The organism is Saccharopolyspora mangrovi (assembly GCF_035320975.1).
In the GTDB taxonomy this organism is placed as follows: domain Bacteria; phylum Actinomycetota; class Actinomycetes; order Mycobacteriales; family Pseudonocardiaceae; genus Saccharopolyspora; species Saccharopolyspora mangrovi.
The window spans coordinates 181,762-238,646 of sequence record NZ_JAWLNX010000001.1 but is presented as its reverse complement, the minus strand read 5'-3'; the positions used below and the strand labels follow the sequence as shown (position 1 = coordinate 238,646).

56 protein-coding genes and 1 pseudogene (1 of these 57 running past the window's edge) are annotated in these 56,885 nt (G+C 70.6%); 38 read left to right on the top strand and 19 right to left on the bottom strand.

What is annotated here, in order from left to right:
- Positions 1-360: the 3' portion of a DNA-3-methyladenine glycosylase I gene (locus tag R4I43_RS01190; protein ID WP_324263585.1), read on the top strand. The gene continues 219 nt to the left of window position 1, outside the view; only the last 360 of its 579 coding nucleotides appear in the window; its start codon lies beyond the left edge, outside the window; the stop codon is at positions 358-360.
- Between the two features lie 126 nt (positions 361-486).
- On the opposite strand, the gene R4I43_RS01185 is transcribed toward R4I43_RS01190, so the two are convergent.
- Positions 487-1,269 carry an enoyl-CoA hydratase-related protein gene (locus tag R4I43_RS01185; protein WP_324263584.1) on the bottom strand — a complete coding sequence of 261 codons (783 nt, stop codon included), beginning with the start codon at positions 1,267-1,269 and terminating at the stop codon, positions 487-489.
- A gap of 375 nt (positions 1,270-1,644) precedes the next feature.
- Between R4I43_RS01185 and R4I43_RS01180 the strand changes: the two genes are divergently transcribed.
- From R4I43_RS01180 to R4I43_RS01170, 3 genes are all read left to right on the top strand, one after another.
- A complete protein-coding gene (locus R4I43_RS01180; protein ID WP_009949794.1) occupies positions 1,645-1,812 on the top strand; it encodes a DUF3117 domain-containing protein in 168 nt (55 codons plus the stop codon).
- A 247-nt stretch (positions 1,813-2,059) separates the two neighbouring features.
- Complete coding sequence (locus tag R4I43_RS01175; RefSeq protein WP_407691179.1) at positions 2,060-3,592, top strand: leucyl aminopeptidase family protein; 1,533 nt, start codon at positions 2,060-2,062, stop codon at positions 3,590-3,592.
- A gap of 71 nt (positions 3,593-3,663) precedes the next feature.
- Positions 3,664-4,848 carry an MFS transporter gene (locus R4I43_RS01170; RefSeq protein ID WP_324263582.1) on the top strand — a complete coding sequence of 395 codons (1,185 nt, stop codon included), beginning with the start codon at positions 3,664-3,666 and terminating at the stop codon, positions 4,846-4,848.
- A 153-nt stretch (positions 4,849-5,001) separates the two neighbouring features.
- Here the strand turns inward: R4I43_RS01170 and tatB are convergent, their stop codons facing one another.
- From tatB to sigE, 4 genes are all read right to left on the bottom strand, one after another.
- On the bottom strand, positions 5,002-5,418 hold the full coding sequence (gene tatB / locus R4I43_RS01165; protein WP_324263581.1) for a Sec-independent protein translocase protein TatB: 417 nt from the start codon (positions 5,416-5,418) through the stop codon (positions 5,002-5,004).
- A gap of 156 nt (positions 5,419-5,574) precedes the next feature.
- A complete protein-coding gene (locus tag R4I43_RS01160) occupies positions 5,575-7,230 on the bottom strand; it encodes a trypsin-like peptidase domain-containing protein (RefSeq protein WP_324263580.1) in 1,656 nt (551 codons plus the stop codon).
- Between the two features lie 149 nt (positions 7,231-7,379).
- The gene (locus R4I43_RS01155) at positions 7,380-8,129 is read right to left on the bottom strand and encodes a zf-HC2 domain-containing protein (protein ID WP_324263579.1); all 750 of its coding nucleotides are present in this window, start codon (positions 8,127-8,129) and stop codon (positions 7,380-7,382) included.
- Entirely contained in the window at positions 8,126-8,749 is a 624-nt protein-coding gene (sigE, locus tag R4I43_RS01150) for an RNA polymerase sigma factor SigE (protein WP_324263578.1), read from the bottom strand. Before sigE ends, R4I43_RS01155 begins: the two co-directional genes overlap by 4 nt.
- Positions 8,750-9,060: 311 nt before the next feature.
- On the opposite strand from sigE, the gene R4I43_RS01145 reads away from it, so the two are divergent.
- A complete protein-coding gene (locus tag R4I43_RS01145) occupies positions 9,061-9,678 on the top strand; it encodes an O-methyltransferase (RefSeq protein WP_324263577.1) in 618 nt (205 codons plus the stop codon).
- 31 nt (positions 9,679-9,709) lie between these two features.
- Here the strand turns inward: R4I43_RS01145 and R4I43_RS01140 are convergent, their stop codons facing one another.
- Positions 9,710-10,849, bottom strand: coding sequence for an Mrp/NBP35 family ATP-binding protein (locus R4I43_RS01140; RefSeq protein ID WP_324263576.1), 1,140 nt, complete (start codon positions 10,847-10,849; stop codon positions 9,710-9,712).
- Between the two features lie 253 nt (positions 10,850-11,102).
- On the opposite strand from R4I43_RS01140, the gene R4I43_RS01135 reads away from it, so the two are divergent.
- The 9 genes from R4I43_RS01135 (at position 11,103) to R4I43_RS01095 (ending at position 21,468) form a co-directional block, all read left to right on the top strand.
- Positions 11,103-11,549, top strand: a complete 447-nt coding sequence (locus R4I43_RS01135; protein ID WP_093415691.1) for a MarR family winged helix-turn-helix transcriptional regulator — start codon at positions 11,103-11,105, stop codon at positions 11,547-11,549.
- A gap of 4 nt (positions 11,550-11,553) precedes the next feature.
- Complete coding sequence (locus tag R4I43_RS01130) at positions 11,554-11,946, top strand: NUDIX hydrolase (protein WP_324263575.1); 393 nt, start codon at positions 11,554-11,556, stop codon at positions 11,944-11,946.
- Positions 11,947-11,989: 43 nt separating this feature from the next.
- Positions 11,990-12,943: an HpcH/HpaI aldolase/citrate lyase family protein gene (locus R4I43_RS01125; protein ID WP_324263574.1), complete on the top strand. Its 954-nt coding sequence runs from the start codon at positions 11,990-11,992 to the stop codon at positions 12,941-12,943.
- A 41-nt stretch (positions 12,944-12,984) separates the two neighbouring features.
- Positions 12,985-16,311, top strand: a complete 3,327-nt coding sequence (locus R4I43_RS01120; protein WP_324263573.1) for a patatin-like protein — start codon at positions 12,985-12,987, stop codon at positions 16,309-16,311.
- A 186-nt stretch (positions 16,312-16,497) separates the two neighbouring features.
- Complete coding sequence (locus tag R4I43_RS01115) at positions 16,498-17,016, top strand: general stress protein (protein ID WP_324263572.1); 519 nt, start codon at positions 16,498-16,500, stop codon at positions 17,014-17,016.
- Positions 17,017-17,281: 265 nt separating this feature from the next.
- A complete protein-coding gene (locus R4I43_RS01110; protein ID WP_324263571.1) occupies positions 17,282-18,538 on the top strand; it encodes an ABC transporter substrate-binding protein in 1,257 nt (418 codons plus the stop codon).
- On the top strand, positions 18,538-19,446 hold the full coding sequence (locus R4I43_RS01105) for a carbohydrate ABC transporter permease (protein WP_324263570.1): 909 nt from the start codon (positions 18,538-18,540) through the stop codon (positions 19,444-19,446). The genes R4I43_RS01110 and R4I43_RS01105 overlap by 1 nt, the downstream gene beginning before the upstream one ends.
- Positions 19,446-20,291 (top strand): carbohydrate ABC transporter permease, encoded by an 846-nt coding sequence (locus R4I43_RS01100; protein WP_324263569.1) that lies wholly within the window; start codon positions 19,446-19,448, stop codon positions 20,289-20,291. Before R4I43_RS01105 ends, R4I43_RS01100 begins: the two co-directional genes overlap by 1 nt.
- Positions 20,292-20,295: 4 nt before the next feature.
- Complete coding sequence (locus R4I43_RS01095; protein WP_324263568.1) at positions 20,296-21,468, top strand: ABC transporter ATP-binding protein; 1,173 nt, start codon at positions 20,296-20,298, stop codon at positions 21,466-21,468.
- 235 nt (positions 21,469-21,703) lie between these two features.
- Here R4I43_RS01095 and R4I43_RS01090 read toward each other — a convergent pair whose 3' ends face one another.
- From R4I43_RS01090 to R4I43_RS01080, 3 genes are all read right to left on the bottom strand, one after another.
- Positions 21,704-21,883 (bottom strand): hypothetical protein, encoded by a 180-nt coding sequence (locus R4I43_RS01090; protein ID WP_324263567.1) that lies wholly within the window; start codon positions 21,881-21,883, stop codon positions 21,704-21,706.
- A gap of 50 nt (positions 21,884-21,933) precedes the next feature.
- Positions 21,934-23,013, bottom strand: coding sequence for a magnesium/cobalt transporter CorA (gene corA, locus R4I43_RS01085; RefSeq protein ID WP_324263566.1), 1,080 nt, complete (start codon positions 23,011-23,013; stop codon positions 21,934-21,936).
- A gap of 505 nt (positions 23,014-23,518) precedes the next feature.
- The gene (locus tag R4I43_RS01080) at positions 23,519-23,947 is read right to left on the bottom strand and encodes an NUDIX domain-containing protein (protein ID WP_324263565.1); all 429 of its coding nucleotides are present in this window, start codon (positions 23,945-23,947) and stop codon (positions 23,519-23,521) included.
- A 146-nt stretch (positions 23,948-24,093) separates the two neighbouring features.
- Here R4I43_RS01080 and R4I43_RS01075 point away from each other — a divergent pair, with 146 nt between their 5' ends.
- The 5 genes from R4I43_RS01075 (at position 24,094) to R4I43_RS01055 (ending at position 27,179) form a co-directional block, all read left to right on the top strand.
- Positions 24,094-24,258: a cytochrome c family protein gene (locus tag R4I43_RS01075; RefSeq protein WP_175547979.1), complete on the top strand. Its 165-nt coding sequence runs from the start codon at positions 24,094-24,096 to the stop codon at positions 24,256-24,258.
- 27 nt (positions 24,259-24,285) lie between these two features.
- Complete coding sequence (locus R4I43_RS01070; protein WP_324263564.1) at positions 24,286-24,858, top strand: PH domain-containing protein; 573 nt, start codon at positions 24,286-24,288, stop codon at positions 24,856-24,858.
- Positions 24,859-24,940: 82 nt separating this feature from the next.
- Positions 24,941-25,813 carry a PHP domain-containing protein gene (locus R4I43_RS01065; RefSeq protein ID WP_324263563.1) on the top strand — a complete coding sequence of 291 codons (873 nt, stop codon included), beginning with the start codon at positions 24,941-24,943 and terminating at the stop codon, positions 25,811-25,813.
- Positions 25,814-25,848: 35 nt separating this feature from the next.
- A complete protein-coding gene (locus R4I43_RS01060; RefSeq protein WP_324263562.1) occupies positions 25,849-26,694 on the top strand; it encodes a RecB family exonuclease in 846 nt (281 codons plus the stop codon).
- Positions 26,695-26,717: 23 nt separating this feature from the next.
- Positions 26,718-27,179 (top strand): hypothetical protein, encoded by a 462-nt coding sequence (locus R4I43_RS01055; RefSeq protein ID WP_324263561.1) that lies wholly within the window; start codon positions 26,718-26,720, stop codon positions 27,177-27,179.
- 54 nt (positions 27,180-27,233) lie between these two features.
- Here the strand turns inward: R4I43_RS01055 and R4I43_RS01050 are convergent, their stop codons facing one another.
- Both R4I43_RS01050 and R4I43_RS01045 read right to left on the bottom strand, forming a co-directional pair.
- On the bottom strand, positions 27,234-28,436 hold the full coding sequence (locus tag R4I43_RS01050) for an Rv3212 family protein (RefSeq protein ID WP_324263560.1): 1,203 nt from the start codon (positions 28,434-28,436) through the stop codon (positions 27,234-27,236).
- 118 nt (positions 28,437-28,554) lie between these two features.
- On the bottom strand, positions 28,555-30,123 hold the full coding sequence (locus tag R4I43_RS01045) for a DEAD/DEAH box helicase (RefSeq protein ID WP_324263852.1): 1,569 nt from the start codon (positions 30,121-30,123) through the stop codon (positions 28,555-28,557).
- 497 nt (positions 30,124-30,620) lie between these two features.
- On the opposite strand from R4I43_RS01045, the gene R4I43_RS01040 reads away from it, so the two are divergent.
- Together R4I43_RS01040 and R4I43_RS01035 are read left to right on the top strand one after the other, a co-directional pair.
- Complete coding sequence (locus R4I43_RS01040) at positions 30,621-31,307, top strand: ferritin-like fold-containing protein (protein ID WP_324263559.1); 687 nt, start codon at positions 30,621-30,623, stop codon at positions 31,305-31,307.
- A 96-nt stretch (positions 31,308-31,403) separates the two neighbouring features.
- A complete protein-coding gene (locus R4I43_RS01035; RefSeq protein ID WP_093415023.1) occupies positions 31,404-31,631 on the top strand; it encodes a DUF3107 domain-containing protein in 228 nt (75 codons plus the stop codon).
- Between the two features lie 60 nt (positions 31,632-31,691).
- Here R4I43_RS01035 and R4I43_RS01030 read toward each other — a convergent pair whose 3' ends face one another.
- On the bottom strand, positions 31,692-32,435 hold the full coding sequence (locus tag R4I43_RS01030) for a TetR/AcrR family transcriptional regulator (protein ID WP_324263558.1): 744 nt from the start codon (positions 32,433-32,435) through the stop codon (positions 31,692-31,694).
- Between the two features lie 61 nt (positions 32,436-32,496).
- Between R4I43_RS01030 and R4I43_RS01025 the strand changes: the two genes are divergently transcribed.
- Positions 32,497-33,369 carry an alpha/beta fold hydrolase gene (locus tag R4I43_RS01025; protein ID WP_324263851.1) on the top strand — a complete coding sequence of 291 codons (873 nt, stop codon included), beginning with the start codon at positions 32,497-32,499 and terminating at the stop codon, positions 33,367-33,369.
- A gap of 118 nt (positions 33,370-33,487) precedes the next feature.
- Here the strand turns inward: R4I43_RS01025 and R4I43_RS01020 are convergent, their stop codons facing one another.
- On the bottom strand, positions 33,488-34,108 hold the full coding sequence (locus R4I43_RS01020) for a TetR/AcrR family transcriptional regulator (RefSeq protein ID WP_324263557.1): 621 nt from the start codon (positions 34,106-34,108) through the stop codon (positions 33,488-33,490).
- A gap of 117 nt (positions 34,109-34,225) precedes the next feature.
- On the opposite strand from R4I43_RS01020, the gene R4I43_RS01015 reads away from it, so the two are divergent.
- The 5 genes from R4I43_RS01015 to R4I43_RS00995 all read left to right on the top strand — a co-directional run bounded on the left by R4I43_RS01015 (position 34,226) and on the right by R4I43_RS00995 (position 39,714).
- The gene (locus R4I43_RS01015) at positions 34,226-35,254 is read left to right on the top strand and encodes an alpha/beta fold hydrolase (RefSeq protein WP_324263556.1); all 1,029 of its coding nucleotides are present in this window, start codon (positions 34,226-34,228) and stop codon (positions 35,252-35,254) included.
- Between the two features lie 99 nt (positions 35,255-35,353).
- Positions 35,354-36,397, top strand: coding sequence for a DUF3152 domain-containing protein (locus tag R4I43_RS01010; RefSeq protein ID WP_324263555.1), 1,044 nt, complete (start codon positions 35,354-35,356; stop codon positions 36,395-36,397).
- Positions 36,398-36,765: 368 nt separating this feature from the next.
- On the top strand, positions 36,766-37,938 hold the full coding sequence (moeZ, locus tag R4I43_RS01005) for an adenylyltransferase/sulfurtransferase MoeZ (RefSeq protein WP_324263554.1): 1,173 nt from the start codon (positions 36,766-36,768) through the stop codon (positions 37,936-37,938).
- A gap of 108 nt (positions 37,939-38,046) precedes the next feature.
- On the top strand, positions 38,047-38,844 hold the full coding sequence (locus R4I43_RS01000) for a TIGR02569 family protein (RefSeq protein WP_324263553.1): 798 nt from the start codon (positions 38,047-38,049) through the stop codon (positions 38,842-38,844).
- Positions 38,845-38,904: 60 nt separating this feature from the next.
- Positions 38,905-39,714: a uroporphyrinogen-III synthase gene (locus tag R4I43_RS00995; protein WP_324263552.1), complete on the top strand. Its 810-nt coding sequence runs from the start codon at positions 38,905-38,907 to the stop codon at positions 39,712-39,714.
- Positions 39,715-39,847: 133 nt separating this feature from the next.
- Here R4I43_RS00995 and R4I43_RS00990 read toward each other — a convergent pair whose 3' ends face one another.
- The gene (locus tag R4I43_RS00990; RefSeq protein WP_324263551.1) at positions 39,848-40,135 is read right to left on the bottom strand and encodes an MGMT family protein; all 288 of its coding nucleotides are present in this window, start codon (positions 40,133-40,135) and stop codon (positions 39,848-39,850) included.
- A 77-nt stretch (positions 40,136-40,212) separates the two neighbouring features.
- A complete protein-coding gene (locus R4I43_RS00985) occupies positions 40,213-41,190 on the bottom strand; it encodes a chitinase (RefSeq protein WP_324263550.1) in 978 nt (325 codons plus the stop codon).
- Positions 41,191-41,422: 232 nt separating this feature from the next.
- On the opposite strand from R4I43_RS00985, the gene R4I43_RS00980 reads away from it, so the two are divergent.
- The 3 genes from R4I43_RS00980 (at position 41,423) to R4I43_RS00970 (ending at position 48,519) form a co-directional block, all read left to right on the top strand.
- Positions 41,423-44,605 carry an ATP-dependent helicase gene (locus R4I43_RS00980; RefSeq protein WP_324263549.1) on the top strand — a complete coding sequence of 1,061 codons (3,183 nt, stop codon included), beginning with the start codon at positions 41,423-41,425 and terminating at the stop codon, positions 44,603-44,605.
- Positions 44,602-47,847, top strand: a complete 3,246-nt coding sequence (locus R4I43_RS00975) for an ATP-dependent helicase (RefSeq protein WP_324263548.1) — start codon at positions 44,602-44,604, stop codon at positions 47,845-47,847. The genes R4I43_RS00980 and R4I43_RS00975 overlap by 4 nt, the downstream gene beginning before the upstream one ends.
- A 63-nt stretch (positions 47,848-47,910) precedes the next feature.
- Positions 47,911-48,519 carry a hypothetical protein gene (locus R4I43_RS00970; RefSeq protein ID WP_324263547.1) on the top strand — a complete coding sequence of 203 codons (609 nt, stop codon included), beginning with the start codon at positions 47,911-47,913 and terminating at the stop codon, positions 48,517-48,519.
- Positions 48,520-48,608: 89 nt separating this feature from the next.
- Here the strand turns inward: R4I43_RS00970 and R4I43_RS00965 are convergent, their stop codons facing one another.
- Entirely contained in the window at positions 48,609-49,136 is a 528-nt protein-coding gene (locus R4I43_RS00965; protein ID WP_324263546.1) for a hypothetical protein, read from the bottom strand.
- 144 nt (positions 49,137-49,280) lie between these two features.
- Here R4I43_RS00965 and R4I43_RS00960 point away from each other — a divergent pair, with 144 nt between their 5' ends.
- Both R4I43_RS00960 and R4I43_RS00955 read left to right on the top strand, forming a co-directional pair.
- A complete protein-coding gene (locus R4I43_RS00960) occupies positions 49,281-50,366 on the top strand; it encodes a potassium channel family protein (protein ID WP_324263545.1) in 1,086 nt (361 codons plus the stop codon).
- A 58-nt stretch (positions 50,367-50,424) separates the two neighbouring features.
- Positions 50,425-50,856, top strand: a complete 432-nt coding sequence (locus tag R4I43_RS00955) for a hypothetical protein (protein WP_324263544.1) — start codon at positions 50,425-50,427, stop codon at positions 50,854-50,856.
- Positions 50,857-50,902: 46 nt separating this feature from the next.
- Here the strand turns inward: R4I43_RS00955 and R4I43_RS00950 are convergent, their stop codons facing one another.
- The 3 genes from R4I43_RS00950 to R4I43_RS00940 all read right to left on the bottom strand — a co-directional run bounded on the left by R4I43_RS00950 (position 50,903) and on the right by R4I43_RS00940 (position 53,149).
- Positions 50,903-52,171 (bottom strand): neutral zinc metallopeptidase, encoded by a 1,269-nt coding sequence (locus R4I43_RS00950; RefSeq protein WP_324263543.1) that lies wholly within the window; start codon positions 52,169-52,171, stop codon positions 50,903-50,905.
- Positions 52,172-52,331: 160 nt separating this feature from the next.
- A complete protein-coding gene (locus R4I43_RS00945) occupies positions 52,332-52,697 on the bottom strand; it encodes a hypothetical protein (protein WP_324263542.1) in 366 nt (121 codons plus the stop codon).
- A 185-nt stretch (positions 52,698-52,882) separates the two neighbouring features.
- Entirely contained in the window at positions 52,883-53,149 is a 267-nt protein-coding gene (locus tag R4I43_RS00940; protein WP_324263541.1) for a hypothetical protein, read from the bottom strand.
- A gap of 160 nt (positions 53,150-53,309) precedes the next feature.
- Between R4I43_RS00940 and R4I43_RS00935 the strand changes: the two genes are divergently transcribed.
- The 6 genes and pseudogenes from R4I43_RS00935 to R4I43_RS00910 all read left to right on the top strand — a co-directional run bounded on the left by R4I43_RS00935 (position 53,310) and on the right by R4I43_RS00910 (position 56,792).
- Positions 53,310-54,155, top strand: coding sequence for a helix-turn-helix domain-containing protein (locus R4I43_RS00935; protein ID WP_324263540.1), 846 nt, complete (start codon positions 53,310-53,312; stop codon positions 54,153-54,155).
- Positions 54,148-54,342 (top strand): DUF397 domain-containing protein, encoded by a 195-nt coding sequence (locus R4I43_RS00930; protein WP_324263539.1) that lies wholly within the window; start codon positions 54,148-54,150, stop codon positions 54,340-54,342. Before R4I43_RS00935 ends, R4I43_RS00930 begins: the two co-directional genes overlap by 8 nt.
- Before the next feature lie 140 nt (positions 54,343-54,482).
- Positions 54,483-54,893: a hypothetical protein gene (locus tag R4I43_RS00925; protein WP_132672933.1), complete on the top strand. Its 411-nt coding sequence runs from the start codon at positions 54,483-54,485 to the stop codon at positions 54,891-54,893.
- Positions 54,894-54,916: 23 nt separating this feature from the next.
- Entirely contained in the window at positions 54,917-55,420 is a 504-nt protein-coding gene (locus R4I43_RS00920; protein WP_324263538.1) for a DUF3558 domain-containing protein, read from the top strand.
- Positions 55,421-55,433: 13 nt separating this feature from the next.
- Positions 55,434-55,883: pseudogene (locus R4I43_RS00915) on the top strand (PPE domain-containing protein); the annotation flags it as partial.
- 141 nt (positions 55,884-56,024) lie between these two features.
- On the top strand, positions 56,025-56,792 hold the full coding sequence (locus R4I43_RS00910) for a hypothetical protein (protein WP_324263869.1): 768 nt from the start codon (positions 56,025-56,027) through the stop codon (positions 56,790-56,792).
- Positions 56,793-56,885 lie beyond the last annotated feature (93 nt).

The following is a 56,885-nucleotide window of genomic DNA, read 5'->3' as shown; positions in this document are numbered from 1 at the left end:
GGCTTCGACCCGGAGGCCGTCGCCCGATTCGGCGAGGACGACCGGCAGCGGCTCCTGGCCGACGCCTCGATCGTCCGCAACCGGGCCAAGATCGACGCGGCCATCACCAACGCCCGCGCCGTCCTGGAGCTCGACCGGCCGCTCGACGACCTGCTCTGGTCCTTCGCGCCCGCGCGGCGCCCCGACTCCGAACGGCCCGTCAAGCTCGGCGACGTCCCGGCGACCACCGACGAGTCGAAAGCGATGGCCAAGGAGCTCAAACGCCGCGGCTTCGTCTTCGTCGGTCCCACCACCTGCTACGCCCTCATGCAGGCCACGGGCATGGTCGACGACCACCTCAAGAACTGCTGGCGGGCCTGACCCCCGGTGGTGACGCGATTTCAATGGAAGTCGGGGACACGACTTCAATGGAAATCGCGAACCGGATTTCAACGGAAGTCGGATCACGGACTTCGGCAGAAGTTCGTCACCACCCGGGGCGGCGGGTCAGCGGCCGGTGAAGTTGGGGGTTCGCTTCTCGACGAAGGCGGCGACCGCTTCCTTATGGTCCGCGGTGAGGCCGGCTTCGTTCTGGGCGCCGGCTTCGACGGCGAGGGCCTCGTCGAGGGCTTCCGCCGAGGCGGCCTGGACGGCCTCCTTGATGCGGGCGTAGGCGAAGGTCGGGCCCGCCGCCATCCGGGTCGCCAGCTCCATCGCGACGGTCAGCGCGTCGTCGACCACCTGGTTGACCATGCCGATGCGCAGCGCCTCGTCGGCCTGCACCGGCTGCGCCAGCAGCAGCATCTCCATCGCCCGGCCGTAGCCGATCAGCCGCGGCAGCGTCCAGGACGCGCCGGAGTCGGTGGACAGGCCCACGTTGGCGAAGGCCATCAGGAACTTCGAGCCGGTCGCGGCGATCCGCAGGTCGCTGGCGTAGGCGATCGACGCGCCCGCGCCCGCCGCGGTGCCGTTGACGGCGGCGATCACCGGCTTGGGCATGGTCGCCAGCGCCTTGGTGATCGGGTTGTAGTGCTCCTCGACGGTCTTCAGCGGACTCGGGTCACCGCTGGAGAGGAGTTCGATGTGCTCCTTGAGGTCCTGCCCCGCGCAGAACGCCTTCCCCGCGCCGGTGATCACCAGCGCGCGCACCGAGTCGTCCGCCGCAGCTTCGCGCAGGGCCGCCAGCAGCGCCTGCTTGAGCTCGATGTTGAGCGAGTTGAACGACTCGGGGCGGTTCAACGTGAGCAGCCGCACACCCGCGGTGTCCTCGGTCAGCAGTACGTCGGTCACTCCAAGCTCCTTGCCTTGACGTCCGTTGTGTCGGGTCGCGCGAGCACTTCCACTGTGGACCGCGCGGCCGGCGCGTCGTCCCGGGTGGACGGTGTCCCCGCTGGTCGCCGGGATGGCCGCCGTGAGATCGGTGACACGCCGGAGCGAAACGACTCCTCACGGTGATCGCTGGGAACTCCCGCGATGTGCCGAACGGCGCCGAAACACCCCACACGAACGGTGAGTCTGCCAGTCGACGGCGATATTCGACCAGCGCACGGGCGACACGAGTTGATCGGTTCGGTTTCGTCCACGCCTCGAGATGGGGGAGAATGGGGACGGACCCGAACTGGTTGTGGCGACCAGCGGGGGAAGATTTCACGGAGGGAGCACGCTATGGCGGCCATGAAGCCCCGGACCGGTGACGGTCCCCTCGAGGTGACTAAGGAGGGACGCGGCATCGTGATGCGCGTTCCGCTTGAGGGTGGTGGGCGGCTCGTCGTCGAGATGTCGGTCGAGGAGGCCAAGAACCTGGGCGACGCCCTGGAGTCGGCCACCGGCTGAGGCCGCCAGGCGGTCCGGGACGCGCTGCCGGCCTGATGCCTGGTCACGGCGCCTCCCGGCCGAGGCGACAACTCAATAATCACGTCGACGGGTGGCGAGAACGCTTCGCCGCTGTCGGGCCCCGGTGCCGAGCGCGGTGCCGGGGTCTCTCGTCGGCCCTAGTTCGAGTTCGCACGGCCAGTCCGTGCAGGAAGGTCTTCTCGTGTCCGGTGCCTCCGTGTTCCGTTCCGCCCAGCCCGCCCGCGGGGTGGAGCCCGAGCTGCCCGTGATCCCGACCGCTCTGGTCGAAGTGGACGTGGTGCAGCGGTGGCGGGACGGAGTGCCGGGCGCGACGGGGATCTTCGACGGGGAGTCCGGCCCGGACCTGGCCGCTGCGGCCGAACCGTTCTCTGTGGACGCCGAGGTGCTCACCGCGATCGGCGCGTCGGCGTCGGCCGGTGACGCGAAGGCCTTCCCGCTGCGCTCCGGCGGCATCGGCTGGGTCGTCGGCGTGGGCTCCGGTGAGCCCGCCCAGTGGCGCACCGCCGGTGCGGCGCTGGCCCGCGCGGTGCGCGAGCGGCTCACCGACGCCGCGGACACCGACTCCGAGCCCGGCGACCTCGGTGAGGCCTCCGACGCGGACTACCTGCAGGTCCGGCTTCCCGACGACGCCGGCGAGGAGTTGATCGGCGAGCTGACCCTCGGTCTGGCGCTGGGCGGCTACCGGTTCAAGGTGACCGGCGAGCCCGCGCCGCCGCGGCTGCGCAAGGTCCTGCTGGTCGCCCCGGAGGACGCCGACGTCGCCGCGATCCGCGAGCACGTGCGGCGCGCCCGCGAGCTGGCGGCGGCCACCGCGCTGGCCCGCGACCTGGCCAACGCGCCCTCCAACGTCAAGGACCCCGCCTGGTTCACCGGGCTGGCCGCAGAGCTCGCCGGTCCGATCGCGAACCTCACCGCGACCGTGCGGGACGAGAAGTGGCTGGCCGACCACGGTTTCGGCGGCATCCTCGCCGTCGGCGGCGGCTCGGCCCGCCCGCCCCGTCTGCTGCAGCTCGACTACCGGCCGCAGGACGCGACCGGGCCGCACCTGGTGCTGGTCGGCAAGGGCATCACCTTCGACACCGGCGGCATCTCGCTCAAGCCCGCCGACGGCATGCACCTGATGCGCACCGACATGTCCGGTGGCGCTGCGGTCATCGGCGCGCTGCTGGCGATCGCCCGGCTCGGCCTGCCGGTGAAGGTGACGGGCCTGGTGCCCTCCGCCGAGAACCACGTCTCCGGCACCGCCTACCGGCCCGGTGACGTGGTGCGGCACTACGGCGGCAAGACCACCGAGGTGGGCAACACCGACGCCGAGGGCCGCATGGTGCTGGCCGACGCGATGGCCTACGCCGTCGACGAGCTCCAGCCCGACCTGCTGGTCGACGTCGCGACGCTGACCGGAGCGATGAAGGTCGCGCTCGGCCTGCGCACCGGCGGCCTGTTCGCCACCGACGACGAGCTCGCCGAGCAGATCACCGGCGCGGGCGGCCGGGTCGGCGAGGCGTGGTGGCGGATGCCGCTGCTGGAGGACCACGCCGAGGCCGTCGAGGGCGCCCTCTCGGACGTCAAGCAGACCCCGGCGGGCCCGGGCGGCATCACCGCCGCGTTGTTCCTGCGCGAGTTCACCGGTGGCGTCCGCTGGGCGCACCTGGACATCGCAGGCCCGGCGCGGGCGGACAAGGACTACTCGGAGGTCACCGTCGGCGGCACCGGCTTCGCCGCCCGCACCCTCGCCGAGCTGGCCGCTTCGCTGGGCTGAGTCCTGCGCCACCGGTGATGACCGGCACGCTCGCGAGCGCGGGTGATCGGCTGGTGTTTAACGTCTAAAGCATGGTGTCGGCCGGACGTTTGCGGAGGATTCGGTTCGCGCTGCTGCTCGGCGCGCTCGCGCTGTTCGCCCTGCTCTACGCGCCGCAGCCGGTGCTGCCGCAGCTGGCGGGCGAGTACGGGCTGAGCCCGGGCGCGGCGGCGCTGCTGGTGTCCGCGGCGACGCTCGGGCTGGCGGTCTCGGCGATCCCGCTGGGCACGCTGTCGGAGGCCGTCGGCCGCCGCCGCACCATGATCACCACCCTGGTCATCGCCGAAGTCCTCGGGCTCGTGCTGCCGTGGGTGCACTCGTTCCCGCTGATGGTGGGGCTGCGGCTGGTGCAGGGCGCGGCCGTGGCCGGGCTCGCCGCCGTCGCCACCGCCTACCTCGCCGACGAGACCGGAGGGGTGCGGCTGGGTACCACCGTCGGGCTCTACGTCGCCGGAACCACGATCGGCGGGATGACCGGGCGGCTGCTCGGCGGCATCGTCGGTGACTTCTGGGGCTGGTCCGGTGGTGTGCTCGCGGTCGCCCTGCTCGCCGCGGTGTGCACGGTCGCGTTCATCGCGCTGCTGCCGCCCGAGCAGCACCACCAGCGACAGCCGCTGCGGTGGAAACCGCTGCTAGGCGGCCTGGGCGCCGCCCTGCGCGACCCGGGGCTGTACCCGCCGTACCTGGTCGCGGCGCTGGGCATGGGCAGCTTCGTGACCGTCTACAACGTGCTCGGCTTCCGCATCACCGCGCCGCCGCTGCTGCTGCCCCCGGCGCTGGCCGCCCTGGCGTTCCTCGCCTACGCGGCCGGCACCGTCACCTCGGCGCTGGCCGGGCGGGCGGCGGATCGCTGGGGGCGCGTGAGGGTGCTGCTGACCAGCCTCGTCGTCACCGTCGCCGGGCTGCTGCTGATGCTGCCGGACTCCGTGCCGGTGATCCTGATCGGCCTGGTGATCTTCACGGGAGGCTTCTTCGGCGCTCACTCGGTGGCGAACGGCTGGGTGGGGACCCGGGCCTCCAAGGCGGCTCGCGGCCAGGCCTCGGCCCTCTACCAGCTCGCCTACTACGGGGGCGGCAGCGTCGGCGGAGTCCTCGGCGGCATCGCCTACGGCGCCTGGGGCTGGTCCGGCATGACCCTCCTGCTCACGACCTGGCTGACCCTGGCCGGACTCGCCGTCCTGTTCTCCCGCCCCCAGCGCCCAACAACCCAACCCTGATTACCGCCGTATTCAGGTATCCGATTACCGCCGTATTCCGTCAGTCACCTGAATACCGCAGTAATCAGGTGACGGAATACGGCGGTAATCAGGGTCTACCTGCGTGCGTGAGGGTGCGGCTGATCGCGGTTGTGAACCCGCTGAGGTGATGTGTCAGGTGGCGTCTGCGTCGTACGGGGGACGCTCTCCGGGGGCCAGCGGGCGTTCGGCCGGTTTGGGGATGGACGCCGGGGTGTGGCCGTTGGTGGACGGGGTGTGACCGTTGAGCGGGGAGGAGTTTTTGCTGAACTCCTCGAACGGGTTCTCGCCGTCCAGCAGGTGCTTGGTCACCGCGCTCTTGGGGTTGAAGTTGCGGACGCTGCGGAGCTCGTCGAGCGGCTTCTTCAGCTCGTCGAACTCCGGGCCGATCTCCGAGCGGATCTGCTCGCGGGCACCGCTCGCGTACTCCCTGACCTGCCGGACCGTCTTGCCCAGCCACGCGGCGCCTTGGGGCAGCCGCTCCGGGCCGAGCACGAACAGCCCGACCAGGGCGAGAATCAGGAGCTCGGGCCAGCCGACGCTATCGAACACCTCTCGACTCCTCCGGGATTCTCGCGGCTCGGGGACCGACGCCGAGCTGCCGACACCACCAGAGTACCGACCGGGTGACACCGGCCGAAGAGGGGAACTGGCGGAACTTCGACCCGTGTCCCAGCGGTGTCCAGCTGTTCACGCCGATGTGATCGGTCATTTCAGCGTCACGTCGAGCACCAGCTCACGGCCCTGCCGGACCACGGTCACGGGAACGCGTTCGCCGACTTGGTGCCGGTCCACTGCCACGATGAGTTCGTCGGCGCTGCCGACCTTGCGGCCGCCGACCTTGATGATCACGTCGCCTTCGGCCATCCCGCCACCTGCGGCGGAACTGCCGTCCTGCACGTTCTGCACCTGCGCACCATCGGCGAGCCCGTCGCTGACGGACTTGACGTTGACGCCGAGGTCGGCGTGCCGGACGGTGCCGGTGCGGATGAGTTCCTGAGCGATCCGGCGGACGTCGTCGATCGGGATCGCGAATCCGAGACCGATCGAACCGCCCTCGCCGCCCGAGCCGAGCGTCCGGATGGCGCTGTTGATGCCGACCACCGCGCCCGATCCGTCGACCAGCGCGCCGCCGGAGTTGCCCGGGTTGATGGCCGCGTCGGTCTGGATGGCGTCGATGACGGCGTTGGTGTCGGTGCCCTCGCCGGCCAGCCGGACCGGGCGGTGCACCGAGCTGACGATGCCGGTGGTGACGGTGCCGGCCAGGCCCAGCGGCGAGCCGATGGCGATCACGTCGTCGCCGACCCTCAGCTTGTCCGAGTCGCCGAGCTGGGCGACCGTCGGGTTGGCGACCTCGACCTTGAGCACCGCCAGGTCGGTCTTGACGTCGCGGCCCACGACCCGCGCCGGAGCCCGGGTGCCGTCGTGGAAGACCGTCGAGACCTGCGCGTTCGGCGTGTCCGCGGCCATCGAGACGACGTGGTTGTTGGTGACCACGTAGCCGTTGCCGTTGATGACCACGCCCGAGCCGGAGCCGCCCTGACCGCCGATGCGGACCTCGATGGAGACCACCGCGGGCACCACGCGCTGCGCCACCTGCGACACCGCGCCGCGCGGCCGGTCGCCGGAGCCCTGGTCGACCTCGGCGAGCGTGACGTCCGGGTTGACCAGCGGATTGCCCTCCTCAGCGGTGATCCGCCCGAGGAAACCGCCCGCCAGGCCGACCAGCAGCGCGACCACGCCGAGGATGGCCAGCGCGCGCGGGTGCACGCGGCGGCCGAAGAGCACTTCGCGGGCGCTGAGCAGCGGCCCCGGTTCGCGTTCGCCGTCGTCGGAGGACTGCTCCTCGGCCACCGCTGGTGGCCCGAGGATCGCGCCCGCCGCCGGGTCGCGCCACGGGTCCCGGTCACCGGAGTTCCACAGCGCCGGGTCGGGCTCGCTCTCCGGCGTCATGGGCTTCTCGCCCGGCGCGCGCTGCAGCGGGTCGCTGCTCTGCGGCGGGCGGCCGAACGCCTGCACCAGCGCGTCCGGCGGGGGAGGTGCCTGTTCGATGCCGCGGGCGGCCAGACCGTGCTGGTCGGGGTCGAAGCCGCCGGACACGCCCTGCGGGCGGGCGAAGGCGTTGCGCTGCGACGGGTCGACCTCAGGACGCTCCAGCGGGCGCGGCTGCAGCCGGTCGGGCGCGTGGCCGTTGCCCTCGGCTGGCCGGGCAGGAGCGGCTGCGAACCGGTCGGCGGGCACGCCGCGGCCGGTCATGGGGCCGCCCTGCCAGGGGTGCACCGGCTCGGCGTCCTGCTGACCCGCCGCAGGTTCGTCCCGGCGCGCGCCGGGACCCTGCGCGGGCGTTCCTGGCTGGTCGCTCATCGCTCCCCGGGCTGTCCGATCGGGCTCGTCGCTTCGAGTGGATCACACGGGCCCACGGCCCGCCTCACCGGCATGGTGCCGACGAGCCCATTTTGCCCGCAGCGCGGTGAAGTCCGTGTGGAGTGGGCGCGAACTCGCCAGCCGGTTGCTTACTCGGAGGGCGGGGAGGACGTCGCCGCGGCCGCCGACGGGGTGGTCGCAGCGGACGGGGGAGTCGACGGGACCGGCGGGGCCGCAGGCGCGCTCTTGCTGACCGGGGCGGTCTCCGACGGCAGGGCCGCGCTGCCCGCGGCCGGGATGACGGCGTTGGTGAACGCCCCGCCGGGCAGCGGCACGGGCGCACCGGGCAGCGGCTGGCCGTCCTCGTCGGTGATGGGCACGTTCATGAAGGCCAGCGCACCGAGCACCAGGCCGGAGAACACGACGCCCGCGCCTTGCTTGGTGCGCCGCGCGACCCGGCGGTCGGCGGAGTCTTCCGGCGCGTCGTCGTAGGAGACGACGGCGCTGCCCAGCGGCTGCTGCGAGCCGCCGAGCGGGGTGGAGGAACCCAGCACCGGTCCGCCGCCGAAGCGCTTCACGCGGTTCGGGCGGGACACGGTGACCAGCTGACCGTCGGAGGTCAGCGCGAGGTTCTCGGGCTGTGCGGGGAGCTCGGCGCTGGAGGGGATGGCCTGCAGCGCCTGCAGGAGCTGCGGCGAGACCGACGGGGTGTCGGCCGCGCGGACAGCTGCGCGGGCCTGCCGCTGCGCGGCGGCGTCGGCCGCGCACGCGGGACAACCGGCCAGGTGGGCCACCGCGCGGTCGTGGGCGCTCGGGCTGAGCTCGCCGTCGACGAAAGCGACGAGAGCGTCCAGCGCGAGGTGCTGCTCGGGCAGCCCCCACCCCCGCAGAACCGTCATCCGTCAATCCTCCCGGCTTGTTCGCGGCGCGCTTCGAGCGTCGACTTCAGCATCTGGCGCCCGCGGTGAATCCTGCTGCGCACGGTACCGAGCTTCACGCCCAGCGTGGTACCGATCTCCTCGTAGGAGAGGCCCTCGACGTCGCAGAGCACGATGGCGGCGCGGAACTCCGGCGGCAGCTGGTCCAGCGCCGCCTGCAGGTCGGGATCGAGGTGGGTGTCGTGGAAGACCTGCTCCGGCGTCGGACCGCCACCGGGCAGCCGGTCGGTGTCCTCCGGCAGGCCTTCCATGCGCAGGCGGGACCTGCGGCGGGCCATGTCCAGAAACAGGTTCGTCGTGATCCGGTGCAGCCATCCCTCGAACGTGCCCGGCTTGTACGACGCCAGGGAGCGGAACACCCGGATGAACGTCTCCTGGGTGAGGTCCTCGGCGTCGTGCTGGTTGCCGGACAGGCGGTAGGCGAGCCGGTAGACCCGGTCGGCGTGCTGCCGGACCACCTCGTCCCAGCTGGGCGGGGTCCAGGCGGCTTCCTCCGCGCCGGGCGAGACGGTGCTCGGCGAAACGCTGTTCTCGTGGGGCCGGTCGGTGCCGGGGGCCACGCTCATCGGCTGTGTTGCCATCGGGCGAAAAGCCACCTCCTGTGGGCTTGCATCTACCAGAACGAGCGGGGCGGGACCGTTGTTCCCGCGCCCGCACGCCGGTGAGACGCCGATGGGTGTCGGTGTATGACGTCCACTGTCGTCCTCCCTGGTGAAACCGGCATGAAAGCCGCCTGAGAGGGGCCTGAGAGTCTTGGTGAGGCTGCTCTCACCCACTCGGCCGCGAACCGCTGCTCACTCAGCGTGACGGAATGTCGCGCATGGAAACGGCCGTCTAACGATGTCGTCCGGAAACATCATTTGTGGGCACAACGCCGATAACCTTTCGCGTTGTGATACCCGAAAGGTCGGTGGCCCGCTACTCGATGGGCGGCTATGCGGTGGGGGAGCGGACGAGCGCTCGCCCGATCGGCGACGGTCCGCAGGACTCGCCGGTCGGTGCGTCGTCGCTGCACGTGCTGCGGTTCCTCGCCGCCGCGCTGCGGGCCAAGGCCGTCGTGGAGATCGGCACCGGTTCCGGTGAGAGCGCCCGCTGGCTGCTCCGCGGAATGCTGCCCGACGGCGTGCTGACCTCGATCGACGCCGATCCGGCCAACCAGCGGACCGCCCGCGCCGCGCTGCGGGAGGAAGGCGTCGCCCCCTCCCGCACCCGGTTGATCACCGGCTGCGCGGTGGAGATGCTGCCGCGCTTCACCGAAGGCGGCTACGACCTGGTGTCGGTGGGCGTGGCCAGCACTGACTACCCCGCCTACCTGGACCTAGGCGCCCGGCTGCTGCGCCCCGGCGGCGTCATCGTCTTCGCCGGGGTCCAGCTCGGTGGTGAGGACGATGACCGCGGCGCCCTGGCCACCGCCATCCGCGCCCTGGTCAAGGCCGTGCAGGACGACGAGGGCCTGGTCCCGGTGACGTTGCCGACCGGGCCAGGCCTCCTCGCCGTCGCGAAGCGCTGAACCGGAGTCCCAGCTCCGGTCCGGCAGTGGATCAGGCGGGCGAGACCGACAGGAGCTTGCCCGCGAGGCCCCGGGCGCGGGTGCCGAGGCGCTTGGCGATGTCGTTGAGGGCCGCACCGGCCGCGGAGTCCGGCTCCTGCAGCACCAGCGGCTCGCCCGCGTCGCCGCACTCGCGCAGCTTCGGGTCCAGCGGGATCTGGCCCAGCAGCGGCACCTCGGTGCCCAGCGAGCGGCTCAGCGAGTCGGCCACGATCTGGCCGCCGCCGGAGCCGAAGACCTCCATGCGCTGGCCGTCGGGCATCTCCATCCAGGACATGTTCTCCACGACGCCGGCCAGCCGCTGGCGGGTCTGCATGGCGATCGCGCCCGCGCGCTCGGCCACCTCGGCGGCGGCCTGCTGCGGGGTGGTGACCACCAGGATCTCGGCGTTGGGGATCAGCTGCGCGGTCGACAGCGCGACGTCGCCGGTGCCCGGCGGCAGGTCGAGCAGCAGCACGTCCAGGTCGCCCCAGAAGACGTCGGCGAGGAACTGCTGCAGCGCGCGGTGCAGCATCGGCCCGCGCCAGACCACCGGGGTGTTGCCCGGGGTGAACATGCCGATCGAGATGACCTTCACACCGTGCGACTGCGGCGGCATGATCATCTTCTCGACCTGGGTGGGCTTGCCGCCGGCGCCGAGCATGCGCGGCACGGAGTGGCCGTAGATGTCGGCGTCGACGACGCCGACGGACAGGCCGCGAGCGGCCATCGCGGCGGCCAGGTTGACCGTCACGCTGGACTTGCCGACGCCGCCCTTGCCCGAGGCCACGCAGTACACGCGGGTCATCGAGCCGGGCTCGGCGAAGGGGATGCGCGGTTCCTCGGCGTCGCCGCGCAGGCTGCGGCGCAGCTCGGTGCGCTGCTCGTCGCTCATCACGTCGAGCTCGACCTGCACCGAGGAGACGCCGTCGACGGCCGAGACGGCGTCGCTGACCCGCTGCGTGATCGTCTCGCGCATGGGGCAGCCCTGGACCGTCAGGTAGACCTCGACCGTCACCGCCCCGCCGTCGCCGACGGACACGCTCTTGACCATGCCCAGGTCGGTGATCGGCTTGCGGATCTCCGGGTCCTCGACCTTGGTGAGCGCCTGGCGGACGGCTTCCTCGGTCGGTGCGGACTGCGTACTGGTCACGGTTACCTCGACAAGCGTTGGTGAACGTGGTGGGGACGGGACGTGTCCCGCCGAACCTGAAAAGGGTCTCACACCCGGATTCGGCAATTCCCATGTTACGGACGAGTAGCCCGGTGGGGGCAACAGCATCGCCGCCGGTAGGGTCATCACCCGGTGTGGTTGCCCGGGGGCGCTGCGGAGTCAAGGGCGTGCGGACAGTAATATCCGTCACGTGGCCGAGACGGCTCTGGACCGATTACCCACTCGAAGTGAATTGTTGGCGTACCGCAGTTTCCTCCGCGCGCACGCCCGGGTCACGCGCTGCCTGGAAGGCGATCTGATCGCCGAGCAAAGGCTCACCCTGGCCGCCTACGACGTGCTGGAAGCGCTGGCCGAAGCACCGGAGCAACGGCTCCGGATGACCGAACTCGCCGATGTCGTGCTCCTGTCCCGCTCCGGGGTGACCCGGCTGGTGGACCGCCTCGAACGGCTCGGACTGGTGCGCCGCGTGCGCGTCGACTCCGACGGGCGCGGCGTGCAGGCCGTGATCACCGAGCGTGGTGAGGGTCGGCTGCGGATGGCGGCGGCGACCCACCGGCACGGTGTGGCGCGTTACTTCCTCAACGCCGCCGACGGCGAGCTGGAGACCCTGGTGCGCGCCTGCGAACGCCTGGCGGACGGGGGTGTGCCCTCGCCTCCCGGTCAGCGTGCGCAAGCATGAGCGGGTGAACTCCCTGATCAAGGCCGTGGGCCTGGTGCGGTTCGTGGACCGGCGGTTGCTGCTGGTCCGCTCGGAGGACCAAGAGGCCTTCTACCTGCCCGGCGGCAGCATCGAACCCGGCGAGACCGAGGCCGAAGCGCTGCACCGCGAGGTCGCCGAGGAGCTCGGGGTCGTGCTGCGCGAACCCGAGTTCCTCGCCCGCTACCGCACCGACGCGGTCGGGCGCGGCGAAGGCGTGCAGGTCGATCTCGCCTGCTACACGGGCGTTCTCGACGGTGAGCCGATCGCCTCGGCGGAGATCGCCGAGCTCGGCTGGTTCACCCGCACCGAGTACGCGAAGCACCGGGTCACAGCTCCGGCCATCCTCGACCTCTACGCCGACCTCGATCCGGCGTGATAGACACCTAGCTGGTTTCCCGGTCGTGGAGGTGGAGGTCAACGTGGACGGTCGTCGTGCCCGGCGCAGTTGCCTGGCGGTGCCCGGGTCGAGCGCGAAGATGATCGACAAGGCCCGCGGGCTGGCCGTCGACCAGTTCTTCCTCGACCTGGAGGACGCGGTCGCGCCGCTGGCCAAGGCCGAAGCGCGGGACCGGATCGTCGGCGCCCTCAACGAGGGCGGCTGGGACGGCAAGGTCCGGTCGGTGCGGGTCAACGCGCTGGACACCGAGTGGACCTACCGCGACGTGGTGACGGTCGTCGAAGGCGCCGGGGCCGAGCTCGACACGATCATCCTGCCGAAGGTCTCCACGCCCGATCACGTGCGCTGGCTGGACCTGACGCTGACCCAGATCGAGCGCGCGATGGGCCTGGAACCCGGCCGGATCGGCATCGAGCCGCAGATCGAGGACGCCCGCGGGCTGGTCGAGATCGACGCGATCGCCGCCGCGCCCCGGGTGGAGGCGCTGATCTACGGGCCCGCCGACTTCATGGCCTCGGTCAACATGCGTTCGCTGGTGGTCGGCCACCAGCCGCCCGGCTACGACGTGGGCGACGCCTACCACTACGCGCTGTTCCGCATCCTCACCGCGGCGCGGGCGGCCGAGGTGCAGGCCATCGACGGGCCGTACTTGCAGATCAAGGACGTCGACGGGTTGCGCGCGGTCGGCGGTCGTTCCGCCGCGCTCGGTTTCGACGGCAAGTGGGTGCTGCACCCGGCGCAGGTCGACGCGGTCAACGAGCTGTTCTCGCCGCGCCAGGAGGACTACGACCACGCCGAGAACATCCTCGACGCCTACGAGTGGCACACCTCCGCGGCCGGCGGCAAGCGCGGTGCGGCGATGCTCGGCGATGAGATGATCGACGAGGCCTCCCGCAAGATGGCGCTCGTCATCTCCGGGAAGGGCCGTGCGGCGGGCATGTCCCGAACCGACCTCTGGACTCCGCCGGAAAGCTGAACCGGCCCACGGCCCGGCATCATCGCGGTACGTTCGTGATCGTGGACGACGGTGACGAACTGCGTCTGGCGCTGGCCATGCGCGGCGGCGCGAGCATGGCGGTGTGGATCGGCGGGGCGGTCGCCGAGATCAACAGGCTCCGCGAATCCGTGGTCGAGGACGGCGAATCCGAGCACCCGTGGGCGGCGCTCGCCCGGCTCGCCGGGTACCGGTCGGCGAGCGTGGACGTGCTGGCCGGGGCGTCGGCGGGCGGACTCAACGCGGCGCTGATGTCGGCGACGCTGGTCCACGGCCTGCCGTTCGACCGGATGCGCCGGATGTGGGTGCAGCTGGCCGACCTGGAGGCGATGTCCCGCCCGGTGCCGAGGTTCTGGCAGCGCGGGCCCGAGTCGCTGCTGGAGGGCGACGACTACTTCCGCGCCGAATTCGCCCGCCTCATCCGCGAGAACTGCCCGCCCGAGGCCGAACAACCCGGCCGGCGGGCGGACCTGCTGCTCACCGCGACCCTGCTGGATCCGCTGGTGGAACCGCACCACGACCACCGCGTGGGCCCGATGCCGCTGGAGCGGCGGGACGCGCGGCTGACCTTCCACCACGAGGGGCGGGCGGGGGATCCGCTGTCGGACTTCGGCGAGGTCGACGGCACCGCGCTGCGCCTCGCGCACGCCGCGCGCACCTCCTCGTCGTTCCCGTTCGCCTTCGAGCCGGCGAAGGTCCACTCCGGTCCCGGCGAACCACCGCCCGGTGAGCCGAACATGCTGGGCCTGTTCTCCGAAACCACCACGGGCGCAACGCCGTTCCGGGTGATCGACGGCGGGGTGCTGGACAACATCCCGGTCACCGCCGCGATCGAGGCGATCGCCGAAGCCCCCGCGGACCGCCCGACCAGGCGGTTCCTGCTCTACCTCAACCCCGATCCGGTCGTCTCGCGCGGCCAGCGTCGGACGTCGGCGCGTGCGGTGCCGGTGGCCGCGGCGGCCCTGCGCGGCCGGTTCACCCAGGAATCCCTGCTGTCGGACCTCGACGAGCTCGCCGAGCACAACCGGACCGTGGGGCGCAACGCGCTGCGCCGCAGGGCCCTGTTCGCCCCGCTGCGCGAGAACCCGGAACGGCTGGCCGAACTCAGCGAGTCCGTGGCGGCCGACAACGCGGTGGTGCGCGCGGAGTGGGACGCGCAGGCGGTGCACGCGCTGCTGACCGACCCCGCGGGCTGCGAGGACGGCACGCTGCTGCCGCCGGTGATCGGCGATCCGCTCGCCGAGTGGTCGGCCACGACCCGCGACCAACTGCCCGAGCGGCTCTCGGCCGCAGCTCAGCGGACCGGGCCGGAGATCTTCGACGACGCCCGCGGGTTGATCGCGGCCGTGGCCGAATGCCTGGGCTGGGCTTGGGACGTCGAACGAGCCGCGCAGGTCGGCACGTGCAAGGCGCAGCTGTACCGGCTGCGGACCTTCGCGACGGTGCTGGCCGGGCACGCCGACCGGTACTGGATCAACGGTGCCCGGCTGGAACCGATCGTGGAGACCGCCGAGCTCGACGACTGGATCCGCCGGGTGCAGCGCCGCCGCGAGCGCCTGCAGCACCGGTTGCCGTCGCCGATCGAGCCGCTGCTGGGCGCGGTGCTGCGGGCCGTCTCCGACGGCGACGGCTTCCAGCAGGCGCTGGCCGAGTTCGCCGCCGAGCTGCAGTCCATCGTGGAATCCTCCGGCGCGGACGCCGCGCCCGACTCCGACGGGATCGACGCGGTCGCCCGCGCCCGCGAGGTGTTGCACGACATCGCCGACCGCTTGGCGGAATCGGCACCGTCGCGGCCGGAAGCCGTTGCGGCGGAACAGGTCGGTCACGCGCTGCTGGAGACCACCGACCGCCGCCCCGAGGTGCTGCGCCAGCTCGTGGTGCTGACCGCGCCGCTGGACGTCGGCCGGGTCCCCAACACCCGCATCGACCTGCTGCGCGTGGTCAGCGACGAGCGCACCCCGCTGCCGTTCACCGCGCTGCGCCGCGACGGCGCGCTGCGCATCGAGGACAAGATCCGGGGGATGGACCTGGGCAGCTTCGGCGCGTTCCTGTCGGCGAAGTGGCGCGCCAACGACTGGATGTGGGGCCGGATGGACGCCGCCGCCACGCTGGTGGGCATGCTCGCCGACCCGGAACGCCTGGCGAGGCGCGGAGGTCCGGAGCAGCTGGGTGAGGCGCTGCAGGCCATCGTCAGCCGCCCGACCGAGGCCGAGCTCGGAGTGCTGGAGGAGTCCCAGGCCGAGCGGTGGCGCGGCTTCCTCGCCGAGGTGTGGGCCCGGCACGCGGGGGAAGTCCGCGCCGAGCTCGACGCGCTGTTCGACGCTCCCGACGACCGGCACCCGCTGACCGCGACCCGCGAGCTGCTCACCGAACGTCTCCAGTGGACGATCGCGGCTGCGGAAGTCCCGTTCGTCGAATCGGTTCCGCTCGGCGCGGATCCGTCGGGAGCAGCCGATCCCGTGGTGCCGGTGCCCGACGAGCTGGCCCGTTCCGTGGAGCGCTTCGACGTCGGCCGCCAGCGGGTCCCCGACCTCGGCGAAGCCCGCCTGCTGTCGATGGCGACCCGCTTCGGGCTGCTCGGTCACCGGGCTGCCCGGCCGCGGGGAGGTGGCGTCCTGCGGTGGCTCGGCGGCGCGGCGATGACGCTGATCAAGCCGGTGTTGATGCTGGTCGCGTTCGTCGCGGTCGCGCCCAGGCGGGCGGCGTTGCTGGGGTTCCTCGCCGCCGCGGCGCTGGCGCTGACCGGTGCGGGCACGCCGTCGATCCCGGCGAACGCGCCCGCGGGGCTGCTGCCGGGTGACTGCCCACCGCGAGCGATGTGCGCCGTCTCGGTCGCCCCTTCGGAGGTCAACTGGTTGACGGTGGCCGAGTTCTCCGGTGCCCGCCTGGGCGCGTGGAGCCCGTTCGCCGCGCTGGCGGTGGTCGGCTTCGCGATCTGGTTCGGTCGACGGATCGCCGACCGGTTCGGAACCGGGCTCGCGCGTTGGTTCCCGGCGCTGGCCTTCGCCGCGGTCCTGCTGGCCGCCGCGTTCGCGCTCGCCGGTACCGGACTGCGCTTCGGCCCGCTCGGCGCAGCGCTGGTCGCGACCGCTCTGACCTGGCCGGCCGCGGTCGCCTACCGCCCGCGAGCGAGGGTCGTCGCGACCGTCCTGACGCCGCTGGCCACCGCTGCCACCGCCTTGTTCTGCATCACGGGGCGGCTGGAGGTCGGCGCCTGGCTGGTGCTGACGGCCCTGGCCCTGGCCTACGTCCACACCCTCCACCAGAGCACCGCGGACGTTCTGCACCCACGCCCCCGACCCACCCGCGGCGGCGCCCGCGGGGAGTGGAACCGTCATCCGGACGCGTGATGCCTCGGCGCTCGGCGCGGGACCCTCATCCCCGATTGCGGCTGCGCATCGTTGGGGAGTGGTTCATGATCTCCACTGGTACTGCGGGGTAGCCTGGGGGTAGCGGACATTGCGCCGGAATCGGGCTGCCGCGGCCCTCGCCTGGCAGCACTGTCCCCGGCGAGAAGCTCAACGGAGGTGTCAGCGGTGTCCAACCCCTTTACCGGCTCCAGCCGGCCGGCGCCGGGCACACCCAACCTGCCCACCCCGCCGACCGGGTGGCCGATCGGTTCCTACGGCACGTACGAGGAAGCGCAGCGCGCCGTCGACCACCTGGCCGACAGCGACTTCCCGGTGCAGGAGGTCACCATCGTCGGCGTCGACCTGATGCTGGTCGAACGCGTGACCGGCAGGTTGACGTGGGGGCGCGTGCTGGGCGGCGGCGCCGCGTCGGGCGCCTGGTTCGGCCTGTTCGTCGGCCTGATCATGGGCATGTTCACCCCGCAGGGCAGCTGGGTCGCCCCGGTGCTCGCCGGTCTCGGCGCGGGCATCGTGTTCGGCCTGGTCTTCGCCGCCGTCGGATACGCCTCGACGCGAGGCCGCCGCGACTTCTCCTCGGCCAGCCAGCTGGTCGCAGGGCGTTACGACGTCCTCACCCAGCCCAAGCACGCCGAGCAAGGCCGAGACCTCCTCGCGAAGCTGGCGATGCGCCCGTCGAACCCGTGAACACCCCTACCGCCGAGTAGTGAAACCCCTGATCCAGCCGCCGAAACGGCTAAGTGAGCCAGGGCTAATGGGGGAGCGGCTGCACCTGTTGTTTCCCCTTTCTTCACGGGTTGGCAACAAGGCTCAAGACTCCTTGCACACGGTGATCACCGGGGCCTAGCTTTCCTGCCACCGGCTGACAGCCGGTGGTCGTGGTGCGACGGAGCGTTGGCGAATCCCCGGGAGTTCGGTCGCGTCCGCGACCAGTGCACCGGAAGGATCGAGAGTGAAAGTTCGCCGCACTCGTACGGCGGCACTGCTGGGCGCGTCCCTGGTCTGCGCATCGGCGTTGACCGCGTGCGGCCAAGCCGCAAGTGCCAACACGATCAACCTCTACAGCGCACCCGAGGAGAACCTGCAGCACAACGTCGATCGCTGCAACGCCAAAGCCGCCGGCAAGTACAACATCGTCTACCACAAGCTGCCCCGGGACGCCGACGGCCAGCGCGAGCAGATGGTGCGCCGCCTCGCCGCCGGGGACCCCGGCATGGACCTGCTCTACCTCGACGTCACCTGGACCGGTGAGTTCGCCGAGGCCAAGTGGGTGCGCGAGTGGACCGGCGCGGACGAGGCGGAGGTCGAGCAGGACACGCTGCCCGGACCGCTGGAAACCGCGACCTGGCAGGGCAAGCTCTACGCGGCGCCGAAGAACACCAACGTCCAGCTCCTCTGGTACCGCAAGGACCTCGTCCCCGAACCGCCCGAGACCTGGCACGAGATGATCTCGACCGCCCAGCGCCTCGAGCAGGAGGGCAAACCGCACTGGATCACCCTCACCGGTGCGCAGTTCGAGGGCCTGTACGTGCACTACAACACGCTGCTGGAGTCGGCCGGCGGGCACGTGCTCGGCGAGGACGGCAAGACCGCCGTCGTCGATCAGGGCGCGGTCCGCGGCCTGGAGGCGCTGCGCGACCTCGGCAACGCCGGCGTCACCAGCCCCGGCATGAACAACGCCGAGGAGGACGACGCCCGGCAGGAGTTCGAGACCGGCCAGTCGGCGTTCGAGCTCAACTGGCCGTTCGTCTACGCCTCGATGCAGGAGGAGAAGCCCGAGCTGGCGAAGAAGGTCGGCTGGGCGCGCGTGCCGGGCCTGGACGCGGGCGTTCCCAGCAAGTCCACCATCGGCGGCGCGAACTACGCGGTGAGCAGCTACTCCACCAAGCCGGAGCTGTCCTTCGAAGCCGCGAAGTGCTTGCGCGACAAGGAGAGCCAGGAGTTCTCCGCCATCAACGACGGCGTGCCGCCCACCATCGAGTCGCTCTACGGCGACCCCGAGCTGCAGGCCGAGTACCCGATGCACGAGACGATCCTGCAGGCCCTCAAGGACCCGGGGATGCGGCCGGTGACCCCTGCCGCGCAGAACGTCTCGACGGTGCTGTCCAACATGCTGAGCCCGATCGCCGAGATCGATCCGCAGGCCACGGCCGAGCGGATGCGCCGCGAGGTGCAGAACGCCCTGGAGTCCAAGGGAGTGATGCCCTGATGGCGACCACCGTCAAGGACCCGGTCAGCGACGGCAAGAAGGCCGAACGCCGGCTGGGGGTGCTGCTGGCGGCCCCAGCGGCGCTGGTGATGATCGCCGTCACCGGCTGGCCGATCCTCTACGCGTTCTGGCTGTCCTTCCAGCGCTTCGACCTGAAGTACCCGGACCAGCGCGAGTTCATCTGGTTCGACAACTACATCACCGTGCTCACCAACACCTACTGGTGGAGCGCGTTCTGGGTGACCGTGCTGGTCACCGCCGTGTCGGTGCTGGTCGAGTTCGCGCTGGGCATGGCGCTGGCGCTGATCATGCACCGGGCGCTGGTCGGCAAGGGCCTGGTGCGCACGGTCAGCCTCATCCCGTACGGCATCGTCACGGTCGTCGCCGCGTTCAGCTGGCGCTACGCCTGGACGCCCGACACCGGCTACCTGGCCAACGCCATCGCCCCCAGCGGGGCGCCGCTGACCGAGTACGGCAGCGCGCTGGCGATCGTCATCGTCGCCGAGATCTGGAAGACCACCCCGTTCATGGCGCTGCTGCTGATGTCCGGGCTCGCGCTGGTGCCCGACGACCTGCTCAAGGCGGCGGCGATGGACGGAGCGGGCGCCTGGCAGCGGTTCGTCAAGGTCATGCTGCCGGTGATGAAGCCGGCGATCCTGGTCGCGCTGCTGTTCCGCACCCTCGACGCGTTCCGCGTCTTCGACCACATCGTGGTGCTCACCGGGGGAGCGCAGGACACCTCGTCGGTGTCGGTGCTCGCCTACAACAACCTGATCAAGGGCCTGAACCTGGGCATCGGCTCGACGATGTCGGTGCTGATCTTCATCGCGGTCGCGCTCATCGCGTGGATCTTCGTGAAGCTCTTCGGCACCGCCGCCCCGGGTAGCGAAGAGAAGGGGAGGGGCTGATGGCCGGCCTCGGCGGGACACCGACGCCCGCGCGCAAAGCCAAGTGGGCCGCGCTCAACGTCATCGTGGTGGCCTACGCGCTGCTCCCGGTGCTGTGGATCCTGTCGCTGTCGTTCAAGACCTCCGACACCCTCTCCGACGGGAACCTCATCCCGCGCGAGTGGACGTTGGAGAACTACGCGGCGATCTTCTCCACCACCGAGTTCACCCGCGCGCTGCTGAACTCCATCGGCATCGCGCTGATCGCCACGGCGATCGCCGTCGTGCTGGGCACGATGGCCGCCTACGCCATCGCCCGGCTCGACTTCCCCGGCAAGCGCGCGCTGGTCGGGGCGTCCCTGCTGATCGCGATGTTCCCGCAGGTCTCGCTGGTCTCGCCGCTGTTCGACATCGAGCGGAAGATCGGGCTCTTCGACACCTGGCCGGGACTGATCCTGCCCTACATCACCTTCTCGCTGCCGCTGGCGATCTACACGCTGTCGGCGTTCTTCCGGGAGATCCCCTGGGAGCTGGAGAAGGCGGCCAAGATGGACGGCGCGACACCCGCGCAGGCGTTCCGCCGGGTGATCGCCCCGCTGGCCGCACCGGGCGTGTTCACCACCGCGATCCTGGTCTTCATCTTCTGCTGGAACGACTTCCTGTTCGCCATCTCGCTCACCTCGACGGCGAACTCGCGGACGGTTCCGGTGGCGCTGCAGTTCTTCACCGGGGACTCGCAGTTCGAGGACCCGACGGGGACGATCTCCGCCGCCGCCGTGGTGATCACCGTTCCGATCATCCTGTTCGTGCTGTTCTTCCAGCGACGCATCGTGTCCGGACTGACCTCCGGCGCAGTGAAGGGGTAAGCAAGTGACCGACATCGTGCTGGACAAGGTGACCAAGCGCTACCCGGACGGGGCGCTGGCGGTCAACGAGGTGAACCTGGAGATCGCCGACGGCGAGTTCGTGATCCTGGTCGGTCCCTCGGGCTGCGGGAAGTCCACCACGCTCAACATGATCGCCGGGCTGGAGGACATCAGCGGCGGCGAGCTGCGCATCGGTGGAGAGCGGGTCAACGAGCGCGCGCCCAAGGACCGGGACATCGCGATGGTGTTCCAGTCCTACGCGCTCTACCCGCACATGACGGTGTTCGAGAACATGGCGTTCCCGCTGCGACTGGCCAAAGTGGACAACGCGACGGTGGAGGACAAGGTCACCGAGGCGGCGAAGATCCTCGACCTGACCAACCACCTGAACCGCAGGCCCGCCAACCTCTCCGGTGGCCAGCGGCAGCGGGTGGCGATGGGCCGGGCGATCGTGCGCAGCCCGAAGGCCTTCCTGATGGACGAACCGCTGTCCAACTTGGACGCCAAGCTGCGGGTGCAGATGCGCACCTCGGTGTCGAAGCTGCAGAAGCAGCTGGGCACCACCACCGTCTACGTCACCCACGACCAGACCGAGGCGATGACCCTCGGCGACCGGGTCGTGGTGCTGCGCGGCGGCGTGGTGCAGCAGGTGGGGCCGCCGCAGCACCTCTACGAGAACCCGGCGAACCTGTTCGTGGCCGGGTTCATCGGTTCCCCGGCGATGAACTTCGTGCCGGTGGAGGTCGAGGGCGGGAAGCTGCGCAGCGCGCTGGGCGACGTGCCGCTGCCGGAGCGGCTGCGCAAGGCCGTGGAGTCCTCCGGTGCGCCGCGCGAGCTGGTGCTGGGCATCCGCCCGGAGCACTTCGAGGACGCCGCCCTGGTCGACGACGCGGTCAAGGCCGGCGGAGCGACGTTCACCGGCGAGGTGGACGTGGTGGAGGAGATGGGCTCGGACAAGTACGTCTACTTCACGCTGCAGGGCGGCAAGGCCAGCAGCGCGGAGCTCGACGAGCTCGCCGCCGACAGCGGCAGCTCCGAGGTGCCCACCGACGACGGCCAGGTGGTCACCCGGCTGTCGGTGGAATCCCAGGCCAGGGAGAACGAGCAGCTCTCGGTCTGGTTCGACACCGACAAGATCCACCTCTTCAACCCGAAGACGGGGGAGACGGTCAAGTAGGGCGTGAAAACGGGCCCCTGCCTGACGAGGCGGGGGCCCGTTGCTCAGCGCTCAAAGCTGGTTCGCGATGAGCACGAATTCCGTCGCGATCCAGCCCGCGAGCAGGGCGACGAGAAAGGCGAGCTTGCTGGAGAGCAGGCGAGTCATGGCGGTGCCTCCCAACGTGAAACGAGATTCTGGTTGCTGCAGATCCGTTTTCACGATGTGGGCCCGCGGTCTACCCGGGCATGTGCCGTCAGCGCGCGGCGGCGCTCGGCGCGGGGACCACGTCCCACATCGCGCCGGGTTTTCGCTGCACCCAAGCGGAGTGCCGGAACAGCTTCTCGGCGATCTCCCGGCGGGACACGGGACTTCGTCTCGCCGTGGTGCCGGAGAGGAGCCGCTGCTGGGTCGGCGCGTTGTTCTGCGCGTGCATGTCGGACCTCCTCACGTTCATGATTGACATCGCTGCTGGCGCCGGAATCGTTACAGCCACTTGTTCTTCCGGAAGATCTTGAACAGCACGATGCAGGCCACCAGCATCACGACCATCACCATCGGATAGCCGAACCGCCAGCCGGTTTCGGGCATGAAGTCGAAGTTCATGCCGTAGATCCCGGCGATCATCGTCGGCGTGGAGATGATCGCGACCCAGGCCGAGATCTTGCGCATGTCGGTGTTCTGCTGGAGCGTGATCTTGGCGAGCGTGGCGTCCACCAGGGTGGTCAGCAGCTCGTCGAAGGATCCCACCATCTCCGACACCCGCGCGAGGTGGTCCTCGACGTTGCGGAAGTAGGAGCGGACGTCCTCGGCGATCATCGGCGTGTAGCCCTCGGCCAGCCGCTGCATCGGCTTGGCCAGCGGCTGCACCGCCCGCCGCAGCTCCATCACCTCGCGCTTCATCAGGTAGATCTGCTCGGCGTCGATCTTGGTCCGGGGTTCGAAGACCTCGGCCTCGATCTCGTCGATGTCGTCCTGGATCGCCTCGGTGACGTCGAGGTAGTTGTCCACCACGGTGTCGGCCACCCCGTGCAGCACCGCCGACGGCCCCAGCGCCAGCTGCTCCGGGTCGTCCTCCAGCCGGCAGCGCAGGTCGCCCAGCTCGGCGTGCTTGCCGTGCCGGACGGTGATCACGAAGTCCCGGCCGAGGAAGACCATCAGCTCACCGGTGTCGACGATCTCGCTGGTCGCCGTGCGGGTTTCGGTGTCGGCGTAGCGGACCGTCTTGAGCACCATGAACAGCGTGTTGTCGTACCGCTCCAGCTTGGGCCGCTGGTGCGCGTGGACGGCGTCCTCGACCGCGAGCTCGTGCAGCCCGAAGGTCTCGGCGATGCCGTTGATCTGCTCCTCGGTCGGCTCGTGCAGCCCGATCCAGACGAAACCGGTGCCGCGCCGGCGGACCTCCTCGATCGCGTCGGCGTGGTTCCAGGTGCCCTCCAGCCGGTGGCCGTCGACGTAGACGGCGCAGTCCACCACGTAGGCGGACACCGGCGCGGGCTTGCGGGCGACGGGCTGGGCGGCGCGACCGTTGCGGTTGCGCAGGCCGAGCGAAGGCAGGTTCGGCACGACGGCCTCCAGGGTTTCCGGGGCCCGGGAACGTGCGCGGCGCGAGACCGGTGATCCGGTCGGCGGTCGTCCGGACGGCGGTCCGGGCGGTGCACCGTGGCGGTGTTCCCCTGGGCGGAGATCAACTCTCGCTTGCGGGTGCGCATCCCGGCCTGGCCTGACGGGCCGAAGAACCGTCTCGCTGATCTAGCGGCGGGCCTTCCCGGCGGGGATGCGGTTGGTACTGCACGGAAGCGCGCTGTCGGTACTACTGCTCACGATCCCTCACCTCCCGAAGGTCATCCACCGCATGGGGTGGGCGTTGCCTCAGCCAACGGGCCACGATACTCCGTCCGGGTGGGAAGGTGGCAACCGCGTCGAACTCACGTCACAGGTGGCAGCCGCGACTGAACGCGAAAGCGGACCAGACGACTAATTCGGGCACCCGGAATGGGCTCCGCGCGGGGATCGATCCACCGATCGTCACCGGCGCCGTCGGCAACGGGTAACCCGCCGGCATTTCCGCTCACTCGTTGCGGGGTAAACAATCCCAGGAGCGGAGGGCTTCGGGCAATCCGGCCGTCAGCGCTCCATTTCGATCGAGTGTGGCGAATGTCGCACCGTCCGCCCACATTGCGTCGGCGGCGTCGTCACCAGGGGAAAGTTCCCATTCATTGCTCCGGCAGGAGTAGTCGAGGATCTCGAAGGTCCCGCGGGGCGCGGGGCGCTCGACCCGGCCCACAAGATCACCGACAGTGACGACCAGGCCGGTTTCCTCGAAGACCTCGCGCCGTACCGCCGAATGATCGGTTTCTCCGTGCTCCACTCGGCCCCCGGGGATCGACCACTTGCCCCTACCTGGCTCGTTGGCCCGTTTGACCAGGCACAACCGGCCCCGAGGATCAAAAATGAGAGCTCCGACGCAGCGGATCACGGGATTCTCAGATACGATCATCGACACGGAGGGTAGTTGGTCCGGGCCTGCCCGGAAACGACTGACCCAAGTGCGGTACAAAGCTGCCGTAAAGGGGCGGAGTGCGGTACAACGGATCAGCAGGCGCCTGTGCTACTCAAGGGCTTTTTCGGACGGGGTGCGTCACAGTGAACATGAAGAAAATCCTCACCTGGGCAGTGGTTGCTTTCCTCCTGTTCTTCTTGTTTTCCGCGCCGGACCAAGCCAGCAATGTCGTGAACGGCATCCTGGCCAGTCTTCGTGGTGCTGCAGAAGCCGTAATCACCTTCATGCAGAACCTCTTCCAGGCATAAAGCGAGAATCGCGGGGAGGCGGGTGCCTTGTTCGCTCCTAGGGATCCCGACGAGTACCTGCTGGACTCCGAGCGCCGGGTGATCCGGGTTCGGCGTCACTGGGTAGCCCTGGTGTGGGACCTGTTCGAGGCGGCGGGCCTGCTCGTCGGTCTCGTCCTGGTGTCGTACCTGCTGCCCGCGGGCAGTTCCTGGTTGTTCCAGAACATCCTCTGGTACGCCGGGCTGGTCGTGCTGATCCGCTTCACCTACCAGGTCCTCGACTGGTACGTGGAGCGCATCGTGGTGACCGACAAGCGGTTCCTGATCACGACCGGGATCTTCACCACCAACGTGGCGATGATGCCGGTCACCAAGGTCACCGACCTGACCTTCCACCGCTCGCTGATGGGGCGCATGCTGGGTTACGGCACGCTGATCGTCGAGTCGGCGGGTCAGATCCAGGCCCTGAACCGGATCGAGTACGTCCCGAACCCGACCGAGGTCGAGGACGCGATCTCGGGCCTGGTCTTCGGCGACAAGAAGGGCCAGCAGCAGGACCGCTTCTCCATGCTCAAGGCTCGCCGCGCAGCGGTGGGCAAGCGGAAAGCAGCGAAGCTGTAGCGCTCGTGCACCGGTGATCCCGGAGTGGTCGGGATCACCGGTGTCCGAGCTCCTGGCGGCCGGTCATGGGTCACACTGAGGTGTGCTCATCGACCTGCACACGCATTCCACCGAGTCCGACGGGACCGACACGCCGGCCGAGCTGGTGGCGACCGCGGTCGCCGCCGGGCTGGACGCGATCGCGATCACCGACCACGACACGACCGCCGGCTGGGCGGAGGCCGAGCGCGCGGTGCGCGAACTCGGCCGCCCCGGGACGTTCCGGCTGATCCCGGGTGCGGAGCTGTCCTGCTCGAGCCCCGACGGCAACGGTCGCAAGGTCACCGTCCACCTGCTGGCCTACCTGTTCAACCCCGATTCGCCCGCCCTGGTGCGCGAGCAGTCGCGGCTGCGCGCCGAACGGCGCGAGCGGCTGCACCAGATGGCCCGGCAGATGGCCGAGGACGGCTTCCCGATCGATCCCGAGTTGATCATGGCGGGCCTGCCGCCGGATTCGCCGGGCGGACGCCCGCACCTGGCTCGCGCGCTGGTCGCGGCGGGCACGGTCGCCAGCGTCGACGAGGCCTTCGCCAAGTACCTCAGCAGCGGCGGCAGCTACTACCTGCCGCGCACCGACACCCCCGTGCACCGGGCCATCGAGATGATCGCCGAGGCCGGCGGCGCGACCGTGCTGGCGCACCCCTTCGCCTACAAGCGGGGGCCGGTGGTCAACGCCGAGGTCGTGGCCGAGCTGGCCGATCACGGGCTGGCCGGGGTCGAGATCGACCACCCCGACCACGACGAGCCGACCAGGGCGAAGCTGCGCGAGCTGGCCGCCGAGCTGGACCTGATCCCGACCGGCAGCAGCGACTACCACGGCACCAACAAGACGATCCGGATCGGCCAGGAGACCACGGCCGTCGATTCGCTGGAGCGGATCATCGCGCGTTGCACCGGGAGCAAGGTCATCAGCTGACCTGCGCGTCGGCCGATCTGCGTAGTGTTGTCACCGTGCAGCAGCAGCTCGGCCTGGAAGGCATCCCGAGGGAACTCGTGCGGGTCACGCCCGCCCGCCTGTCGACGTGGGCGGGGTGCCCGCGCCGGTACCGGATGGCGTACCTGGACAGACCCGCTCCGAAACGCGGTGGGCCCTGGGCGAACGCCACCCTCGGTGCGGTCGTGCACAACGCGCTCAAGGCCTACTTCGAGCTGCGTCCCGACGAGCGGACCCCGCAGCGCGCCGAGGTGCTGGTGCACCGGAACTGGAAGTCCGACGGCTTCGCCGACTCCGAGCAGGTCGCCGAGCACCGCCGCCGCGCGCAGCGCTGGGTGCACGACTACGTGTCCGGACTCCCGGCCGATTTCACGCCGGTGGCCGTCGAGCGCTGGGTGTCCGCGCCGGTCGGCGAGATCATCGCCGAGGGTCGGGTGGACCGCGTCGACGAGCGCGACGGCGAGCTCGTGGTGGTCGACTACAAGACTGGCAGGCACGGGCTGCGGGTCGACGACGCCAAGAACTCGCTGGCCCTGGGCCTGTACGCGCTAGCGGTGCGCAAAACCCTGCGCCGGCCGTGCAACCGGGTGGAGCTGCACCACCTGCCCACCGGTACCGTCTCGGCCTGGGATCACACCGCCGAATCCCTCGACGGACTCCGGGAACGCGCCGAACGGCTGGCCGGTGAGATCCAGGACGCGACCGACTCGTTGGAATCGACGACGACGAACACCGTTGCGGAGACCGCGTTTCCGGTCAGGACCGGACCGCACTGCTCCTGGTGCGATTTCCGGGCACACTGCACCGAGGGACAGCAGGCCGCACCCGATCTGCGACCCTGGGCGCTGCTGGGGGACGGATGAGCTTTCGACCGGAGGACGGGCCGATGCACGCACCTGCCCCGCAACGACGAACCCCGCCGCCCCGCACGCGGCACATGCCGCCCGGCGACGCCGCCCGTCGCATGCCACCTCCACCGCCACCACCACCGCCCCGCCCGCGTCACACGGCGCCGGAAGCCCGGCGCACCCGGCGTCCCCACGCCCGTCACGAACTCGCCCAGTCCCGCCGGGTGAGCGCCGCCGGAACCACGCTGCGCAGCTTCACCGGCGCGCTCGCGACGGGATCGCTGATGCTGGCGCTGGTGCTGATCGGCGTCCAGTTCTGGGCGACCGGCCAAGGACAGCAGGGGCCGGGCATCGGCTCGGTGCTCTCGCAGGTCATCGCGGGCCTGGTGGCCCTCGCGCTGCAGACCTACGCCGACCGCAACCGGAACCGCAACGGTGGTCTCGCGGTGGCCGGAGTGCTGGTCGTGGTGCTCGGCTCGCTCTGGTACTGGTGGTGGTGACGGCTCCCAGCGGCGATCTCGGAGGGCCTCCCGCGCGGGAGGCCCTCTTTCGCGTCAGCGCAGCGCGACCAGGGTGTCGCCGCGCTGTTCCAGGACGACCGGTCCGACGGAGTTGAGCCGCACCGGACCGGTGTAGCCGCCGCGGTCGACCGGGATGATGCGCTCGCGGACGCCGGTCATCGGGTCGAGGACGGCCATGCCGCCCTGCACCGGGAGCACCAGCCGGTTCGCAAGCGAGGTTCCGGCGCCGAGCGTGTCCGGGCTGATCCACAGCGGGGTGAGGTTCTTCGGGTCCAGCGCGACCGTGTCGGTGCCGGTGTGCCAGTAGACGCGGCGGCCGATCGCGGTGGCCTCCACCCGCACGTTGTCGTCGCCCGCGAGCGGGCCGACGCGAACCGGGTAGGTGGCGACCACGCCGCCGCCGTTGTCGAACAGCAGCAGCTGCGAGCTGTCGCGCATGACCACCGCGACCCGCTCCTCGGTCACCGCCACCACCGAGGCGTCCCGGCTGCCGAGGGAGACGCTGAAGATCTCCTCGGGCTTCTCGTCGTCCTCCGGGTGGGTCTTGATCGCGGTGATCCGGCCGGTCTCGCCGGGGCAGTTCTCGACGACGCCCGCGCGATCGTGCCCGACCGCGATCGAGGAGTACGTGCAGTCCGGGCGTTCCAGGTTGTTCTTCGGGTTCTTCAGCTGCGGCGGGATGCCGAACTGCTGGGTGCGCACCAGGTCCGAGCGCCACGACTCGAAGGAGCGGGTGCCGGTCGCGGTCAGGTAGGTGCCGTCGCCGAGCAGCCGGGTGCCGAACTCGGCGTCGGTGTTGCGCTGCGGCCCGCGCTCACCGGTCGGCCCGCGCAGCGAGGTGACCTCGCTGCAGTTCTGCGACTTGCGGAAGACCGCGACGGCCCGGTCCCACTCGGTGCCGATCGTGCACAGCGGGATGTCGCGCGCGTAGCGCCAGGCGACCCGGCCGGTCAGCGGGTCGTGGCCGAGGACCTCGTTGCCCGTCCCGGTGACGACCGCGGGCGGCGCGATCACCGGGACCGGGGTGGCGGTGCTCGGCGCCCGCCATGCCTCGTGCAGGGTGGCCGGAACGGCCGTCGGCACCGGCGGTTTCGGCAGCGGCTCGGCCGCGGTCTCCGAGACGGTCGCCCGCGCGTCGCTGTTGAGCCACAGCACGCCGGCGCCGATGAGCGCGGCCACCACGATCACCACGACCGCGGCGATGTCACCCCGAGTGCGCCGCTCAGGCCGGACCAAAACCAACTCCCCAAGTCGTCGAAGACACCCGGCCGCGAGCTTACCCGGGCTCGGAAAGGGCCCAACACGAAGAAATCTCGACCCCCTGAGGAGGTCGAGATTTCCAGATTTTCGCAGATCAGGCGTTGTCGGCCGACTCCGAGGCGCCCTCGGAACCGCCGCGGCGGCGACGGCGACGGCGGCGCGGACGCTCACCCGCGTCGGCCGGACCGGACTCGGCGGTCGCCGGGGCCTCCGACTGCTGCGCGCCGACCTCGGCGCCGACCTCGTCGCCACCGCGGGTGCGGCGGCGGTTGCGGCGCCGCGTCGGACGGGTCTCGGCGTCGGAGTCCTGGCGGGCGCCGTTGGTGGCCTCGCCACCGCCCTCGGACTTGCCACCGCGGGTGCGGCGGCGGTTGCGGCGCGGGCGCTTGGCCTCGCCCGACTCGCCCTCCGGCTCGGCGTCCAGCCCGGCGCGGGTGCGCTTGGCCAGCGGCAGTCGCCCGGTGACGTCGGTCGGGATGTCCAGGTCGGTGAACAGGTGCGCGGAGGTGGAGTAGGTCTCCACCGGCTCCGGCTTGCCCAGGCCGAGGGTGTCGCTGATCAGCTTCCAGCGCGGTTCCTCGTCCCAGTCGACGAGCGTGATCGCCACGCCCTCGCGTCCCGCGCGGCCGGTGCGGCCGATGCGGTGCACGTAGGTCTTCTCGTCGTCGGGGCACTGCAGGTTGATCACGTGCGTCACGCCGGCCACGTCGATGCCGCGCGCCGCGACGTCGGTGGCGACGAGGATGTCGACCTTGCCGGAGCGGAACGCGCGCAGCGCCTTCTCCCGGGCGCCCTGGCCCAGGTCGCCGTGCACGGCACCGGCGGCGAAGCCGCGCTCGGTGAGCTCGTCGGCCAGCTTCTGCGCCTGCCGCTTGGTGCGGCTGAAGATCATCGCCAGGCCGCGGCCGTCGGCCTGCAAGGCCTTGGCGATCAGCTCGGACTTGTCCATCGAGTGCGCCCGGTAGATGAACTGCCGGGTGCGCTCGTGCACCGCGCCCTCGTCGGCCTGCTCGGCGCGGATGTGCGTCGGCTGGGTCATGAAGGTGCGGGCCAGGGTCAGGATCGGGCCGGGCATGGTGGCCGAGAACAGCATGGTCTGGCGCTGCTCGGGAACCATCCGCAGGATGCGCTCGATGTCGGGCAGGAAGCCCAGGTCGAGCATCTCGTCGGCCTCGTCGAGCACCAGCGCGGAGACCTTGCCCAGCACCAGGTGGCGCTGCTCGGCCAGGTCCAGCAGGCGGCCCGGGGTGCCGATGACCACGTCGACGCCGTTGCGCAGCGCGGAGATCTGCTCCTCGTAGGGGCGACCGCCGTAGACGGCCAGGGTGCGCACGCCCAGGTGCTTGCCGGCGTCGGTGAGGTCGCGGGTGACCTGCAGGCACAGCTCGCGGGTCGGGACCACGATCAGGGCCTGCGGGGTGCCGTCGCCGGCGCCGCCCACGCGGTGCAGCAGCGGAACGCCGAAGCCCAGGGTCTTGCCGGTGCCGGTGCGGGCCTGACCGATGAGGTCCTCGCCGCGCATGGCCAGCGGGAGCGTCAGCTCCTGGATGGCGAAGGTCCGCTCGATGCCGCCCTCGTTGAGGGCCTTGACGATGTCCGGGTGGACGTCGAGCTCGGCGAACGTCGGGAGCAGTCGCTCCTCGGTCGCCGTTGTGCTGTCGATGTCGGGGGCGCCGCCCCCGGTCTGATCTTCGAGGCCGCCGGGGGCCTGGCTGTTGGTGAACGTCAGAATGATCGCCTCTCTCGGTGCCTGCGCGCATGCGTCCCGGTTCGGGCCGATCCCGTGGCGACGTCCTCCCGGCACACGGCGGCCGCGCTCTCGCGGCTGCTCGGAGTGCTCGTGGTCACCGACGTAATGGTGCGCGCCTTCGTTTCGCTACAGCGGCGAGTACCCCGCTGGCTGGTTCGTTGTCTCATCGGCATCGCGTGCGCGCCAAGGCCGTCGAGCCGTTCGCTCGAGCCGCGTCGCGCTGACATGTCCGGGGCCGTCCCGCTCGGGCGCCCGTCGCCCGGATCGTGACGTTTCGGGGAGCCGACCCCACGGTGTTCCACCGCGTCGTCTGGACGCCGATTGCTCCTCCGAGTTCCAGGATAACTGTTCTGGCCGCGAACTGACGTGGCGCGTATAACTCGGGCGTGCCGACGGTTACGCTCGCAGCCATGAACGAGGCTGACCAGCGGGCCACCATGCCGGGTGAAAGTGACGAACGTTACCAAGAAGGTGTCGTGGACCTGCTCGCGGCGCTGGCCTACGGCGAACTGTCCGCCTTCGACCGGCTCGCCGAGGACGCGCGCACCGCGCCCACGCTGACCGGCCGCGCAGCGCTGTCGAGCATGGCCGCCGCCGAGATCGGCCACTACCGGATGCTGGAGCAGGCGCTGGCCGACCGCGGGGTCGCGGTCGACGAGGCCATGCGGCCCTTCGCCCAGCCCTTCGACGCGTTCAACTCCTCGACCGCACCGCACTCGTGGCTGGAATCGCTGGTCAAGGCCTACGTGGGTGACGGTCTGGCCGCGGACTTCTACCGCGAGGTCGCCGAGTGGCTCGACGCCGACACGCGCGAGCTGGTGCTCACGGTGCTGGCCGACACCGGGCACTCCGCGTTCGCCGAGCGCGAGGTCCAGGCCGCCTGCGCCGAGGACCGCTCGCTGCGCGACAAGCTGACCCTGTGGGGGCGGCGGCTGCTGGGCGAGGCGATCACCCAGGCCCAGTACGTGGTGGCCGAGCGCGACGCGCTGGCCGAGCTGATCATCACCGGCTCCGGAGACCTCACCGGTATCGGCGCGATGTTCCGCCGCCTGCAGAGCAACCACACCAAGCGCATGGGCGCGCTGGGGCTCGGCTGATTCGCTCTGGGCGAATGGGCAGATCCGGTGCCCTGAGGTGGGGCTGGGATAGCCTTGGCCCGTCACATCGTTTCTAGTGCCCTACGGAGGTTCGGCGTGGAGGTCAAGATCGGCGTCGTGGACAGTCCGCGCGAGCTGACGGTTGACAGCGGACAGTCCCCGCAGGAGATCGAGTCGCTGGTCTCCGACGCGCTGAAGAACGACGCGAGCGTGCTGGCGCTGGACGACAGCAAGGGGCGACGCATCATCATCCCGTCGACCAAGATCGCTTACATCGAGATCGGACCGGCGGACGTGCCGCGCGTGGGCTTCGGGGTCGGCTGACACCCGATTCGAGCTGGTCGAGGGGCATCCCGGGTTTCGCCGGGGTGCCCCTCGTCGCGTTCAGCCCAGCTCGTCGTCGGGGACGGCCTCCAGGTCGGCCTCGGCGAGCAGGTCGAGGTTCTCGTCCGGGTCGAGCACGAGCCCGGCCGAGCGCAGCACACCGTCGATGGCCGACCAGATGACCTGCGCCAGGTAGGTGGTGAGGTCGTCGCGGCTCATCGTCTGCCGGTCCAGCCACCAGTCACCGCTGGCCTGCACGAGTCCGACCAGGCCGTGGCTCCAGACCTCGACGCCGCCGGAGTCCATGCCCAGCGCGCGCATGTAGCGGCCGAGCAGCCTGGCCAGCGAGTTGGCGATGACGGTCTTCTCGTTGGACACCGGGTCGCTGACCACCGGCCGGTCGGTGAAGTTGCGCTGCACGACGAACCGGTAGAGGTCGGGGTACTCCTCGATCAGGCCGAGGTAGGCGTCCAGCAGCCTGCGGATGAGCTCGTTGGTGGACCCGTTGACCCGGAACAGCGGTTTGAGCCGCTGCATCAGCAGGTCGGTGCCCCACTCGCCGACGGCGACGTAGAGGTCGCTCTTGTCGCTGAAGTGCCGGTAGAGGACGGGCTTGCTGACGCCGGCCTCGGCGGCGATATCGTCCATGCCGACGTCGGCGCCGTGCTCGCCGATGGCGCGGACCGCGGCCTGGACGAGTTCGGCTCGCCTGGCCAGCCGGTGTTCCCGCCACCGTTCCTTGCGGGCGTCGCCTTTGCGCTCGTCGTCGCGGACGATCTTGACATGCCGGGCGTTGGAGCTCACGCTACCCAAGATTACTGTTACTGCCGGTAACACGCAATCTCGGGAGTGGAATTTGCAGACCGTGACTGCCGCCGAGTTCACCACCAGCGATGGCGCCCAGCTTCAGCTGATCGACGAAGGCCCGGCCGACGCGCCGGTCACCGCGGTGTTCGTGCACGGCTGGACGCTGAGCAAGCACACCTGGGACCGCGTCGCCGCCGGACTGCCCGCGGCCGCCGGGCACAACGTGCGGACGCTGCGCTTCGACCTGCGCGGCCACGGCGGCAGCCGACCGGCCGAGCCGGGCGAGGCCACCATCCGCCGCTGCGCCGACGACCTCGCCGAACTCCTCGCCGACCGCGTGCCGGAGGGGCCGATCGTGCTGGCCGGGCACTCGATGGGCGGCATGACGATCATGGCGCTGGCCGAGCAGCGCCCGCAGATCTTCGACCGGATCCGCGGCGTGGCGCTCGTGGCGACCTCGTCGGGGAACCTGGCCGCGCCCACCTTCGGCCTGCCCAAGCCCGGCGCGGACGTGTTCAACGCAGGGGAGCGCCTGCTGCGCCGGCACCTCGCGGGGTCGAAGGCGCAGCGGGTCAGCGGCGCTTCGGCCTGGCTGCGGCCGGGGGTCCGCTGGCTGCTGTTCGGCAAGGGGTCCAAGCCCGACGACGTCGCCGCCACGGCCTCGTGGCTGGCCAACTGCCACCCGGTCAACATGGCCGGCTACCGCGACTCGCTCGCCGCGCACGAGCGGCGCGAAGCCCTGGCCAGGCTCGACGACGTGCCGACCCTGATCTTCGCGGGACTGGCGGACCGCCTCACCCCGCGGGACCACGCCGAGAAGATCGCCGGCGCCCTCCCGAACGCCCAGCTCTACCTCTACCCGGGCGCGGGCCACATGCTGCCCCTGGAGCGCACCGAGGAGCTCACGGCCCGCCTCGCGACCCTCCTCTGAAACACCACCCGCCGGGAGTCAAGACGTCACCCGGGCAGGGGCCATTCCAATTTCGCGCGAAGTTCGAGTCCGAACCTCGGGGGTCGAACTTCGCGCGAAATTCGAGTGCTGCGCTGGGTCAGGGGTTCTGCAGCGGGAAGCCCGCGAGGCCCTTCCAGGCGAGGGTGGCGATGAGGCTGACGGCCTCGTCGCGGGGGATCTTCTGCTGCTCGTCGAGCCAGTCGCGGGCGGTGACCTGGGCGAGCCCGACGAGGCCGACCGCCAGGAGGCGGGCCCGGGCGGCGTCGAGGCCGGCGTCGGCGGTCACGGCTTCGGTGATCGCGTCGATGCAGCCCGACAGCGAGTTCTCGACGGCCTCCTCCACCGCGGGCTCACCGCGCAGGTCGGACTCGAACACGAGCCGGAACGCCTGGTCCTCGCTGGCGACGAACTCGTAGAAGGCGCCGATCGCGGCGCGCACCCGCAGCTTGTTGTCGGCGGTCGACTCTATCGCCGTGCGGACGCGCCGGACGAGCTCGTTGCCGTGGGTCTCCAGCAGCGCCAGGTACAGCTCCAGCTTGCCGGGGAAGTGCTGGTAGAGGACCGGTTTGCTGACGCCCGCGCGCTCGGCGATGTCGTCCATCGCCGCCGCGTGGTAGCCGTTGTGCACGAACACGTGCTGGGCCGCTTCCAGCAGCTGCGCCCGGCGCGCGTCGCGGGGCAACCGGATTCCCTTACTCGGCTGCGCGGTCCCGGTCATCCTTGCCTCTTCCTTCCGCCGCGATCGGTGGCCATGCAGCCCCCAAACTTCCCCGACTCTACTCGCCAGTAAAGGCGCCTACCGCAATCCGCCCGGTTCGGACGGCATCCTGTAGCGATGACGACGCGCGCGACGGACGTGAACCCGCAGCGCCCCACCAGGCGCAACCGGCTCGACCGCGCCGCCCTGACCAGGGTGCCGCTGGTCGATGGCCTGCCGGAACCGGATCCGCACCTGCGCCCGCCCGAGGGCCGCCGGATCGACCTGCCCGCCGCCGACGGCGCGGCCGCGGCGCGGTTGCACGTGCGCGAGACCGACGGGCCCCCGGGCGCGGACACCGCCGTTCACCTGCACGGACTCGCCGGTTCCTCGACGAACTGGACGGACCTGTCGGCCCAGCTGGCCGGTCACCTGCGCAGCGTGGCGGTGGACCTGCCGGGCTTCGGCCGCTCGCAGCCGCCGGCGGGCTTCGGCTACACGCGCCAGGAGAACGCCGACCTGATCATCCGGCTGCTCACCGAGCTGGGTGCCGGGGCGGTGCACCTGACGGGCAACTCCTTCGGCGCCGCCGTGGCCATCGAGGTCGCCGCGCGCCGCCCGGACCTGGTCAACACCCTGACGCTGATCTCCCCGGCGATGCCCGACCTGCGGCCGAGCCCGAGCCGGATCTCCGATCCGAGGCTGGCCCTGGCGCTGCTGCCGGTCGTCGGCCCGCCGACCCGCCGCAAGCTGGCCGAGGTCACCCCGCGGGAACGCGCTGAGCAGCTGATCCGGGTGTGCTTCGCCGAGCCGGGCCGGATCCCGCCGCACCGCCTCGACGAGGCCGCCGAGGAGTTCGCCGAGCGAGCCGACCTGCCTTGGGCGGCGGCCGCGCTGGCCCGGACGACCGTGGAGCTGATGCGGTCGTGGCTGGTCGCGCCGGGCCGCTCGCTGTGGCGGTTGCTGCCGAAGGTCGACACGCCCGCCCTGGTCATCTGGGGTGACAACGATCGGGTGGTATCGGTCCGCAAGGCACCACGCACGGCAACGCTGCTCCCGCGAGGCCGCCTGCTCGTGCTCCCGAGGACGGGCCACGTGGCCCAGATGGAACGGCCTGTGATCGTGGCACGCGCCGTGCTGGGCCTGGCACTCTCCGAAACCTGGTGAAACCGCCGCTTACGCAACAAGAGTGATCTTTTCCGGCCTGTTCACCCTTGGTGGCTGGTGTGGCGGAGTGGGCTGGTCGGGCTGTGGCACGCTGTTGGGGTGACGCGCCCGCCGCAGCCCTCCCGTGACTCCGTGGACGACCGCCACCCGGCGGACCGCTCCGCGCGCGAGTCCCGTGGTCTGTCGGACCGGCCGCGCAGGCGCGGCGAGCCGCCCCGGGACGAGCCGCTGGCCGCGTCCTGGAAGCCGGAGCGGCCGGACGGCCACTACCGCGCCAAGCACCGCAAGAGCGTGCTGGGGCGCTACGGCTGGCGCGTGTACGCGCTGCCGCTGCTGGTGGTCATCACCGCGCTCGCCGTGCTGCAGACGGTCCGGCCGGGGGACGTCAACGCTGCGCTGACGGGCCCGCCGCCGATCGCCGAGCAGGGACCGGGCGAGCCGATCGTGCGCGAGGCGCCGCCGAGCCAGACCTTCCCGGTCAACATGTTCTCCGCCGACCTGCCGCCGGGCGGTCCGATCCCGGAGACCGGTGCCCGCACCTTCCAGGTGCTGCCGGGCACCTCGCCGGTCGTGGGCGCGGGTCAGCTCTACCGCTACAGCGTGGAGATCGAGGTCGGCGTGCCGCTGCCCGATCCCAACGCCGACTTCGGCAACCTGGTGCAGACGACGCTGTCGGACCCGCGCAGCTGGACGAACCCGCAGGCCGGCGGCATCTCGCTGCAGCGGGTCGACTCCAGCGGCCCGCGCCCGGACTTCCGGGTGATCCTGGTCAGCCAGCAGACGGCCCGCGAGGCCTGCGACTACACCGACGGCGTGCCCTACGACAGCTCGTGCCGCAAGGGCGACATGGTCTACCTCAACGCGGCCCGCTGGGTGCGCGGCGCGGTGTCGTTCGAGGGTGACATCGGCAACTACCGCCGCTACGCGATCAACCATGAGGTCGGCCACGTCTTCGGCAACAAGCACGTCGGCTGCCCGGGCCAGGGAGCGCTCGCGCCGGTGATGATGCAGCAGACGTTCAGCGTCGCCAACAACGAGCTGCACGACCTCAACCAGGTCGCCGACCAGGGCACGGCGATCGACGCGAACGGTTTCGCGTGCCGCCCGAACGCCTGGCCGTTCCCGGTCGCCCCGGGCTTCTAGCCCTGGTCGAGCATGCGGCGCAGCCGCATTCTCCTTCACCACCCTGGCAGCTGGCACCGCCGCGGGTTCTGAGCGGCGTCGTGGCGAGCACGCCGCGACGCCGTGTATTGGACATACATCAGGAGTGGCGCGCGGAGTCCACGGAGCCGCTCAGGTTCCGCCACCCGCACCGCGAGCAAATCCACACCTCGACAACTCCTGGCCGCCGTTCTCGCATCCCGGATGCTGGGAGTAGTTTGGGTTGGGGAATCGGATCGTTCAGGCTTGCGTTGCAGACTCCGTGTTGCCTTTGAGTCAACACGTGGAAGCTTTGAAGGCACCGGCCGCTCCCGCAGCGATCGGTGCCGCCACCAGAGGAGGAGCTGGGAATGTCCGGCGCAACGTCGCTACCGCCGCTGGTCGAGCCGGCGTCGGAGCTGACCAAGGAAGAGGTCGCGCGCTACAGCCGCCACCTGATCATCCCGGATGTCGGGATGGAGGGGCAGAAGCGGTTGAAGAACGCCAAGGTCCTGGTGGTCGGCGCCGGCGGGCTCGGTAGCCCGGCGCTTCTGTACCTGGCCGCTGCCGGGGTCGGCACGCTCGGCATCGTCGAGTTCGACGAGGTCGACGAGTCGAACCTGCACCGCCAGGTCATCCACGGGCAGTCCGACCTGGGCCGCCCGAAGGCGGAGTCGGCGAAGGACTCGATCGCCGAGGTCAACCCCTACGTCCAGGTCAACCTGCACCAGACGCACCTGACCTCGGACAACGCCCTGGACATCTTCCGGGACTACGACCTGATCCTGGACGGCACGGACAACTTCGCCACCCGGTACCTGGTCAACGACGCCGCCGTGCTGCTGGGCAAGCCGTACGTGTGGGGCTCGATCTTCCGCTTCGAGGGTCAGGCCAGCGTGTTCTGGGCCGAGCACGGGCCGCAGTACCGCGACCTGTACCCCGAGCCGCCGCCGCCCGGGATGGTGCCGTCCTGCGCCGAGGGCGGCGTGCTGGGCGTGCTGTGCGCCTCCATCGGTTCGATCATGGTCAACGAGGCGATCAAGCTGATCACCGGCATCGGTGAGACGCTGCTCGGCCGGCTGATGATCTACGACGCGCTGGAGATGAGCTACCGCACCGTCAAGATCCGCAAGGACCCGAACGCCGAGCCGATCAACGAGCTGATCGACTACGAGGCGTTCTGCGGCGTGGTCTCCGACGACGCGCAGCAGGCCGCGGCGAACAGCACCATCACGCCGCAGGAGCTCAAGGACATGTTCGACCGGGGCGAGAAGTTCGAGCTGATCGACGTCCGCGAGCCGCACGAGTACGAGATCGTCAAGATCGACGGCTCGAAGCTGATCCCGAAGGACCGCATCCTCTCCGGTGAGGCGCTGGCCGAGCTGCCGCAGGACCGCAAGATCGTCCTGCACTGCAAGTCCGGTGGCCGTTCCGCGGAGGCCCTCGCGGCCCTGCACAAGGCCGGTTTCGCCGACGCCGTGCACGTCGGCGGCGGTGTGCTCGGCTGGGCCAACCAGGTCGACACGAGCCTGCCGACCTACTGATCGCAGTCGCCGAGAGCGGTGCACCGGTCCTGCTGACCGGAGCACCGCTCTCGCGCATTCCGGAGCGCCTGCTGCCGAATCGGCGATCTTCGAGGTAGCGTCTGCCGCGTGAGTGCTACGCCGGAGCCGCCACCGCCGCACGTGTGCGCGGCGTTCGGGGCGCGAGTCGAAGAGCCCGAGGCGCTGGAGGGCGCGGTCGCGTGGCGTTGCGGCGAGATCGTGCTCAAGCCGGCCGCCAACACCGCCGAGGCCGCGTGGGTCGCGCAGACCCTCGACGTGCTCGAACCCGACGACATCCGCGTTTCGCGCCCGGTCCGCTCGACCGATGGGCGCTGGGTGGTGTCGGGCTGGTCGGCCAGTCGCGACGTCATGGGCCGTCCCGAACCCCGCCACGACGAGGTCGTGGCCATGTCGCTGCGGCTGCACGCGTCCAGCCGGTACCTGGCGCGGCCGCGGTTCCTGCAGCTGCGCCAGGACATCTACGCCTTGGCCGACCGGATGGCGTGGGGTGAAGAGGACTACGTGCTGCCGCAGGAGAAGGGCGGCCGCCTCTACGACGTGCTGGCCGGTTCGCGGCGCTCGGTGCAGTTGCAGCCGCAGGTGGTGCACGGGGACCTGTTCGGCAACGTGCTCTTCGCCGGTGACGCCTCACCCGGCGTGATCGACTTCAACGCCTACTGGCGTCCCGCCGAGTGGGCCGCGGCCGTGGTCGTCGTGGACTCGCTGGCCTGGGGAGGTGCGGACCCGGCGATCGTGGAGCGCTGGTCGCACCTGACCGACTGGCCGCAGGCGCTGTTGCGCGCCTTGCTGTTCCGGCTCGCGGTGCACTCGCTGCACCCGCGCTCATCTGCGAAGACGCTGACCGGGTTGGAACGCGCGTCCCAGATGGTGCTCGAAGTCCTCTAGCCGAGCGGGGCTGGTCACTTCTCGCTCGGTCCGGGCCGCCGGGTGTGTGACGATGGGCGCGTGCAGGACGTGCTGAGCGGTTTCACGATCGGGATCACGGCGGAGCGCAAGGCCGAGGAGATCGGCAACTTGCTGGCCCGGCGGGGTGCCCGCGTGCTGTTCGGCGCCGCCATGCACACGGTTCCGCTGCCCGAGGACGGCGAGCTCGCCGCCGCCACCGAGCGGGTGCTGTCGGCTCCGGTGGACTTCGTCGTGGCGATCACCGGGATGGGGTTCAAGGGCTGGTTCGAGGCCGCGGGTGATGCGCTGGTGGAGCACCTGCGCGGCGCCCGGGTGGTGGCTCGCGGTGCGAAGGCCAAGGGCGCGGTGCGCGGTGTCGGGCTGCGCGAGGAGTGGACCTCGCCGACGGAGGAGTCCGCCGAGGTCCTGGCCCACCTGATGGAGCAGGGCGTGGCGGGCAAGCGGGTCGTGCTGCAGCTGCACGGCGATCCGATGCTCGGGTTCCGCCGCGAACTCACCGAAGCCGGGGCCGAGGTCGTTCCGGTGGCGGTCTACCGCTGGACCGATCCGGTGGACCTGGACGCGCTGGACCGGCTCATCGACGCGGTCATCGCGGGTGAGGTGGACGCGCTGCCGTTCACCAGCGCCCCGGCCGCGACGAACTTCCTGGCCCGCGCCGAGCGCACCGACCGGGGTGAGGCGCTGCGGGAAGCGCTGCGCGACAAGGTCCTCATCGCCTGCGTCGGCCCGGTCACGGCAGCCCCCATCGCGAAAGCCGGCCTCCCGCACGAGATCCCGGACCGCGCCCGCACCGCGGCCCTGGTCAAACTCGTGGAACAAGAACTCCCGGCCCGCGACGCCCGCGCCTGACGCGATTCGAATTTCGCGCGAAATTCGACACCCGAAGTTCGGATTCGAATTTCGCGCGAAATTCGAATCCTCACCCCGCGAAGCGGCCCTGACCTCGGCGGACGCGTGCGGGGGTCGCCCTTTCGGGTGTGGGTCAGTGGGTCCAGCGGTGGTGGCGCATGTTCACGCGTCCGTCCTGGGCGAGGACGCCTTCGGCGCGGAGCAGTTCCAGCTGCCGGTGGCGGAGGTGGTCCGCGACGGTGCCGTTGGAGCGCAGGACCCGGTGCCAGGGGAGGTCGGCGGTGTCCTCGGACATGATCCGCCCCACCAGTCGCGCGGACCGCAGCCCGGCGAGCTCGGCGACGTCCCCGTAGGACAGCACCTTGCCGGGCGGGATCGACGCGACCACGGCGCGCACTCGCTCGAACGTCTCCTCGTCCACGAACCGAACCTACCGCAGTCACCACGGCGAACGGCCCGCCCAGGGGGAGGGGCGGGCCGTTCTGACAGGGCTGGGGGTCAGCCCTGGAAACCGGCGACGATCTTGGAGAAGTCCCAGTCGCCCTGCTCGATGCCGCTGCAGGAGTCCACGGCACCGCCGCTGCACGGCCGGTCGCGGTTGACCGACCAGAAGGTGAAGCGGCCGAGGCCCTTCTCCTTGGCGTAGTCGGCCATCTTCTGGAACGCCGCCTGGTCGACGATCTCGCCCTCGACGTCGGTCTTGCCGTTCATCGACGAGATACCGGAGTGCGCGTAGGCGTCGGCGTCGTTGTAGCCGAGGCTCGCCTTCAGCGCTTCCTTGAGGCCCTCGGTCGCGGAGATGGTGTCCGCGGCCATGTCGGATCCGTTGAAGTCGAACGGCATCTGCGTCCACACGTCGATGTTCGCGCCGATCTCGGCGGCCTTGGCGAACATCGCCTTGCCGTTGTCGTTCGGGCCGGTGGTGGTGGTCGGGAAGGTGACCACGGTCAGCAGGCCGGGGTTGGCCTCCTTGACGATCTTCAGCGCCTCGATGACCTTGTCGCGGGAGGCCTGGCCCTCGAACTCGGTGGCCTCGATGTCGACGTCGATGGCCTTGAGCCCGTAGGCGTCGATCAGCTTCTGGTAGGCCGCGGCCAGCTGCTGGGCGTCGGCGCACACCTCGCCGAGCTTGGTGCCGGAGTAGCCGCCGATGGACGGGATCACGTCGCCGCCGGCGCCGCGGATCGCGTCGATGGTGGCCTTGTCCTGGCCGTCGAGCGGGCGCTGCCCGTCCCAGGCGGGGTTGCAGCCGCCGTCCGAATTGATGAAGGCGAGGGTGAAGTCCTTGATGCCGGTCGCGTTCATGACGTCGGCGGGCGCGGGCGGGCTGCCCCAGCCGTTGTACAGGTACGGCGAGGCGGCGACCGGGCTGGTGGCCGCGCTGGGCTCCTCGGCGCTGAGCGCGGGAGCCGCGCCGACGGCCAACGTGCCGAGGACGGCGGCACCGGCGAGCAGGCTCTTGCGGATCTTGCTCACGCTTCCTCCTTCTTCGGGGTTGCGTCGCGCGATCGAGGACTGCGCGAATTCGCAGGTCACAGGCGGGGGAAGCCTGCGATGAAAAGCAATCTGCCAGACCGCAAAATTGGTATGTACCACCAAACGCCGGAGTCCGATCCCAGCATTCACAGTTGGAAATCCCAGATATCTGGGGCACCTCCCGGCGTGCCCGGAGCCGATCTTGTCTCCTCGACGTGGTTCCATTCGGTTCGTGCCTGCAGCGACTTCGCCCGTGCTCGTGCGCCGCGCCGAGACCGCGCGGCGCGCCACGACCTGGGACGAAGCGGGCCGGCGGGCGATGGAGCACTCGTTCGGATTCCTGCGCGTGCTGGGCGGTCCGGGAACGGGCAAGTCGACTCTGCTCGCCGAGATCGCCGCCGACCGGATCCGAAACAGGGGAGTGTCACCGGAGAACGTCCTGGTGCTGACCTCCAGCCGCCGCGCGGCGTCGTGGATGCGCACCGAGATCACCCGGTTGCTCACCGGATCCGGCGAGGACGTCCGCACCGCCCCCGAGCCGCTGGTGCGCACCGTGCACTCCTACGCCTTCGCCGTCCTGCGGCTGCAAGCGGTGCGCGACGAGCTGCCGCCCCCGCAGCTGCTCAACGGCCCCGACCAGGACGCCCTGGTCCGCGAACTCCTCGAGGGCGACGTCGAGCAGGGCGCCCGCGACTGGCCGGAGCCGCTGCAACCCGCCCTGACCGTCCCGGGTTTCGCCGAGGAGCTGCGGGACCTGCTGCTGCGCGCGGCCGAACGCGGCGTCGACCCGGACCGGCTGATCGCCCTCGGCCGCGAGCACGGCAGGCCCGAGTGGGTCGCGGCGGGCCACTTCGGCTGCCAGTACGAGCAGGTCACGCTGCTGCGCGGCGCCGGAGGCTCGCAGGCCCCGGCGCTGGACGCCGCCGAGCTCGTCGGCTCCGCGCGCCTGGCGTTCGCCACGGACACCGGCCTGCTCATGGCCGAGCAGGACCGGGTCCGGCACGTGCTGGTCGACGACGCGCAGCACCTGGACCCGCAGCAGTACGAGCTGATCCGCACCCTCGGCGGCACCGCCACCGAGTTCATCCTCGCCGGTGACCCCGACCAGGCCGTGTACACCTTCCGCGGTGCCGATCCGCGCTGCCTGCTCGACTCCGATCCGGACGGCAGCGACACCACCGTGCTCACCGTGGACCACCGGATGTCGAAGTCGGTGCGAGAAGCCGTGCAGCGCTTGGCCTCCCGACTTCCCGGCCACGGTCCCCAGCGCCGCCTGGTCGAGCCCGAGCTGGACGACCAGGACGAGGTGGCCGGTTCGGTGCAGGTGCGGCTGCTGGCGACCGAGGCGCAGGAGGCGTCGTGGGTCGCCGACCAGCTGCGCCGCGCGCACCTGCTCGACGAGATCCCCTGGTCGCGGATGGGGGTCGTGGTGCGCTCGACGGGCCGGTCGCTGCCGGTGCTGCGGCGCGCGCTGCTGGCCGCCGGGGTGCCGATCGCGCTGCCGGTGGACGACGTGCCGCTGTCCCAGCGCGCTGCCGTGCGTCCACTGCTGACGCTGCTGCGCTGCGCGGTCCGCCCGCACGAGCTCGACGCCGATGCCGCCGCGCTGCTGCTGTCCTCGCAGCTCGGCGGTGCCGACCCGCTCGCGCTGCGGCGCCTGCGGCGCGGCCTGCTGCGGCTGGAATCGGCCTCGGGCGGCGCGCGTCCCAGCGGTGAACTGCTGGTCGAGGTGCTGCAGGACGGCGACCGGCTGGCCGCGCTGGAGGACTCCGCCGCCGAACCGGCCCGCAAGGTCGGGGCGCTGCTGCGCACCGCGCGGGAATCGGCGGAGAAGGGCCAGACCGTCGAGGAAACGCTGTGGCGGGTGTGGAAGGCCTCCGGCCTGGAGAAGCGCTGGGTCGCCCAGTCCGAGCGGCACGGTGTCACCGGCGCGCAGGCCGACCGCGACCTGGACGCGATCGTGGCGCTGTTCGACGCCGCCGCCCAGTTCGTCGACCGCTCGCCCGGCAACGACGCCGCCGGGTTCGCCGACTACCTCACCGACCAGCAGATCGCCGGATCCTCGCTGGCGCCGACCGCACCTCGGGACAACGCGGTGCAGATCCTCACCGCGCACGCCGCCACCGGCCAGGAGTGGGACGTCGTGGCGGTGCCCGGGGTGCAGGAGGGCAGCTGGCCGGACCTGCGGCTGCGCGGCTCGCTGCTCGGCGTGGAGCGCCTGGTCGACGTGCTGTCGGGGATGACCGGCGAGCGCGTCTCGGCGACCGCGCCGCTGCTGGCCGAGGAGCGCCGGCTGCTGCTGGTCGCGGCCAGCCGCGCCCGGCGGAGCCTGCTGGTCAGCGCGGTGCGCGGCGAGGACGAGCAGCCCTCCCGGTTCCTCGACGAGCTCGACGGCGTGGAGAGCGACCCGGATTCGGCGGAACGCCCCATCGCCCGACCGGAGCGGGGGCTGACGTTGGCGGACTTGGTCGGCGAGCTGCGCCGGGTGGTCTGCGACGCCGAGGAACCCGAGGAGCGCCGGCGCCGCGCGGCCGGGCAGCTGGCCCGGCTGGCCGCCGACGGCGTGCCCGGCGCCGACCCCGACACCTGGTACGGGCTGCCCACGCCCTCCACGGACGCCCCGCTGGTCACCGGCGACGACCCGGTCAAGGTCTCGCCCTCCACAGTGGACATCCTCGCGAAGTGCCCGCTGCGCTGGCTGGTCGAGCGCAACGGCGGTCAGGACACCGCCGAACTCGCCGCCGTCACGGGAACTCTCGTGCACGCGCTCGTGCAGGCCGCCGCCGACGGCGCCGACACCGCCCAGCTGCACCAGGCCCTCGACGAGGCGTGGCAGACCATCGACGCCGGTGCTCCGTGGTTCTCCCGCAAGGAGCGCAAGCGCGTCGAGGGCATGCTCAACGCCTTCGTCGTCTGGCTCGTGCAGTCCCGCGCCGAACTCACCCAGATCGGGGTGGAGCGCGACCTCGACATCAAGGTCCAGGGCCGCGAGGGCGGGCCGTGGCTGCGGCTGCGCGGCCGCGTCGACCGGCTGGAGAAGGACGCCGAGGGCCGCCCGGTCGTGGTGGACGTCAAGACGGCGAAAGCCCCGGTCAGCAAGGGCGATGCGGAGGAGCACCCGCAGCTGGCGGTCTACCAGCTGGCCGCCGCGCTGGGCGCTTTCGGCGAGGAGGAGGAGCCCGGTGGTGCCCGGCTGCTCTACGTCGCCAAGTCCGACCGCAAGGGCGCGGCGACCGAACGCGCGCAGGAACCCCTCGACGAGGACAAGATCAAGGTGTGGCTCGACGTGGTGCACAGCGCCGCCGAGTCCAGCCTCGGACCGGCCTACGTGGCCAGCGAGAACACCGACTGCCCGCGCTGCCCGGCGCGCACCAGCTGCCCGGTCCACCCCGCAGGTAGGCAGGTTTCGCAGTGATCAGTCCACAGCGGATCGCCCAGGCGCTCGGCCTGCACCAGCCCACGCCCGAGCAGGCCGAGGTCATCGCCGCGCCACCGGAACCGGCGCTGGTGGTGGCCGGTGCGGGCGCGGGCAAGACCGAGACGATGGCCGCGCGCGTGGTCTGGCTGGTGGCCAACCAGCTGGTCACGCCTGAGCGAGTGCTGGGGCTGACGTTCACCCGCAAGGCCGCCCGCCAGCTCGCCGACCGGGTGCGCGCCCGGCTGCGCAGGCTCGCCGGGTCCGGCCTGCTCGACGAGGTGGAACCGAGCGGGCAGCTGCGCTCCGCGGTGCTCACCGAAGAGCCGACCGTGCTCACCTACCACGCCTACGCAGGCCGGATCGTCGGCGAGCACGGCCTGCGCGTGCCGGTCGAGCCGGGCGCGCGGCTGCTCACCGCGACCGCGTCCTGGCAGCTCGCGCACCGCGTCGTGGCCACCTGGACCGAGGACCTCGACACCGACAAGGTCCCGGCCACCGTCACCGGCTACCTGCTCGCCCTGGCCGGGGAACTCGCCGAACACCTGGTGAGCCCGGACGAACTGCGGGTGCACGCCGAAAAGCTCTGCGAGGCAGTGGAAAACGCACCCCGCGCCAAGGGGCAGCGCGCCAACCTGCCGCAGGACCTGGTAAAAGTCGTCGCCGCGCAACGGCTTCGAGTCGCACTGCTGCCGCTGGTGGAGGAGTACGCGCAGCGCAAGCGGCGCGAGGGCGCGATGGACTTCGCCGACCAGATGTCGCTGGCGGCCAACCTCGCCGCCGGGCACCCGGAGGTCGTGGAGGGTGAACGCGCCCGCTACGGCGCGGTGCTGCTCGACGAGTACCAGGACACCGGCCACGCCCAGCGCGTCCTGCTGCGCTCGCTGTTCGGCGGCGATTCCGCCTCGCTGCCGGTGACGTCGGTGGGCGACCCGGCGCAGGCGATCTACGGCTGGCGCGGGGCGAGCGCGGCGAACCTGCCGCGCTTCACCACCGACTTCCCGCGCAACGAGGTCGACCACCTCGTTCCCGCGCACCGCTACGGGTTGCTGACCAGCTTCCGCAACCCCGAGGAGGTCCTGCGGGTCGCCAACGCGGTGTCCGAACCGCTGCGCAGGATCGGCCTGGAGGTCGACGAGCTCCGCGCCCGCGAAGGGGCCGACGAGGGCGACATCCGCGTGCTGCTGGCCGAGCACGTCCGCGCCGAGCGCGAGTGGGTCGCCGACCGGATCCACGCCCAGTGGCACGCCGCCGTCGACGAGACCGGCCGCCCGCCGACCGCGGCCGTGCTGGTGCGGCGGCGCGCCGACATGGCCGACATCGCGGTTGCGCTGCGGGAACGCGGTCTCCCGGTGGAGGTCGTGGGGCTCGGTGGACTCCTGGACGAGCCGGAGGTGCGCGACCTGGTCAGCGCGCTGCGGCTGCTCGTCGACCCGCTCGCCGGCACCGCCGCCGCCCGGCTGCTGACCGGCTCGCGCTGGCGCATCGGCGCCGCCGACCTGGCCGCGCTGTGGGACCGGGCGCGGGAGCTGGGCGCGCAGTTCTTCGGCGAACCCGAGTCCGACGACCCGTCGGCCGTGGTCCACGCCGCGCTGCCCGGCGAGAACGCCGAGCAGGCGGGACTGGCCGACGCGCTCGACGACCCCGGTCCGCCGGAGCGCTACTCCGAGCAGGGCTACGAGCGCATCCGCAGGCTCGGCGGTGAGCTGGCCGCGCTGCGGCGGCGCCTGGACCAGCCGCTGCCGGAGCTCGTCGCCGACGCCGAGCGCACGCTGCTGCTCGACATCGAAAGCCTCGCCCGCCCAGGCGGTGTCGGCCGCATCCACCTCGACGCCTTCGCCGACGTGGTCACCTCGTTCGCCACGGCCAGCCCGTCGGCGACGCTGCCGTCGCTGCTGGACTACTTCGCCGCCGCCGAGCGCGCCGAGGACGGCCTGGAGCCCGGGGAGGTCGAGGTCGCCGACGACCGGGTGCAGATCCTCACGGTGCACGCCGCCAAGGGCCTGGAGTGGCAGGTCGTGGCCGTTCCGCACCTGGTCAACGACGTCTTCCCGGGCAAGCGCAAGTCCTCGTCGTGGCTGCGGTCGGTGACCTCGCTGCCCGCCGACCTGCGCGGCGACGCCCCCGACCTGCCCAAGCTCGACGTCGACCGGCTGAGCGGCCTGGACCGCAAGGAGCTCAGCGAGGCCCTGGGCATCCACGACGAGGAGTTCGAGGCCCGCCGGCTGGCGGAGGAGCGCCGCCTGTTCTACGTCGCGGTGACCCGCTCGGAGCGCACGCTGCTGCTGTCCGGGCACTGGTGGGGCGAGAACGGCGACAAGCCCAAGGGGCCGTCGGAATTCCTCACCGAGACCGCGCAGATCGTGCACGACGACCGGGTGGGCGTGATCGACGAGTGGTGCCCGGCGCCGGACGAGGACGCCCAGAACCCGCTGGCGGAGGAGGTCCGCTCGGCCGAGTGGCCGGTGGACCCGCTCGGACCCCGCCGCGAAGCCGTCGCCGAGGGCGCGGAGCTCGTCCGCGCCGCGATGTCGGCAGCGGACTCCGTCGAGGTGGACGAGGACCCGGACGGCTGGGCGCGGGACGTCGACGTCCTGCTGGCCGAGCGCGCCGCCGCCGCGCAGCGCCGCGAGCAGGTCCGGTTGCCCGACCACCTGTCGGTCAGCCAGCTCGTCGAGCTCGCCGGCGACACCGACGCGCTGGCCCGCAGGCTGCGGCGCCCGCTGCCGTACCCGCCGAACCCGATGACCCGCCGAGGAACGGCGTTCCACGCCTGGCTGGAGCACCGGTTCACCTCGTCGGCGCTGCTCGACGTGGACGAGCTGCCGGGCGCGGCCGACGATTCCGCCCCGATGCACGAGGACCTCGCCGAGCTGCAGAAGGCGTTCCTCGAAGGCTCGTGGGCGGATCGCACTCCGCACCGGGTCGAGGTGCCGTTCGAGACGCAGGTGGAGGGCGTTGTGCTGCGCGGCCGGATGGACGCGGTCTTCGCCGACCCCGACGGCGGGTGGACTGTCGTGGACTGGAAGACCGGCGCGGTGCCCGGCGGCGACCAGATCCCGTCGCTGTCGGTGCAGCTCGCGGCCTACCGCCTGGCCTGGGCGGAGCTGTCGAAGACACCGCTGGAGAAGGTGCGCGCCGCGTTCCACTACGTGCGCCACGACTACACGCTGCGACCTGCGGATCTGCGGGACGGTGAGGGGCTGCGCGAGCTCATCACCACGGTCCCCCGGGACCACTGAACATTTACACGTTCGGGTGGTGGAGCTTGAGTTCGTCGTGCGCGGCGGTCGAGTATGCCCGCGATGAACACCGACTGGAAGCTCACCACTCCGCCGGAATCCGCAGTGCGCGTGGACACCGAAGTTCTCGCCATGCGCGCCCCTCTGGTGCGGGTCCACCGCGACGATGAGGGCACCTGGTCCTTCGAGGGCCCGGGTGCCACGGGTCGGGAGTCCAAGCAGACCAAGCTGCAGGCCGTCGTGGGCGCCTGGCCGCACGTCGCAGCGCTGTCCGACCTCGACGCCGGCACCGCCGTCGTCTGGTCCTGGCGCCAGCACGGTTGGGCCAGCGAGTTCGAGTGCGAGTGCGGCAGCTGCGAGACGCCGGTCGCCGGCGACATCGACCGCCAGAGCTGGCCGTCGGAGCTGCAGCCGCACACGATCATCAGCGTCGAGCAGGTCGCCCTGTCCGGGCAGCGCCCGCTCACCGACATCATGTCCACGCCCGGCGGCATCGCGATGCTCGGCCCGGGCGAGCACCGCCGCACGGTCGACCAGATGACCCCGGTGGCCCTGGCCAACGTCATCCGCCGCTGGCCGCACACGGTCCAGGCGATGCGGGTCCTGCAGGAGGGCCGCGGAATGCGCTGGAACCCCGAAGCCCTCAACTGGCACGAGTACGTGCTGGCCTGAGTTTCCCACCCGCCGGAGCAGGACGGTTTCAACGGGAACTCCCCCGAGGTGACCCACCAGGGGGCGGGAGTTTCAGTTGAAACCCCGGTTCAGGCGTTCTCGGTGAGCTGCGGGTGGTCGAGCAGCCGCGAGTAGAGGACTTCCAGCAGCCAGCGGCCGAACATCGAGGAGCCGAACTCGGCCGCCCGGTTCTCCGGCGGGATCACGAGCTTCCCCGAGTCGTCGGGCCCGGTCGTGACGACTCCGGCGCCGTAGTAGTCCAGCTCCAGCATCGACAGCGCGTCGTACCGGTGCTGACCAGGGAGGACGACCGCGCAGGGGGCGAGGGTCAGCAGCGTCCCGCAGGCGCGCAGCGCGCGCGAGGGCTTGGCGACGGGCACCAGGATCCCGATCAGGTCGACGGCCGCCACCGGCAGCTGGTCGTGGTGTTCGGGTTCCGACCACGCCTTGAACCACGCGGGGTTGAGCTCGGGCTCCCACCCGTGGTGTCGACGCCACTGGTGGACGTCTTGCCGGATGCGGGCCACCGCGGTGAACCGGGTGCCGAGCACCTCCACATCCGGTACCAGTCGCCCGTCCCACCCGAGGGCGCGGGCCGCGTGCTGAAGCTGCTGCACCGTCGCATGGTAAACGTCCGAACCACTGTTTCGGGATGGCCTTCAACCACTAATCGGCCACATTTCCGGGCCGTCGAGTTCGGAATGTGCGGAGCGGTTACTGTTCAACGCCGTGAGTGGTCACAACGTCGGGGAGCACGACTCATGAATCGAGGTCCCAGCCAGCTGTTCGGCAGGCACCAAGCCGAGGAAGAGCTGAGCACCAGGCCCGATCACGCACTCGTCGGCGTCATCCGGATGCCGGGCACGGTGACGAGCCCGGTGCGCTCCATCATCCGCCGGATTCTCGGTGCGATGGTCGCGCTGGCCGCCACCGTCGCCATCGTCTACATCGGCCGCGACGGCTACAAGGACTCCGCGGGCGGCGAGCTCAGCGTGCTCGACGTCCTCTACTACGCGACGGTGTCGCTGTCGACGACCGGGTACGGCGACATCACCCCGGTCACCGACCAGGCTCGCCTGGTGAATGTGCTCATCATCACGCCGCTTCGCGTGCTGTTCCTGATCGTGCTGGTCGGCACCACACTGGAAGTGCTCACCGAGCGCTCGCGGCAGGCTTTCAAGATCCAACGCTGGAGGTCCAAGGTGCGCGACCACGTGGTCGTCATCGGATACGGAACCAAGGGCCGTTCCGCGGTCACCGCACTGCTCGGCGAGGGCGCCGACCCGGGCCGCATCGTGGTGGTCGACACCGACCGCACGTCGCTGGAGTCGGCGTCGGCGCAGGGCCTGGTGACGGTCAACGGTTCCGGTACCCGCTCGGACGTGCTGCGCGTGGCGGGCTTGCCGCGCGCCCGCGCAATCGTGATCGCCCCGGCCCGCGACGACACGGCGGTGCTGGTGACCCTGACGGCCCGCGAGCTGGCGCCGAAGGCGCAGATCGTCGCGGCCGTCCGGGAGGCGGAGAACGTGCACCTGCTGCGCCAGTCGGGCGCGGATTCGGTGGTGGTCTCCAGCGAGACGGCGGGCCGGTTGCTGGGCATGGCGACGTCGACGCCGTCGGTCGTGGAGATGTTCGAGGACCTGCTCAGCCCCGAGGTGGGTCTGGCGATCGCCGAGCGCGAGGTGGCGCGCCAGGAGGTCGGCGGTTCGCCGCGGCACCTGTCCGACATCGTGCTGGGCGTGGTCCGCGACGGTGAGCTCTACCGGGTCGACGCCCCGGAGGCGGACGCGATCGAGGAGGGCGACCGGCTGCTCTACGTGCGGAAAGTGACTCCGCCGCAAACGTGACCTTCTGGCAACGGATCTCGGGCGATTCCGGTTCGGGCTTTCTGGGACTATCGGTGTTGTGGGAAGCACGCGAGGTTCGGCCTCGGTGGCGCCGATCCTGTTAGCTCTGGGAGTGCTCGGCGTCGTGGTGGCCGGCGTGACCGTCTGGCCGCTGGTCGCGGCATCCGGGCAGCAGGAGAAGGTCGCCGAGCGCAAGGCGACGGCTGTCGTGGTCGAGCCGCGCCCGTGCGGTGCGCGCGCGGCCGGTGACATCGTCGAGGTGCAGCTCGACGGCCAGACCCGCCGCGCCACCTTCGACGGTTGCGGGCACACCCGGGGACAGCGCCTGGAAGTGATGGTCCCCGCCCGCGCGGCGGGGGACCTGCGCGTCACACCGGTGAAAACCGATGAGTCCGAACTGGAAAAGCTCGCGCGGCGCACCAACATCGTGCTGCTGACCCTGGCCGCGGTGGCGGGCGGCGGTTTCGGCGTCCTGCTGGGCCGCCGCTAGGTTCCGCTACCCGCACCGCCAAGCAAATCCAGACCTCAAACAGGCTCTAGTCCACGTCGCTCGAGGGCGAGAGCCAGGTGTTGCACTGGGTGACCTGGTTCTTGGTGAATCCTTGCTGGACCCAGGTCGAGTTGGTCTCGATGCTGCCGTGGTCGTGGACGCTGCTGTTCTCGTCGCCGCGACCGGCGGAGTCGCGCAGCGCGGGGAAGATGAGCTCGTTGCTCACGCCGCCGTTCTGCAGCGCGGCGAGGGTCATGCCCTCGAAGCAGGTGGCCTGGAGTTCGGATCGTCGCGTGAGTTCGAGCCCGGCTTCGCCCCGCGCCTCGGCGGAGGCCTGCCCGTACGCGCCGTTGATGCCCGAAAGCCGTTGCAGCGCATGGCCGAACTCGTGCGCGAACTGCCCGAGGAACACCCCGGCCTCGGTGCGTCCTTCGACCTCGGAGTAGTAGCGCGCGGTCATGTAGATGGTGTTGTCCTGCGGGCAGTACAGCGCGGTCTGGTCCCAGGTCCGAAGCCCGCAGGGCGTGTCGACGTCGCTGCCGGTGGTGACCACGCGCGGGATGTCGGTGGGCAGGTTCGCCTCTTCCAGCGCGGGCTCCCACGCCTGCATGAGGCAGGGGAGGACGGCCTGGTAGAACGCGTCCTGCGAAGCCACGTCGGTGGCGAACTCCGGCAGCGGGCACGGTGTGGTGACGGCCCCGTTGCCATCGATGTTGAGGGGGTTGTCGCCGAGCTTGAGCACCGGCTGGGCGGTCGAGGTCTCCTCGGAGGTGGAGGTCTCCTCGGAAGTGCTGGTCTCCGAGGTGGTTTCACCCGTGCTGGTGGCGACGGGCGGCTCGCTGGGCGGCGGAGGCGCGGCCTGCTCGTCGGACTTGTCGGAGGCCACCGAAGCGGCCACGGCTCCGACGGTCCCGATCCCGAACAACGCCACGGCAGCCAGCACGATCCCCACGACGAACCCGCTGTTGCTGCGCTGCGGCGGCTGCTGCGCGAACGGAGCAGCCGCGTCCGGCGGTCCCCAAGCCGGTGAAACCCACTGCGGCTGCGGGCCCGACGGCCACTGCTGCCACGGCTGACCGGACTGCCACGGCGGTGGCGATGGTTGACCGAACTGCTGCGGTTGGCCGGTCTGGAACGGCGGTTGCGGAGGCTGACCGGACGGCCACGGCTGGTCGGGTTGCGGCGAAGGTCCCACCGGCTGGCCGGGTCCCGCCTGCCCGTGCTGCTGCCACTGCCCGGGTTGTCCCGGACCGGGGTGGCCTTGCGGGTGCTGCTCTGGCTGCTGCCACGGCGGAGGTGATGGAGGCCGGGTCATCCGCCCAACCCCGTCCGCCGCCACCGGCAGGTATCAGCCACCCCGCCACCCAGCCACAACACGGTCATGCCACCGACTTCCCACAGCTCCGAGAACGACTTCGAACCCTAACCCCACGAACCCCGCCCAACCCCCACTTTTCAGCAAACAGATGCCCGCCTCACCCCGGGCCCCCAACGCCACGGCCTCGACGAACGTCACCGGATACCGAGGTTCGAGCCGAGCGCTCAGAGGTCGTTCTCCTGGTTCGCAGGGCGTTCGACGTGGCGGGGAGCCACCAGAGGACGGCGAGGGGAATGGCTACGAGGAGTTGGACGGTGCTCCCGATGTTGCCTTGGGCGAGGGTGACGGTGCCGTTGACCAGGTAGAAGGTGCAGCAGAGGGTGACGAGGAGCCGGCCGGTCCGGCTGCCTTTGAGCAGGGCGAGGAGACTGCCGCCGAGGCCGAAGAGCAGGGTCAGGGTGGCGGCCGTGAGGATGAGGGCGGCGGTGGTGTGGCTGCCTGTTTCGAAGCGCTTGATGCTCATGACGGTTTGGAGGAAAGCGCCGCCGAGAGAGATGCCGGACGTCGTGAGGGCCGCGACGATCAGCAGGGAGCTGGATTTCCTCCGCGGTTCGCGGGAATTCGTCGGTGGCCAGGTGGGGTGGTGGGCGCGGGGAGGGAGCGCTCGTCGGGCCGGGTGGTTGGGGTTGTGCACTTCTCGCGGTCCTTTCAGTAGTCCCAGGTGTGTTCTCGGTGCTGTTCTTTGTCGATGATCTCGGTGCATTCGGAGCAGCGTTCGGTTACGGCTTTGGAGAGGGGTTCTCGTGGCCACGGCGTGGCTGTGGGGATGAGGAGCCATGTTTCGCAGACCGCCGGTACCCAAGCGCCGGTATATACCGAACCGGGAAGTGTCGTCATCGCGTGGCGAATCTTGAAACCTGAGCCGACGATCCAGAACACGTCTGTTCGCTCTCGTCGAAACACGTCGAAAACCATCCCTTTGAGTCCTTTGCTCGCCAAGCCGTGGAACCGGAATGGGATGGGAAGCTAGGTTCGTTTCAGCAGTTCATCCACCAGTGAAACGTTTCCCCGGAACTGAAGCAGTGAAACGGAATTCGAAACGGGGGAGCCGGTCACGCACCAGCCGGAGGTCAGGGTGTCGGCGAGATCCCGCCTGTTTCGCGTCAACCTCGGTGCGGAGCTCCGAACCCTCCGAGAGCGCACCAAGATGTCCACCCGAACGGTGGCCACGCGATTGGGCACCAGCCCGGCCTGGGTGAGCAGAACCGAAACCGGAGTCCGCTTCCCGACCCCGGAGGAAGTCGGTGCGCTCTGCGAGCTCTACGGCGCGACAGGCGAGATGCGCGACCTCCTCACCGCCAAAGCAGAGTCCAACGACGGCACGACGATCAACCTGCCGTCACACGACCAGTTCGCGGATCAGCTCGCAAACGTCATGTTGTTGGAGGCCGAGGCGTGGCGTGTCACCGAATACGAGCTCGCGCTCGTGCCAGGCCTGTTGCAGACGGCTGACTACGCGCGTCAGATCCTCTCCGCGGTTCCGCGACCGCAGGCTGAGGTCGAGCGCATGGTCTCCACCAGGCTTGGACGACAGCCGTTGCTTTCTCGCCCGAAAGGGCCGGAACTGCGGTTCTTGCTGGACGAGTTCGTGCTGCGCAGGCTCATCGGTGGGCCGGCGGTCATGCGCGAACAGCTCAGCAAGATCGCTGCAGAAGCGCGTCGCCCCAATGTCCACGTGAGGGTCATTCCAGCAGCGGCGGGCGCTCATGCCGGTTTGGACGGGACGTTCGCGGTGTACGAGTTCGCGGCGGTGGAGACGTACGTCTATTTGGAGTACCGAAAGGGCGGGATCTTTCTTACTGACCCGGAGGACACGCGTCGGTATGTTGATGTTCGGGACGCAATTTGGGAGTTGGCCCTCGGCGAGCAGGCATCCGCCGAGTTGGTCGGCGCATTGGCAGAAGGGCTGGTCGATGACTGACCTCGTATGGCGCAAGAGCAGCCGCAGCGGCACCGAGACGAAGTGCGTCGAGGTGGCGCAGGCCCCCGACTCGATCGCCGTCCGTGATTCCAAGGACCCGGAGGGTGGTCAACTGCGCGTCGAGGCATCGCAGTGGGGAGCGTTCCTGGACGGTCTCAAAGGCGGGCGTTTCCCCGCGGCCGAGTAGGTGATCTTTGTGCTGTGACCTGGGGCGGGCTGTGTCCCAGGTCAAGTTTGTCCAGATTCCCCGGAACCGTTACGCGCGCGGGCGCGTCAAGCTAAAGTAACCACGGTTCATGGGGGATCACAGGGTCCGGAGGATCTGGGATGACTAGCGCAGAGGGTGGGTTCGCCGCCGCCAAAGAGGGTCTGAAGGCCGTCAGCGGCCAGACGCAGTGGATCAACTCGCAGGTAGGTGCGGGCAAGCTCGCGCTGAACCCGGAGGCGGCCGAGAAGGCAGCTAAGCACTGCGAAGAAGAAGTTCGCGAGCTCGCCAAGCTCCTGAGGAACGCGGCGGCGTTGAGGACCGTCAAGGGCCTGGGTGACTACGAGGATGGTCAGCAGCTCGCCAAGCGCTTTCAGGACAAGGCAACCGACCCCGACTCGGGCATTCTCAAGTTGATCCGTGACATGCAGGACGAGTTGACGAAGCAGGCGGAAGCTTTTCGCGCTGCTGCCAAGGACTACCGTGCCGTCGACGAACAGAACGCTGACGACCTTAGGCGAGGGATGAAGTGAGCACGTTTTCCAGGTCCTTGTTCGTGACCGTAGCCGGCTTGGCGCTTTTCGGCCTGAGCGCTTGCGGCGGAACAAGCACTGGTGGTGGCCCCTCGGTGCAGCCACCCGCTCCGGGCGCGGCTCTTCAGAGCTTCGACCCGTGCACGTTCTTCACGCCTGAGGAGTTGACTTCGTTCGGCGTGGGGACCACCTCGCAAGACTTTACTCAGGTCAGCTTCCAACCGGGTTGCGAATGGGAAGGTGAGAAGCTGTCGATCGGACTGCAGAAGAACGCCAAGGACACCGTGCAAAGCCTTGGGCAGGGCGGTGGCTTCGACAAGTTCGAGCCGACGAACATCGCAGGTCGTGAAGCCGCGGAGATCATCGTCGGTGGAGCGACTGACCAGGGCGTATGTAACTACGCGGTGTCCGCTGGCGGCGGTTTCGTGATGTACCAGCTTTCCGGATTCATGCGTGATTCCGTTCCGGATCCGTGCGGCGAGCTTGAGAAGGTCGTTAACCAGACTGCTTCGAGATTGCCTCAGTGACACAGGGGGAGTGATGGGGCTTTTCAGCGCACTGGACAATGCCGGCGGGCACGTTTTCGGTTGGGAAACCGAGGCTGACGAGAACCGCATCGAGCAAAGTGCCGAGGCCAAGCGGATTGCTCAGCAGCAGCAGGCGGAGCTCGCGAGGCAGAACTCGGGCTTGAACGTCGGTTCTTTTGATTCGCCTGCCATCACCCAGTGCATCAACTGGGGCGGGCGCAGCCACGCGGACATCTACAAGACCAACCAGGAGTCAATCGATCAGGCGGCTGTCGCCGAGGTGGCGCAAGCCTGGACGAAGCTTGCTGAAGGTCTTCGCGAGCGTGGCGAGCGGTTCGGTCCGGACCTGTCCAACATCGTTCGCGATGGATGGCAGGGCGAGGCGGCTGACGCTGCGGCTGAAGTCGGAAAACCTGCATCCGACTGGATGAAAGCCAGCGCCGATGCCGTCGAGATGACAGGCAACAACCTCAACACGGCTGGGGATGCTGCTGGTCAGTCGAGGAAGCTCGTCCCGGAGCCGGAGGGGTTCAGCTGGGGTGAGGCCGCGGCGTCCGCGATTCCATTCGGTCTCAGTGGGGGTGGTGTCAACGCTCTTTCTCAGATGGAAGAGCAAGAAGAGGCCGAGAAGGCTGCTCAGGAGACGATGGGTCGCGTTTACAGCCCGACGCTGACGCAGGTCGACGCGAAGATGCCGCAGTACACCGCGCCTGATGGGTCGACCGCGAACCCGCCGCCGGTCCCGCCGCCCGGCGGTACCGACTGGGGTGGCGGCATGGGCAACGGTGGCAATGTTCCCGGTGGTTCGGGGGCGGGCTCCGGCGCTGGTGGCGGCTACTCCGGTAGCGGCATGCCCGGCGGTGGGGTCGCCGGTGGCGGTTACACCGGCGGGGCCTACCCGGGCGGGACCAGCCCGGCCGGAACCGGCACTGCCTGGGCGAACCCGCCCGGTGGCGGTCTCCCCGGCGGAGGTGTGCCCGGTGGTGGCATGCCTGGTGGTGGAACTCCTGGCGGCGGCGCAGGTCTCGGGCTCGCGGCAGGTCTCGGCGCGGGTGCCGGAGCTGGTGCGGGCGGCCGGGCCGGTGGCGTCGGCGGTGCCGGAGCAGGTGCTCGCGGCGCCGGAATGGGTGCCGGCGGTCGGGCCGGAGCGGGTGGTTTCGGCGGTGGTGCCGGTGCGGGCGCTGGTGCTGCGGGTGCCGGTGGTCGCGGAGCTGCTGGCCGCGGTGGCATGGGCGGCATGGGTGCCGGTGCCGGTCAGCGCGGGCAGGGCTCCGAGGACGACGAGCACGAGCGTCCTTCCTGGCTCGAAGAGCAGGACGACGTGTGGATGAACGACATGCCCAAGACCGCTCCGCCCGTTCTCGGCGAGTGAGCGGAATCTTCACCTGATTCGGTGGGGTGGGGGGGGGGGGGGGGGGGCACCCCCCCCCCCCCCACCCACCAGAAAGATAAAGGAAACAGAGGG

Bases quoted from the DNA above. Each gene is read 5' to 3' on its own strand.
- R4I43_RS01080 (WP_324263565.1), bottom strand. From the start codon at position 23,947: ATGATCGTATCTGAGAATCCCGTGATCCGCTGCGTCGGAGCTCTCATT.
- R4I43_RS00960 (WP_324263545.1), top strand. From the start codon at position 49,281: ATGAATCGAGGTCCCAGCCAGCTGTTCGGCAGGCACCAAGCCGAGGAA.
- sigE (WP_324263578.1), bottom strand. From the start codon at position 8,749: ATGGCAACACAGCCGATGAGCGTGGCCCCCGGCACCGACCGGCCCCAC.
- R4I43_RS00930 (WP_324263539.1), top strand. From the start codon at position 54,148: ATGACTGACCTCGTATGGCGCAAGAGCAGCCGCAGCGGCACCGAGACG.
- R4I43_RS01170 (WP_324263582.1), top strand. From the start codon at position 3,664: ATGGTGTCGGCCGGACGTTTGCGGAGGATTCGGTTCGCGCTGCTGCTC.
- R4I43_RS01100 (WP_324263569.1), top strand. From the start codon at position 19,446: ATGGCCGGCCTCGGCGGGACACCGACGCCCGCGCGCAAAGCCAAGTGG.
- R4I43_RS01160 (WP_324263580.1), bottom strand. From the start codon at position 7,230: ATGAGCGACCAGCCAGGAACGCCCGCGCAGGGTCCCGGCGCGCGCCGG.
- R4I43_RS01055 (WP_324263561.1), top strand. From the start codon at position 26,718: ATGCACGCACCTGCCCCGCAACGACGAACCCCGCCGCCCCGCACGCGG.
- R4I43_RS00945 (WP_324263542.1), bottom strand. From the start codon at position 52,697: ATGAGCATCAAGCGCTTCGAAACAGGCAGCCACACCACCGCCGCCCTC.
- R4I43_RS01040 (WP_324263559.1), top strand. From the start codon at position 30,621: ATGAACGAGGCTGACCAGCGGGCCACCATGCCGGGTGAAAGTGACGAA.
- R4I43_RS01180 (WP_009949794.1), top strand. From the start codon at position 1,645: ATGGCGGCCATGAAGCCCCGGACCGGTGACGGTCCCCTCGAGGTGACT.
- R4I43_RS01020 (WP_324263557.1), bottom strand. From the start codon at position 34,108: ATGACCGGGACCGCGCAGCCGAGTAAGGGAATCCGGTTGCCCCGCGAC.
- R4I43_RS00925 (WP_132672933.1), top strand. From the start codon at position 54,483: ATGACTAGCGCAGAGGGTGGGTTCGCCGCCGCCAAAGAGGGTCTGAAG.
- moeZ (WP_324263554.1), top strand. From the start codon at position 36,766: ATGTCCGGCGCAACGTCGCTACCGCCGCTGGTCGAGCCGGCGTCGGAG.
- R4I43_RS01155 (WP_324263579.1), bottom strand. From the start codon at position 8,129: ATGACGGTTCTGCGGGGGTGGGGGCTGCCCGAGCAGCACCTCGCGCTG.
- R4I43_RS00940 (WP_324263541.1), bottom strand. From the start codon at position 53,149: ATGGTTTTCGACGTGTTTCGACGAGAGCGAACAGACGTGTTCTGGATC.
- R4I43_RS00910 (WP_324263869.1), top strand. From the start codon at position 56,025: ATGGAAGAGCAAGAAGAGGCCGAGAAGGCTGCTCAGGAGACGATGGGT.
- R4I43_RS01090 (WP_324263567.1), bottom strand. From the start codon at position 21,883: ATGCACGCGCAGAACAACGCGCCGACCCAGCAGCGGCTCCTCTCCGGC.
- R4I43_RS01015 (WP_324263556.1), top strand. From the start codon at position 34,226: ATGACGACGCGCGCGACGGACGTGAACCCGCAGCGCCCCACCAGGCGC.
- R4I43_RS00950 (WP_324263543.1), bottom strand. From the start codon at position 52,171: ATGACCCGGCCTCCATCACCTCCGCCGTGGCAGCAGCCAGAGCAGCAC.
- R4I43_RS01105 (WP_324263570.1), top strand. From the start codon at position 18,538: ATGGCGACCACCGTCAAGGACCCGGTCAGCGACGGCAAGAAGGCCGAA.
- R4I43_RS00970 (WP_324263547.1), top strand. From the start codon at position 47,911: ATGAACACCGACTGGAAGCTCACCACTCCGCCGGAATCCGCAGTGCGC.